Origin of the sequence: Blastococcus haudaquaticus (assembly GCF_900230285.1) — a bacterium.
Classification (GTDB): Bacteria; Actinomycetota; Actinomycetes; order Mycobacteriales; family Geodermatophilaceae; genus Blastococcus_B; species Blastococcus_B haudaquaticus.
On sequence record NZ_OCNK01000001.1, the window covers coordinates 793,354 to 849,620 of the forward strand.

Consider the following 56,267-nt stretch of genomic DNA (forward strand, 5'->3'; position numbering starts at 1 on the left):
CCCCGAACGCGGCCGACCGGTCGCCCCCGGAGTTGATGGACACGACCGGGATGCCCGCCTCCACGGCCGCCTCGACGGAGTCCTGGAGAGCGTCGGGGTTGGCCATCGAGACCACGATGCCGTCGACGTCCTGGTTGACCGCGGCGTCGATCAGCTGCGCCTGCCGCTGCGGGTCGCCGTCGCTCTGGTAGTCGACGGAGATCCCGAGGTCCTCGCCCGCGGCCTCGGCCCCGTTCTGGACGACGTCCCAGAAGGCGTCGCCGGCGGAGCCGTGGGTGATGACGGCGAAGCTGAGGTCGCTGCCGCCGCCGTCGCCGCTCGAGCCGCCGCTCCCGCCCGACCCACCCGAGTCGCCGCCTTCCGTCGTGCACGCGGCGAGGACGAGCGGTGCCGCCACCACGATCGAGAGCAGAGCGATCGCCGAGGAACGGCGGGGTCGGGGCATGGGAGTCCTCCTGTGCTCGCGGGGGCTCCTTCGCCCCCGCCTGTCCAGGGGAATCATGCCCCGCAGGTGATCGAGGAAGCCGGTGACCCACGGACTTCCCCTTCGGACGAGGGAAGCGTCACGGGGCGATCTACCCTCCAGGCGTGGAGATACTGAGGGCGGGTCACGAACAGGTCGTCTTCTGCAGCGATGCGGAGTCGGGGCTGAAGGCGGTCGTCGCCATCCACTCCACGGCTCTCGGCCCCGCCCTCGGCGGCACCCGCTTCTACCCGTACGCCAGCGAGGAGGCTGCGGTCGCCGACGCCCTGCGGCTCTCGGCGGCGATGTCGTACAAGAACAGCCTCGCCGGGCTCGACCTCGGGGGCGGCAAGGCCGTGATCATCGGCGACCCGACGACCGACAAGACGGAGGCGCTGCTGCGCGCCTACGGCCGGTTCGTCGAGGCCCTCGGCGGGCGCTACCTGACCGCGTGCGACGTCGGCACCTACAACGCCGACCTCGACGTGGTCGCCCGCGAGACCCGGTTCGCCCACGGCCGCTCCGAGGCCTACGGCGGCTGCGGCGACTCGTCGGTCCTCACCGCCTACGGCGTCTTCCTGGGCATGCAGGCTGCCGCGGAGCACTGCTGGGGCTCGCGGTCCCTGGCCGGGCGGACGGTGGCCGTGGCCGGCGCCGGGAAGGTCGGCTCGCACCTGATCGGCCACCTGGTCGAGGACGGGGCCGACGTCCTCGTCACCGACGTGGACCCGGCAGCCGTCGAGCGGGTGCGGTCCCGGCATCCCGCGGTGACGGCCGTGCCCGACACCGTCACGCTGGTCCGCACGCCGCACGACGTGTACTCCCCCAACGCCCTGGGCGGGGCCCTGGACGCCGAGACCGTCGCGGCCCTTCCGGCCCGCATCGTGTGTGGCGGGGCGAACAACCAGTTGGCGACCCCGGACGTCGCCGAGCAGCTCCGCGGTCGGGGCATTCTCTACGCGCCCGACTACCTGGTGAACGCCGGCGGCGTCATCCAGGTCGAGGACGAGCGGCACGGGTTCTCGTTCCCCCGGGCGAAGGCCAGGGCCGAGGGGATCTTCGACGTCGCCCTGCGGGTCTTCCGGGCCGCCGACGACGAGGGCGTGTCCCCCGCCGTCGCCGCCGACCGGCTCGCGGAGGAGCGCATGCGGTCGGTCGGCCGGCTGGCCACCATCCGCCTGCCCCGCTGAGGAAGGACCCCGTCCTCCCCACCCCTCGCACGCTCGGGGCGGCGCCTCGGACGGGGCCACGGCCCCTCGGGGGGAGGGACGTGTGCCCGTCGCGGATCCGTGTCGTAAGGTTGCTCAGGACATAGTCACTCAGTCGGGGTCGCCGCGCGGGCCGTTCCAGCCCGGGGGCTGGACTTCCGTACTCCGTAGCGAGGGGGTCGAGCCGATGGGGCGCGGCCGAGCGAAGGCCAAGCAGACACGCGTGGCCCGTGAGCTCAAGTACAGCTCACCCAACACCGATCTTTCTGCTCTGCAGAAGGAGCTCACCGGTGCACCGACGTCCTACACCGCCCCTCCGCGGGCCAAGGACGACGATGATGACGACGACGAGTACGCCGACAAGTGGGCGGACGACGACGCGGACGACGACTGGGCTGCCAGCCCGCGTTGACCCGCTGACCCTCAGCGTCTGATCCGGAGCACCGCGGTTCCTCCGGGAACCGCGGTGTCCTCGTGCGCTCAGCGGTAGGTGCCCTCGAGGCGCGCCGCGGTCTCGCCGGTGCGCTGCCCGACCGTGCCGGCGACCCAGGCCGGGACGCCTACCGCGCTCAACCGGGCGACGACGGCGTCGGCCGCCGACGGCGACACCGCGGCGACCATGCCGACGCCGCAGTTGAACGCCCGCTCGGACTCCTCGCGCGGGACGCCGTGCTCCTCCATCAGCCGGACCGCGGCGGGCAGCGCCCACGTGCCGCGGTCGAGGACCGCCTCGAGGCCCTCGGGCACGACGCGCGCGGTGTTGCTGGCCAGCCCGCCCCCCGTGATGTGGGCGAAGGCGTGCACGTCCCCGACGCCGAACGCCTCGACCAGCGCCAGGCAGTCGCGGGCGTAGATGCGGGTCGGCTCGAGCAGTTCCTCGCCGAGCGGCCGGTCCAGGCCGGCGGGGGTGGCGTGCAGGTCCAGCCCGGCAGCGCTCACGACCCGGCGCACCAGCGAGTAGCCGTTGGAGTGGAAGCCCGACGACGCCATCGCGACGACGACGTCACCCTCGACGACCCGCTCGGGGCCCAGGACCGCGTCGGCCTCGACGACCCCGACCGCGGTCGCGGCGAGGTCGTACTCGTCGGCGTCCATCAGGTCGCCGTGCTCGGCGGTCTCCCCGCCCACCAGGGCCGCACCCGCTTGGGTGCATCCCGCGGCGATGCCGGTGACGATCGCCGCGATCCGCTCGGGGACGACCTTGCCGCAGGCCACGTAGTCCTGGAGGAAAAGCGGCTCCGCTCCGCAGGCGACCAGGTCGTCGACGACCATCGCGACCAGGTCGATGCCGACCGTGTCGTGCCGGTCGAGCTGCCGGGCCAGGGCGATCTTCGTGCCGACGCCGTCGGTCGAGGAGGCGAGCAGCGGCTTCGAGTACTTGGCGGTGTCCAGCGCGAAGAGACCGGCGAATCCACCGAGGCCACCGACCACCTCCGGCCGGTTGGTCCTCTCGACGGCGGCGCGCATCAGCGTCACGGCCCGCTCCCCGGCGTCGATGTCGACGCCGGAGGCGGCGTAGGTGAAGGGGGTGCTCATGGACGGGTGAGCGCGTCCTCGGCCCCGCCGGGAACGCTGGCGCTGCCGGCCTGCTGCCCGGTCCAGCCGCTCACCGAGCGCTGGTCGTCGGCGCGCGGCATCGACGTCGACGAGACCATCGGGAGCGGCGTCCGGCCGATGCCCTCCAGCACGTGCTTGCCGAACACCTCGGACTCGCCCAGGGGGATCGGGTACTGGCCCGTGAAACACGCGGTGCACAGCCGGTTCGCCGGCTGCTCGGTGGCGGCGATCAGCCCCTGCTCGGAGACGTAGCCGAGGGAGTCGGCGTTGATCGAGGCGCGCACGCCGTCGACCTCGAGGCCGTTGGCCACGAGCTCGGCGCGGCTGGCGAAGTCGATGCCGTAGAAGCAGGGCCACTTGACCGGCGGCGAGGCGATGCGGACGTGCACCTCGACGGCCCCGGACTCGCGCAGCATGCGGATCAGGGCGCGCTGGGTGTTGCCGCGGACGATCGAGTCGTCGACGACGACCAGCCGCTTGCCACGGATGACGTCGCGCAGCGGGTTGAGCTTCAGCCGGATGCCCAGCTGCCGGATCGTCTGGCTGGGCTGGATGAACGTGCGCCCGACGTAGGAGTTCTTGACCAGGCCCAGTCCGTACGGGATGCCCGACGCCTCGGCGTACCCGACCGCGGCCGGGGTGCCCGACTCGGGAACCGGGATCACCAGGTCGGCCTCGACCGGGTGCTCCTTCGCCAGCCGGCGGCCGATCTCGACGCGCGCGGCGTGCACCCCGCGACCGGAGATCGTGGTGTCGGGGCGGGCGAGGTAGACGTACTCGAAGACGCAGCCCTTGGGGTCGGGATGGGCGAAGTGCTGGCTGCGCAGCCCGTTCTCGTCGATCGCGATGAGCTCGCCGGGCTCGACCTCGCGGACGACGGAGGCGCCGACGATGTCCAGTGCCGCCGTCTCGCTGGCGACCACCCAGCCGCGCTCCAGCCGGCCGAGCACCAGCGGGCGGACGCCCTGCGGGTCGCGGGCGGCGTAGAGGGTGTCCTCGTCCATGAACGTGAAGCTGAACGCGCCCCGCAGCTGGGGCAGCACCTCCATGGCGGCCGCCTCGACGGAGATGTCGGGACGGGCCGCGATGAGCGCCGTCACCAGATCGGAGTCGTTGGTCGCGACGAACGCACCGGGCACGCCGGCGTCGGCGGCCTTGCTGGCCAGCTCGGCGGTGTTCACCAGGTTGCCGTTGTGGCAGAGCGCCAGACCGGTGCCGGCCGAGGTGGTGCGGAACGTCGGCTGGGCGTTCTCCCACGTCGACGCACCCGTCGTCGAGTAGCGGGTGTGGCCCACCGCGATGTGGCCGCGGAGGCTGCCGAGCGTCGGCTCGTCGAACACCTGGCTGACCAGGCCGAGGTCCTTGTAGACCACGACCGACGCGCCGTCGGACACCGCGATCCCGGCCGCCTCCTGACCGCGGTGCTGGAGGGCGTACAGACCGAAATAGGTCAGCTTCGCGACCTCCTCCCCCGGCGCCCAGACACCGAAGACGCCGCAGGCGTCCTGGGGACCGGGATTCTGGGGGTCGAGGTCGTGCGTCAGCCGTCCATCACCGCGAGGCACCCCCCGAGACTACCGGCGCGACGCCACCCGGCCTACCGCAACGGGGTGTCCCCGGTCACGTGCACGACGGTCGGTCGCGGAACTCCGGTCGGCGGCGGTGCGTTGACACGGGATGGCAGCCAACGGTCCCGACCCGCGCGAATTCCTCGACATGGCGCAGCGGATGCTGCGGCAGCTCTTCGACGAGCCCCGCCGTGACGACGAGCCGTGGGCGGACGCGACCCGCCCGCCCGTGCGGCGCCGCCCCGAGCCCAGCGCCGAGGAACAGCGGGAGAACCTGACCTTCGCGCTCGCCACGCGCGCCGTCGAGGCGCTCGAGGATCTCGCGCTCAACGTCGCGTCCATCCGCCAGCGGCTCGAGCGCACCGGTGCCGAGCCGCAGGACGGACCTCCGCCGCGGACCGACGAGAGCGGGCAGTAGGGGCTACTGGGCCGGGACGTTCCCCAGCTCCGCGCCGATCGTCGTGTCGTCGCCGTGGCCGGTCCGCACCACCGTGTCGCCGTGCAGGCTCAGCAGCTGGGCGCGGATCGACCGCACGATCGTCGGGTGGTCGCTGAACGACCGGCCGGTGGCGCCCGGGCCGCCGCAGAACAGCGTGTCCCCGGTGAAGACCGTGTTCAGGTCGGGGGCGTGCAGGCAGGTGCTCCCCGGGGAGTGACCCGGCGTGTGCAGTGCGAGCAGCGACGTCCCGGCGACGGTGAACCGGGCACCGGCGGTGAGCTCGCGATCGGGCTCCGCGTCGGGATGGGTCATGTCCCAGAGCATCCGATCGGCCGGGTTGAACCAGATCGGCGCGCCGGTCGCCTCCCGCAGGGCCGGCGCGGCGGTGATGTGGTCGTTGTGCCCGTGGGTGAGCACGATCGCCGCCACCTTCCGGCCGCCGATCGCCTCGAGGATCGGGCCGGCGTCGTGCGGCGCGTCGATGACGAGCACCTCGTCGTCGTCCCCCACCAGCCAGACGTTGTTGTCGACGTCGAAGTCCTGCCCGTCGAGGCTGAAGACCCCGCTGACGACGACCTTGTCGATGCGCGCGGTCACTTCTCGAACACCACGACGCTGCGCAGGACCTCGCCCTTGTGCATCTTCTCGAACGCCGCCTCGACGTCCTCCAGGCCGATCGTCTCCGACACGAACGCGTCCAGGTCGAAGCGGCCCTGCAGGTACAGGTCGATGAGCATCGGGAAGTCGCGGCTGGGCAGGCAGTCGCCGTACCAGGAGGACTTGATCGAGCCCCCGCGGCCGAAGATCTCGATGGCGGGCAGGGTGATCTCCATGTCCGGCGTCGGGACGCCGACCATGACCACGCGCCCGGCGAGGTCGCGGGCGTAGAACGCCTGCTCGAAGACCTTGGGGTGGCCGACGGCGTCGATCGCGACGTCGACCCCGAAGCCGCCGGTCAGCGCCTTGATCGCCTCGACCGCGTCGGTCTCCTGCGAGTTGACCGTGTGGGTGGCGCCCATCTGCCGGGCCCACTCGAGCTTCTTGTCGGAGATGTCGACGGCGATGATCGTCGTCGCCCCGGCCAGCTTGGCCCCGGCGACCGCGGCGTCACCGACGCCGCCGCAGCCGAAGACCGCGACGCTCTCGCCCCGGCGGACCGCGCCGGTGTTGATCGCGGCCCCCACGCCCGCCATGACGCCGCAGCCGAGCAGACCGGCGGACGCCGGGGGCGCGGCCGGGTCGACCTTCGTGCACTGCCCGGAGTGCACCAGCGTCTTCTCCGCGAAGGCGCCGATGCCGAGCGCCGGGGACAGCTCGGTGCCGTCGGTCAGCGTCATCTTCTGCGCGGCGTTGTGGGTGTTGAAGCAGTACTGCGGCTCGCCCTTGAGGCAGGCGCGGCACTGCCCGCAGACCGCGCGCCAGTTGAGGATCACGTAGTCGCCGACCGCCACGTTGGTGACGCCCTCGCCGACGGCGGAGACGAGCCCGGCCGCCTCGTGCCCGAGCAGGAAGGGGAAGTCGTCGTTGATCCCGCCTTCGCGGTAGTGCAGGTCGGTGTGGCATACGCCGCACGCCTGCACGTCCACGACCGCCTCCCCCGGACCTGGATCGGGGACGACGATCGTCTCGATGCCGACCGGTGCACCCTTGCCTCGGGCGACGACGCCCTTCACCTCGTAAGCCATGCCGCGAGCCTAGTCAGAGGACCCTCCTGCCCCCCATCGCTCGCAAGCTCGCGCCGGGCCCCTGCAGGAGGGCCGAAAGAACGGGCCGGTCCGGCTCCCGCCCTGCGGGACGAGCCGGTCACGCGCCGGTCTCGGTCGTGTGTTGAACGCGCGAGTACCTTCGCGGCGTCGTACCGTCCGACCGGTCGCGACGCATATCACAGCGCGCGGCCGGGTTGCGTCCAACCGGGCGCAGCCTCCCGACTCGGAGGTCCCATTTCCGTGGCAGTACCCAGCTTCCTGGCCCGCGAGCGCATCGTCGCCCGGCCGGGGTTCAACCGCTGGCTGATCCCGCCGGCGGCCCTCGCCGTCCACCTGTGCATCGGCCAGGCCTATGCGACCAGCGTCTACAAGACGGCGCTGGTCGAGCACTTCGACTCCAGCCTCACCTCGATCGGGATCATCTTCTCGATCGCGATCGTCATGCTCGGCCTCTCGGCCGCCGTCTTCGGCACCTGGGTGGACAAGAACGGCCCGCGCGCCGCGATGTTCACCTCGGCCGTCTTCTGGGTGTCGGGCTTCCTGGTCGGCTCGCTGGGCATCTACACCGAGCAGCTGTGGCTGCTGTACTTCGGCTACGGCGTCCTCGGCGGCATCGGCCTGGGCATCGGCTACATCTCGCCGGTCTCCACGCTGATCAAGTGGTTCCCCGACCGTCCGGGCCTGGCCACCGGCATGGCGATCATGGGCTTCGGTGGTGGCGCGCTCATCGCCTCGCCGCTGTCCCGTCAGCTGATGAACTTCTACGACCCCGGGTACGACGGCACGGCCGGCACGGTGCCCAGCGGCAACTCCGTCGCCCTGCTCTTCCTCACCCTCGCAGTGGTCTACCTGGTCTTCATGATGTTCGGCGCCTTCATCATCCGGGTGCCCGCCGCCGACTGGCGCCCCGACGGCTTCGACCCCGCGTCGGTCAAGTCCAAGTCCCTGGTCACCACCGAGAACGTGTCGGCCAACAACGCGATCAAGACCCCGCAGTTCTGGCTGCTGTGGACCGTCCTGTTCTGCAACGTGACCGCGGGCATCGGCATCCTCGAGCAGGCCGCGCCGATGATCCAGGACTTCTTCCGCGAGAACGGCGGCTCCGCCGTCGCCGCCGCCACCGCGGCCGGCTTCGTCGGCCTGCTGTCGCTGTTCAACATGGGCGGCCGGTTCGTGTGGTCGTCCACGTCGGACTACATCGGGCGCAAGCCGATCTACATGGTCTACCTCGGTGTCGGGATCGTGCTCTACGTCATCCTCGCGACCCTGGGCAGCACGGCGACCTGGATCTTCGTGATCACCGCCGCGATCATCATCAGCTTCTACGGCGGTGGCTTCGCGACGGTGCCGGCCTACCTGCGCGACCTCTTCGGCACGTACCAGGTCGGGGCCATCCACGGCCGTCTGCTGACCGCGTGGGCGGCCGCCGGCGTCGCCGGCCCGCTCATCGTCAACGGCGTCCTCGACTCGCGCGGCACGCCGGGTGAGCTCGTGGCCGGCGACTACCGCCCGGCGCTGTTCATCATGGTCGGCCTCCTGGCCGTCGGCTTCATCGCCAACCTGCTGATCAAGCCGGTCGCCGAGAAGTGGTGGGAGCCCAAGACCACCGACGCCCCCACCGCCGCGGCGGCCCCGGAACGGAGCACTGTCCGATGAGCACTCCTGCCTCGACCCAGAACCAGCAGCCCACGCACACCCCCGTGGGGCTCATCGCCTTCGCGTGGGCGTTGGTCGGCGTCCCGCTGGCCTACGGGCTGTACAACACCGTGAAGGCGGCCAGCGCCCTCTTCGGCGGCTGATCGACACTCGCTGAGCCCCGTCCGCACTCCTGCGGGCGGGGCTCAGTGCTGTCTGAGGGGCCGCAACGGGAGCTGACCCGACAGATCGGCGCGATTGCCGCTCGCGGTCACCTTCCCGATGGCGAGGGCGTCGGCCCAGCCGAGCCGCCCGGTGGCCAGCCGCAGCCAGGTCGCCGCGTCGGTCTCGACGACGTTCGGCGGCGTACCCCGCGTGTGCCGGGGACCCTCGATGCACTGCACCGCCACGTGCGGCGGGACCCGCAGCTCCACCGACCGGCCGGGCACCTGCTGGGCCAGCCAGCGCGCGCTGGTCTTCACCGCCGCGCCGACCACCGCCCGCGGTGGCTGCTCGCCCTCGCCGTCCAGCCAGGCCCGCACCGGCTCGAGGACGGCGCGCAGGTCCTCCGCCGGGATGGGAGCTACGCCAGCCATGGGCCGTCCATCAGCTGGTCGGGACGGTGCCCGCCGGGACGGTGAACGTCGTGCCGTGCTCCGGCCCGCCGAACAGGGCCGGCAGGGTCGCGGTCCACGCCGCTCGTACCTCGGTGAGCGGCAGCTCGAGCAGGCCGTCCAGGACGAGGGCGTCCCCGCCCGTGGTCCCCAGCTCCGTCACCGGCACCCCGGCCCACTGCGCCGTCGTCTTCACGCCACCCGGGTCGGACGTGGTGACGACGACGCGTGCGGTGGACTCGCTGAACAGCGCGGTGAACGCGTCGCCGTCCAGGCGGAGACGGGCGCCGACGCCGTGGCGGAGGGCGGACTCCGTGAGGCCCTGCGCCAGCCCGCCGTCGGACAGGTCGTGGGCCGAGCTGATCAGGGCCTGATTGCCCAGCGCACCGAGCAGGTCGGCCAGAGCGCGCTCGGCTGCCAGGTCGAGCGCCGGGGGCCGGCCGCCGAGGTGGCCGTGCACGACGCTCGCCCAGGCCGAGCCGCCGAACTCCGGGGCGGTCGCGCCGAGCAGGAGCACCGTCTCGCCGGCCTTCCGCCAGCCGGACGGGATGCGGCGGCGGACGTCCTCGTGCACGCCCAGCACACCGATCACCGGCGTCGGGTTGATCGCGACGTCGCCGGTCTGGTTGTAGAGGCTCACGTTGCCACCCGTCACCGGCAGACCGAGCTCCCGGCAGCCGTCGGCGAGCCCGCGGACCGCCTCGGCGAACTGCCACATGACCTCCGGCTCCTCCGGTGAGCCGAAGTTCAGGCAGTTGGTGACGGCGAGCGGCTTCGCGCCGGAGACGGCGACGTTGCGGTAGGCCTCGGCCAGGTTCAGCTGGGCGCCGAGGTAGGGGTCCAGCCGCGCGTACCGGGCGTTGCCGTCCAGTGCCAGGGCGATGCCGCGGTTCGACTCCTCGTCGATGCGGACGACGCCGGCGTCGTCGGGCTGGGCCAGGACGGTGTTGCCGCGGACGTAGCGGTCGTACTGCTCGGTGACCCAGGTCTTGTCCGCGGCGTCCGGGCTGCTGACGACGGCCAGCCAGTGCGCCTGGAGCTCGGCAGCCGTGGTGGGCCGCGGGAGCCTGCCGGCGTCGTCGGCCTGGAGCGCGTCGAGGTCCGCCGGGCGGATCATCGGGCGCTCGTACACCGGGCCCTCGTGAGCCACGGTCCGCGGGGGGACGTCGACGATCCGCTCGCCGTGCCAGTCGACGGTCAGCCGGTCGCCGTCGGTGACCTCACCGATGACGGTCGCGAGCACGTCCCACTTCTCGCAGACCGCGAGGAAGTCGGCGACCTTGGCCGGCTCGACGATCGCGCACATGCGCTCCTGCGACTCGCTCATCAGGATCTCGGCCGGCGTCAGGGTGCTGTCGCGCAGCGGGACGGTGTCGAGGTCGACGTGCATGCCGCCGGTGCCGGCGCTGGCCAGCTCGGACGTCGCGCAGGAGAGGCCGGCGCCGCCGAGGTCCTGGATGCCGGTGACCAGGTCGGCGGCGAAGATCTCCAGGCACGCCTCGATCAGCAGCTTCTCGGTGAACGGGTCGCCCACCTGCACGGCCGGCCGCTTGGCCGGCCCCTCGGCGTCGAAGGTCTCGCTGGCCAGCACGCTGACGCCGCCGATGCCGTCGCCGCCGGTGCGGGCGCCGAAGAGGATGACCTTGTTGCCGACGCCCTCGGCCTTGGCCAGCCGGACGTCCTCGTGCTTCATCACGCCGACGCACAGAGCGTTGACCAGCGGGTTCCCGGCGTAGCAGTCGTCGAAGAGCAGCTCGCCACCGATGTTGGGCAGGCCCAGGCAGTTGCCGTAGCCACCGACGCCGGCGACGACGCCGGGCAGCACGCGGGCGGTGTCCGGGGCGTCGGCCCGGCCGAAGCGGAGCGAGTCCATGACGGCGATCGGGCGGGCGCCCATCGTGAGGATGTCGCGGACGATGCCGCCGACGCCCGTGGCCGCGCCCTGGTACGGCTCGACGTAGCTGGGGTGGTTGTGCGACTCGACCTTGAAGGTCACCGCGTAGCCGTCGCCGACGTCGACGACGCCCGCGTTCTCGCCGATGCCGACGAGCAGGGCGTCGCTGGGCGGCAGGTCGCCGAACTGGCGGAGGTGCACCTTGGAGCTCTTGTAGGAGCAGTGCTCGCTCCACATGACGCTGTACATCGCGAGCTCGGCCGTGGTGGGGCGGCGTCCGAGGATGTCCTTGATGCGGGCGTACTCGTCGGCCTTGAGACCCAGCTCGGCGAACGGCTGCTCGTCGTCGGGCGTGCCCGCCGCCAGGTCGACGGTGTCGAGGCGGTTCGCGAGCCGACCGGGGCCGGTGTCGAGGTCGGAGAGGCCTGCGGTCGCGCTCGCGTGCCCCGCCGTTCCGTCGTCGCTCACGCTGCGACGACCGACTTCAGGACGCTGGTGAAGAAGCCGAGGCCGTCGGTGCTGGGGCCGGTGAGGTCCTCGATGGCGTGCTCGGGGTGCGGCATGAGGCCGACGATCCGGCCGTTCTCGCTCGTGACGCCGGCGATGTCCCGGCTCGAGCCGTTCGGGTTGCCGTCGGCGTAGCGGAACACGACCCGGTTCTCGCCCTCGAGACGGTCGAGGTCGGCGTCGGAGCCCACGTAGCGGCCCTCGCCGTTCTTGACCGGGATGACGATCCGCTGGCCCGCGCGGTAGTCCGAGGTCCACGTGGTGTCGGCCCGCTCCACCACCAGCACCTGGTCACGGTTGCGGAAGTGCAGGTGGCTGTTGCGTGTCAGCGCGCCCGGCAGCAGGCCCGCCTCGCACAGCACCTGGAAGCCGTTGCAGATGCCGAGCACGGGGAGACCCTGGCGGGCGCGCGTGACGACGTCCTGCATCAGGGGCGCCCGGGCGGCGATGGCACCGGCGCGCAGGTAGTCGCCGTAGGAGAAGCCACCGGGGAGGACGACGGCGTCGACGTCCTTCAGGTCGTGGTCCCCGTGCCAGAGGGGGATCGGCTCGCCGCCGGCGAGACGCACCGCGCGGGCGGCGTCGACGTCGTCCAGGGAGCCCGGGAAGGTGATGACACCGATGCGCACGATTGCTCTCTCAGTCGGTGGTGACGTGCAGCTCGACGTCCTCGATGACGGGGTTGGCCAGCAGCGTCTCGGCGATCTGCTTCAGCTCGGCCTCGTCCGGGGTGCCGTCGACCTCGAGCACGAAGTGCTTGCCCTGGCGGACGCTCGTGATGCTGTCGTGGCCGAGCCGGCCCAGCGCTCCGAGCACCGCTTGACCCTGGGGGTCGGAGATCTCCGGCTTGAGGACCACGTCGACGACCACCCGGGACACGCCGTCGAGCGTACAAGGGCGCTGCCGGCCACCCGACGCGCTCCCGGTGACCCTGGCCTCTCCTTCCGGCCGAGATCGGCGATCTCGCCCGTATCAGCCCCCTGAAGACGGCGAGAGCGCCGATCTCGTCAGCGAAGAGCACGCCGGATGGTGGCGATCACGTACGCGGGCCGGCCGACCACATCGGCGGAACTGAACCGCAGGATGGTCCAGCCGGCCGCCACGAGACCGTTCTGCCTGCGGAGGTCCTTGACGAAGGTCGAACGCTCGCGGTGGTGGTCACCGTCGAACTCCACGAGCACCCTGCGGTCGCGCCACAGGAAATCCGCCCGGCCGACGAACGACCCGCCGTCCGAGTGGACGTCGACCTGCAGGTCGGGCATCGGCGAACCGGCCTCGTGGATCAGCCAGCGGAGCACCGACTCCATCGGCGACTCCGACCGTCTGTCCGCGATCGGCAGGACGGCCCGTGCACGGGCACACCCACGGCCCTTCGGACGCCGCGCCATTTGCCTCTCGAGCTCCGCGCGCGTGCACAGGCCATCGAGCAACTGGTCGGTGACCGCCAGGAGGGCCGGCGGCTGCAATACGCCGGCGAGATCGCGCCACGTGCGGGCGGGCGTCGTCACCGGGAGGGACGCCCGCCTCGTCACGTCCTCCGGGAGCAGATCGCTGCGATGGATGCGCCGGTCGGCCCGGCTCTCGGCCCGGGAGCCGGGCGCCACCGTGAGGTCTGCCCGCTCGTCCGGTTGCGGTTGGAACGGAATCTCGATTCCCCACAGCGCGGCGGCGGTGGCATGGCTGACCACTGCGCCCGGCGGCGCGGTCAGGAGCACGGCCGGCAGCCGCGTCCGCAGCGCACCGGTCAGAGCGGCCGGTGCGTAGGTGTCGCGGGAGAGCCGCACGACCTCCCGGTGCCGGAGTTGCTTGTCGCTGATCCCGGCCTCTCGGGCCATGGCACGGGTGGCGGGTCCGGTCAGTCGGGTGGGAACGCGTCGGCTCGGCACCGCGGCAGAGTGGCGCAGCGCGGGCACGCCACGCAGGCGCCGTCCACAGACCTCGACGAGATCGGCGATCTGGCCCGCTTCAGCTACGTGATGGGGCCGAGATCGGCGATCTCGTCTAGACGAACCGCGTGCCGGTCAGCTGCTCGTAGGCGGCGACGTAGCGCTCGCGGGTGGCCTCGACGACGTCGGACGGCAGCTCCGGCGGCGGGGAGACGCGGTCCCAGCCGGACGACGTCAGCCAGTCGCGGACGTACTGCTTGTCGTAGGAGGGCTGCACCGACCCGGGCGACCACGTGGCCGCCGGCCAGAAGCGGGACGAGTCCGGCGTGAGGACCTCGTCGCCCAGCACCAGCGCGTCCCCCGCCAGCCCGAACTCGAACTTGGTGTCGGCCAGCACGATGCCGGCGTCCAGCGCGATCTCCGCGCCCCGCGAGTACAGCGCCAGCGTCAGCGCCCGCAGCTCCTCGGCACGGTCGGCCCCGACAGCAGAGACGACGGCGGAGAAGTCGATCGCCTCGTCGTGCTCGCCGATCTCCGCCTTGGTGGACGGCGTGAACACCGGCGCGGGCAGCCTCGAGCCCTCGACCAGGCCCGCCGGCAGGGCGACGTCCCGGATGGACCCGGTGCGGGAGTACTCGACCGTCCCCGAGCCCGAGAGGTAGCCGCGGGCCACGCACTCCACCGGCAGCATCTCCAGCCGGCGCACGAGCATCGCCCGGCCGGCCACCTCGGCGGGGACATCCGCGGCGCTCACCAGGTGGTGCGAGGCGCCGAACGACGACAGCACCGGCGCCAGCTGCTCGAACCACCACACCGACAGCTGCGTGAGGACCCGCCCCTTGTCCGGGATCGGCGTCGGCAGCACGTGGTCGTACGCGGAGATGCGGTCGGACGCCACGAGTAGCAGGCGGTCGGGGGCGGCCGGAGAGGAGGCATCGTAGATCTCGCGCACCTTGCCGCGCGCGACGAGGGGCAGGTCGAGGCTCACGTCAGCGCAGCCAGCCGGTCGAACAGCGGGCCGAGGTTGGCCACGTACTGCTCGGGCCGGCAGATCTCGTCCAGCCGCGCCTCGTCGAGGGTCACGTCCGATGCGTCGGCCTTCGAGCGCAACGTCTCGCGGAACGGTGTCCCGCTCTGCCAGGTCTGCATCGCCGCGGACTGCACCAGCGCGTACGCGTCCTCGCGGGACAGCCCGCCCTCGACCAGCTCCAGCAGCACCGACGACGTGTAGATCAGACCGCCGGTCGACTCCAGGTTCGCGCGCATCCGGTCGACGTCGACGACGAGGTTCTCGACCAGGCCGGCGGTGAGGTCCAGCAGGTAGTCGGTGGTGATCGCGGCGTCGGGCAGGAACACCCGCTCGGTGGACGAGTGCGAGATGTCGCGCTCGTGCCAGAGCGGGATGCCCTCCATCACCGGCACGATCGCCGCCCGCACCACCCGGGCCAGGCCGGCGATGCGCTCGGAGCGGATCGGGTTCTTCTTGTGCGGCATCGCGCTGGAGCCCTTCTGCCCCGCGCCGAACGCCTCCGACAGCTCCCGCACCTCGGTGCGCTGGCCGTGCCGCACCTCGAGGGCGATCGCCTCGCAGACCGTCGCGATGATCGCGAGCGCGGAGACCCACTCGCTCACCGAGTCGCGGATGACCACCTGGGTCGAGGCCTCGGCGGCCCGCAGCCCGAGCGCCTCCGCCACGTGCCCCTCCACCGACGGGTCGATGAGGGAGTACGTGCCGACGGCGCCGGAGATGGCGACCACGCCGACCCGGGCGCGGGCCTCGCGCAGGCGGTCCCGGGACCGGGCGGCGGCGAAGGCGAGATCGGCGACCCGGTGGCCCCACACGTCGGGCTCGGCGTGCACGCCGTGCGTGCGGCCCACCTTGATCGTGTCCCGGTGCGCCAGGCCGTGGTCGCGCAGGGCCGCGACCAGGCGGTCGGCCTTCGCCAGGAGCACGTCGGTGGCGTCGGTCAGCTGCACGGCGAGCGCGGTGTCCAGGAGGTCGGACGACGTCATGCCGTGGTGCACGTAGGCGGCCGCCGAGCGCGGCTCGGTGTTGTCGGCCCAGGCGGTGAGGAAGGCGATGACGTCGTGCTGCGTCGTCTGCTCGATCTCGGCGACCCGCTCGGGCGTGGGCGGCGGCGCGTTGCGTACCGGCTCGACGACGTCGGCGGGCACCCGTCCGGCGGCCGCGTGCGCCTCGAGCACCAGCGTCTCGACCCGGCACCACAGCTCGTACTTGTGCTGGTCGCTCCAGACCCGGCCCATCTCGGGGAGCGTGTAGCGCTCGATCATGCCGGTCCCGCCTGCCACTGCTCAGCTCGTCGCGCCACGGGCACATCCTCCCGCATCCCTGTGCGCGGGCTCCCATGTGGCTGGTCCGGCCGCGTGACCCCTCGCGCGCGCCGGGCGGTCGGCCGTTCGGATGAACCGCTCCGGTGCGGACCTCGGGTGGCGCGGTGCGGAGCTACGGTCCGGCGCCATGACCAGGATCGTCCTCGACGCCGAAGGCATGCACCGCCACAAGGGCGAGGCCCTCGCGGACGAGGTGCGGCGGGCCGGTGAATGGCCCGTGGGCGTCGTGCGGCGCGGGCTGCTCCGGCGTGAGCGGCTGGAGCTGGCATCGGACGACGGCGGCGCCGGGGTCCTCGACGAGGCGGCACGGCCGCGGGTGGGCGCGACCCTCGAGCGGCTCGCGCGCTCGTTGCTGGACGTCACGCTGGAGGTCGCCGGGGGCGGCCGCGAGGTCGTGCTGGACCAGGACGAGATCGCCGCCCACGTCGCCGCGGAAGGCCTCGTGCCGGGCACGACCTACCTGCTGCGCTGGCGGGCTCCGGACCGGCGGCCCGAGCCCGACGTCCAGGGTGACGAGGCGGTCGACGCGGCGTGGGAGCGGATCGAGCGCTGGCTCGCCGAGCACCACCCACGCGGCACAGGCGTCCTGGCGCCCGGTGCGAGCGAGGAGGCGCTGCGGTCGGTCGAGACGACGATCGGCCGGCCCCTCCCGGCGCCGCTGCGCCGGTCGCTGGCCCGCCACGACGGCCAGGCCGAGGGGGTCGGCTCGATCACGGAGGGGCACGAACTGCTCAGCGCCGCAGACATCGCCGACGAGTGGACGATGCTGCGGGAGATCAGCGACGACCTCGGCCCGATGGAGGACTGGTGGCGGCCGTCCTGGGTGGGCTTCACCGCCGACGGTTCGGGCAACGGCCTGTGCCTGGACGCCGAGACCGGCGAGGTCCTCTTCCGCAACCACGAGGACAGCGCCTCCGTCGAGGCGCGCCGGTTCGAGGGCTGGCTCACCCGCTGGGCCGAGGAGCTGGAGGCCGGGGAGCAGGTCGTCGGCGCGAACGGAGGCATCGACCTGCCCTGGTACGCGGACTGACCAGGCCGCCGGGTGTAGCGCTCGACCCGGCGGGTACCGCCTGCCTCTGCTCAGCTCGTTCGCGCCGAAGGGACCGGCTCCCGCAGGGCTAGCGTGATCATCGACGGCCCTACCTGGAGGTGAGCGATGCGACGACGTGCACGCGACCTCACCGCCCGCGCCCGCGAGCGGATCCGCGCCGCCCGGGAGCACGACCCCCACGCCTGGCACCACCACGGCCCGGTCGACCTCGACCACCCCGCCGACCACCTCGACGACCATGCCGAGAACCACCCCGACGACGAGCCCGACGACGGCGAACCCGCGGCGAACGGCTCCAGCCGGCCGCCCCTCGGCAGCCCGGCACCCGGCGCCCCCGACCTGGACGGCGCCGTCGGCCCGGGTGGGGTGAGCGGCCCGCCGGCCCGGCGGTCCCCCGAGGGCGGCGCGCCTCGCCGCACGAGGTCCGCTCCGCCGCGTCGCTCGGCCGCCGAGGACGACGTCCCGTTCGGTCTGCGGACCGCGGCCGCCTGGTCCTGGCGGATCATCGTGGTGCTCGCCGGGTTCTACGTGCTCCTGTACGCGGCGACCATGATCGCGGTCGTCGTCGTCCCGGTGATCGTCGCGCTGCTGCTGGCCGCGCTGCTCCAGCCCGGCGCGGCGGGGCTCGCGAAGCGCGGCTGGCCCCGGGGGCTGGCCGCCACGACGATGCTGCTGGTCGGCCTCACGGTGGTCGCCGGGATCATCACGCTGGTCGTCGAACGGTTCACCGCCGGCTTCAGCGACCTCGCGGCCCAGGTCAGCGAGGGCCTCGGAGAGGTGCAGTCCTTCGTCGTCCGGACGTTCCCCATCACGCGGGGCCAGCTGGAGGACGCGGTCGGCCAGGCCCAGGACTTCCTCGTGGGCAACCAGGAGGAGCTCGCCACCGGCGCCCTCACCACGGCCGCCACCGTCGGCGAGGTCTTCACCGGCATCGTCCTGGCGCTGTTCACGCTGTTCTTCTTCCTCAAGGACGGCCGGTCGATCTGGCTCTGGCTGGTCGGCCTCTTCCCGGCCGACTCGCGGGCCTACCTCGACGAGGCCGCCCGCCGGTCGTGGCGGACGCTCATCTCCTACGTCCGGGCGACGGTCGCGGTGGCCCTGGTGGACGCCGTCGGCATCGGCATCGGGCTGGCCGTCCTGGGCGTGCCGCTGGTCATCCCGCTGGCGGCCCTGGTCTTCCTCGGCGCGTTCATCCCGATCATCGGCTCGTTCCTCGCCGGGTCGGTCGCCGTGCTGGTGGCCCTGGTGTCCGTCGGTCCCATCAAGGCGCTGATCGCGCTCGGGGTGGTCGTCGCCGTCATGCAGCTCGAGGGCCACGTGCTGCAGCCCCTGCTGCTGGGGCGCGCCGTGCACGTGCACCCGCTCGCCGTGGTGCTGGCCATCGCGGCCGGCCTGCTGATCGGCGGCATCTTCGGCGCGCTGATCGCCGTTCCCACGGTGGCCTGCATGAACGTCGCCGGCACGTACCTCAGCCGCCGGCACGAGGGTCCACGCCCGCCGGAGCCGCGCCCCGAGCGGGCGCGGCCGGTGGTCACGGCGGCGTAAGGACCCCGTCCCCCTCACCACTCGCAGGCTCGCGGCGAGCCTCTGGACGGGGCCGAGCGGAGTCAACCAATCCTTATTCGCCCCTCGACGGCCGCCAGGGCGATGTCGGTGCGCCAGTGCGCGTCGGCGAGACGGACACCCGCGACCCGCTCGTAGGCGGTCTGCCGGGCGGCGGCGAGGTCCTCGCCGACCGCGGTCACGGCCAGCACGCGGCCACCCGCGGACACCACGCTGCCGTCGGCGGCCACGGCGGTGCCGGCGTGCAGCACCCCCTCGCCGTCCGCACCGGTGACCGGGTCGCCGGTCCGCGGCCGCTCGGGATAGCCCGACGCGGCGACGACGACCGTGACGGCGGCGCCCGGGCGCCAGCGCAGCGGCGGGTGCTCGGCCAGGGTGCCGGTCGCGGCCGCGTGCAGCAGCCCGGCCAGTGGCGTCTCCAGCAGCGGCAGGACGACCTGGGTCTCGGGATCGCCGAAGCGGGCGTTGAACTCCACCACCCGGATGCCGCGCGACGTGAGCGCCAGACCGGCGTACAGCAGCCCGCTGAACGTCTCGCCGCGGCGGGCCATCTCGTCGACGGTCGGCTGGAGCACGGTCGCGAGCACCTCCTCGACCAGCCCCGGCGGCGCCCATGGCAACGGGGCGTAGGCGCCCATGCCTCCGGTGTTCGGGCCGCCGTCCCCGTCGTCGCGGCGCTTGTGGTCCTGCGCGGGGACCAGCGGCAGCACCGTCGTCCCGTCGGTGATCGCGAACAGGGAGACCTCGGGGCCGTCGAGGTACTCCTCGACCAGGACCGCGCCGCCGGCGTCCAGGACCCCGCGGCCGTGCGCCAGCGCCGCATCGCGGTCGTCGGTGACGAGGACGCCCTTGCCGGCGGCCAGCCCGTCGTCCTTGACGACGAAGGGCGCCCCGACCTCGTCGAGCACCGTCTCGAGCTCCGCCGGGCCACCGACCGGCCAGGCGCGGGCCGTCGGCACACCGGCGGCGTCCATCACGTGCTTGGCGAAGGACTTGCTGCCCTCGAGCTGAGCCGCCTCCGCCGACGGGCCGAAGCAGGCGATGCCGGCCTCGCGGACGGCGTCGGCGGCACCCGCGACTAGCGGTACCTCCGGACCGATGACGACGAGGTCGGCCCGCCAGGCGCCGGCCACGGCGGCGATCGCGTCGGGGTCGGCGGCGTCGACGGCGAGGGGCTCGGCGAGCGCGCGGGTACCGGCGTTGCCGGGGGCGCAGGCGAGCGCGCCCACCGCGGGGTCGGAGGACAGAGCGACGCACAGGGCGTGCTCCCGGGCACCGGAGCCGATCACCAGGACGCGCACGGGCCGGGACGCTACCGAGCGGGGCTCAGCGGCCCGCGCGCGGACGGTTGGGCTGGTCCTTGAGTGCCCTGTGGAAGGACCGCAGCCGGGCGCGCTCCTCGGCCCGGGCACGGGCGTCGAGACGCAGCGCCTGACGGTGCGCCTCCGCCTGGAGCTTGCGCCAGCCGGAGAAGCGGGCGGGGTCGAGCCGGCCGTCGTCGATGGCCGCTGCGACCGCGCACCCGGGTTCGCCTCGGTGGGCGCAGTCCCGGAACCGGCAGTCGGCCGCGAGTTCGGCGACGTCGGCGTAGGCGGTGTCCACCCCGCCGGCGTCGTCGTGGAGCGCGAGCTCCCGCATCCCGGGGGTGTCGATGAGGAACGCCCCGCCCGGCAGCCCGTGCAGCTCACGCACGGTCGTCGTGTGCCGGCCGCGCCCGTCCTCCCGGATGTCGCGGGTGGCCGCCACGGTGCGGCCGGCGAGCGCGTTGGCGAGGCTGGACTTGCCGACCCCCGACGGCCCCACCATGGCCGCCGTCCGCCCGGGGCCGAGCAGCGCGCGGAGCTCCGCCACGCCCTCCCCCGTCACCGAGCTGACGGGCAGGACCTCCACCCCGACGGCGTCCTCGCGGACCGCCGCGACCGCGGTGGCGACGTCGTCGCACAGATCGGCCTTCGTGAGGACGACGACGGGGGTGGCGCCGCTACTCCATGCCACGGCGAGATAGCGCTCGATCCGGCGCAGGCGCGCGTTCCCGGTCATCGCGTCGACCACCAGGACGACGTCGATGTTGGCGGCCACGACCTGCGGTGCCGACGTCCGGCCGGCGACGGTGCGGACGAAGGCGGTCGTGCGGGGCAGGATCTCGACGGCCAGCTCGCCGCGCAGCACCACCCAGTCACCGACCGCCGGACCCGTGTCGCCGGACGCGTACAGCGAGGCCGCCGGGACGACCCGCCGGTCCCCCTGATCCGTCAGCACCGTGAGGCGGCCCCGGTCGACGCGGGCGACCCGTGCCGAAACCGTTCCGGATGGCGGTTGGTCACTTCCGCCCCAGCCGAAACATGAGATCTGCGTCACGGGACGCATGGTGCACCGCTGGTCAGCGTGGTGTCTCTTCAATTGTGCGCGACCCGTTGGCTCCAGTTCACTCCATCGCCATCCGATTAAGGTTCTGTGAAGGACATGCGCGCGACCGAGTCGCTGGCACTGCGCCCTGCGACCCGCCTTCCCCGTCCTGTCGTCATCGGGCACCGAGGTGCCCCCGCCTACCGTCCCGAGCACACGACCGCGAGCTTCGAGCTGGCGATCGAGCTCGGCGCCGAGGTCATCGAGCCCGACGTCGTGGTCTCCCGCGACGGCGTCCTCGTGGTCCGGCACGAGAGCGAGCTCTCCTGGTCCACCGACGTGAGCAGCCGCCCCGAGTTCGTCGACCGCCGCACCACCAAGGTCGTCGACGACCAGCGCTGCACCGGCTGGTTCACCGAGGACTTCACGCTCGCCGAGCTGCGCACGCTGCGCGCGGTCGAGCGGATGCCCGAGTACCGGCCGCTCAACTCCGCCTACGACGGCCACTTCGGCATCCTGACCCTCGCGGAGGTCATCGACCTGGCCCGCACGCGGTCCAGCGACGAGCGCCAGATCCGCGTCCTCGCCGAGCTCAAGCACCACGACTGGTCGGCCGAGCAGGACCTGCCCATGGCCGAGCTGGTCACCGACGAGCTCCGCCGGCTCGGGGCGACCGACGAGCACGGCTCGGTCATGCTGCAGTCCTTCGACGCCGCCGTCCTGCGCGACCTGCGCAGCCGCCTCGGCGAGCACGGGCCGCAGATGGTCCAGCTGATCAACGACTTCGCCGAGGGCGACCGCATGGTCACCCCGGCCGGTCTGCGGGAGATCTCCACCTACGCCCAGGGCATCGCCCCGAGCGTGGAGCGGATCCTCCGCGGCCTCGGCACCGGCGCGACGGGGCTGCACTCCCCGCTGGTCGACGAGGCGCACCGCGCCGCGCTCGCGGTGTTCTGCTGGACGCTGCGGGCGGAGAACGCGTTCCTCCCGGCGCACCTCCGCCTCGGCGACGCGCCCGAGGCCCTGGGTGACGCCATCGGCGAGGCGCGTCAGCTCCTGGCCCTGGGCGTCGACGGCCTGATCACCGACTCCCCCGACCACGCCGTCCAGGCCGTCCGGGAGCTCGCCGACGACCTGGCCGTCCTGCCCGCACGTCGGTCACCGGCGGTCCCGCAGCCACGCTAGGGCGTCGACGGCATGGGTTACACGCGAAGCGTCGATGCGGCGGTCTCCACCCGGTGGCGGGCGGGTGCTGAAGTCCTGCGTTCGAGCGGATCCGACCGCGGTCCGACGATTCGTTCCGGTGCCGACCGCCGGGCGATGAACCCGGCGGTCGGCATCATGACGCTGTTGCGGTCCTCAGCCCCGCTGACGCACCCGACGGGCGCCCAGGAAGGCCGCCGCGGCGGCCAGCAGCAGGCCTCCACCGATGGACACCGGCAGCACCAGGTCCACGCCCGTGGTGGCCAGCACGGGGCCTTGCGCGGTGGAGGTCAGGAGGTTCGTCGCCCCGCTGCCCTCCTCCCCCTCCAGGGAGAAGTAGCCGATGGTGCCGGCCGCCGTGACGGTGATCCAGACCGTGTCGGTGCGCGGTGTGCCGTCCGGCGCGGTCCCGCTGAGGATGATCTGGTGCTTGCCGGCCTCGACCGTCGACGGCAGATTGCTGAGCATCCAGAAGTTCCCGCTCGCATCGGTGACGCCCGATGCCAGGAGGACCGGCGTCGAGTGCAGCTCCGCCTTCCACGGCGAGGCGGGCATCAGCCCCGCACCGGTGAGCTGGATCGGCGCGTTCCCCACGGCATCATCCACACCGAACAGCGGCTCCAGATCGAGTCCTGTCCCCGTGATGGTCGGGACGACACGGATGTTGTCCACGTAGAGCACCGCGCCTGCCGCCATGCCCCAGCTCTGGTCGTAGGTGCCGGCGACGAACACGAAGCGGTAGGTGCCCGCGGCGGGCAGCGACACCGACGTGCTCTGCCAGGCGCTCTCCTCCCCCGTGGAGTCCAGCACCTCGATCTGCTGACAAGTGTCGACGTTCAGGGCGTACCCGAGGACGTGGTAGTCGTCCTCGGCGCCCGAAGCCGCCCAGTCCAGGGTGACCGTCCGATTGCCCTGGGTGGTGAAGGGATCGCTGACGACCGCCGGGCCGTGCGCGACGTAGCCCTCCTCGTAGGCGATCATGTCGCTGGACAGCTCCAGCGCGGTGGACGACGGGGCCACATCCGGGTCCTGCGCGGTCCCCGCGTCCACCGTGACCGACCCCAGCAGGGGAGCCCCGTCCCAGTACGTCGCGTCACTCGCCGTTCCCACGTCGTCGCCGCGCACGGTGGGGTCGGACACGCTGGAGTAGTCCGGGAAGACGTTGGCGTAGAAGCCGTCGACGAAGTCCCAGTTCCCACCGATGTAGCCCACGGCGTCGATGGGCCATGTCTCGGCGCCCTCGACGACGTAGAAGTCCGTGAACGGGAGGCCACCTGGGTCGGTTGCCGTGCCGAAGAAGATCTGGCGCGCGTCCGTAGCGCCGGCCGTCGTCACCGCGCCGACCTGGTCGAGCCAGACCGTGGTGGTCGTACCGTGGACGAGCAGCTCGTTCCCCGCCCCCACCGGAATGACGTCGTCCCGAATCGGCCGCGCCTCGTTCGCGTAGTCCCGGAGGGTGGTGTAGTCGCTGGTGTCCACCGTGACGCAGCCCCCGAGGCTCGTCACCCCGAGGTCCACGAGGTCGTTGGTGAGCGTCCAACCGGCGACCGTCGTCGACCCGACCGGATCGGCCTCGAAGTCACCATTGACGATGGCCGGCCCTGCGGCGCTCGCTGTCCCCATCGGCAGCGACACCGACACCGCTGCCGCCACCCCGAGTACGGCCGCCAGCGACCGACGTCGTCTCATGTCTCTCCCTCTGCTCCGACCGGTGCGCACACGATCACGCCTGTTTGCGGAACGTAGCGAAGGTGCAACTGTGGGTTACACGACGCGCCCGGGGGGCATGAGTCCATCGGGACGCGTGGGGGCGGAGAGTCGCGCCGTGACCTTGCCGTGTCCGTTGGACGTTCGGCAGTGCTGGACGATCCGACCGGCACGTCGCGGCGGGTGGGGCTGACCTTCCGGCGGACGTGAGGTCAGGCCTCCCGCAGCTCCTCCGGCCCGTCGGGAAGCTCGGACTTGGGTGTGCCGGTGCCGTCGAGGACTGCGTGAACGATCAGTCGTTGCCGCGCCGAGTACTCCGGGTGGCACGTCGTCAGCGTGAGATATCGGCCGCTGGCCGCCGCGGATGCGGGCTGGTTGGGTGTGGGCGAGATGACCTGCACTGCGTCCGGGCTGACGATCTGCCGGCCCGGGATGCCGCTGGCGTCTCCGGTGAACTTGCCGCTGCCTGAATCACCGAGGACGCGGTACACGTACCAGGTGTCCGCGGTCTCGACGATCACGGGATCGCCGGGACGCAGCTCGTCGAGCTCCTGGAACGGCGATCCTCGGCCGTCGCGGTGTCCGGCCACGGCGAAGTTGCCCACCTCCCCCGGCATCGCGGTGTCGGAATAGTGCCCCGGCCCCTGTGCCAGGGCGGCTCCGTTGGTGCCCTGGACGACCGCCCGCCGGTAGTCGGTCCCCAGCCGGGGGATGCGCAGCACCGCCAGGGCCTCGACCTCCTGCGGCGTCTCGAGCTGGGTGGGGGCCTCCCATTCCGCCTCCACCCGGTCGACCAGCGCGTCCTGCTGCCGCGCCGCGATCTCGTCGGCCACGAAAAGCTGGTAGGCGAGGAAGAGCAGGACGATCACCGCCGCCGAGCCGAGCAGTTCCCCAGCGGTCCGGAGGGCGACGAATGCCACGTTGCGGTTCGGCAGCTCATCCGGCGATGCGGCCACCGACTTCTCCGAATGCGGGAGCGGCCCGTCCAGCGGCGGCAACTTCCGGAACAGAGGCCGGGTGGCGTCGTCCGCGATCATCGACGGCTCGTCCGGACGGGACATCTGCAGGCTCCTCCTCTTCCCTTGGAGCGGATCCGACCGCGGTCCGACGATTCGTTCCGGTGCCGACCGCCGGGCGACGAACCCGACGGTCGGCATCATGACGCTGTTGCGGTCCTCAGCCCCGCTGACGCACCCGACGGGCGCCCAGGAAGGCCGCCGCGGCGGCCAGCAGCAGGCCTCCACCGATGGACACCGGCAGCACCAGGTCCACGCCCGGTGCACCGGCGTCGAGTGCAGCTCCGCCTTCCACGGCGAGGCGGGCATCAGCCCCGCACCGGTGAGCTGGATCGGCGCGTTCCCCACGGCATCATCCACACCGAACAGCGGCTCCAGATCGAGCCCTGTCCCCGTGATGGTCGGGACGACACGGATGTTGTCCACGTAGAGCACCGCGCCTGCCGCCATGCCCAGCTCTGGTCGTAGGTGCCGGCGACGAACACGAAGCGGTAGGTGCCCGCGGCGGGCAGCGAACGTCCAGCCGGTCACCGTGGTGGAGCCGACGGCGTCCGTCTCGAAGTCCCCGTTGACGATCGCGGCCCCGGCGGCGCTCGCCGTCCCCATCCGCGGCGGCACCGCCGCCGCGACTCCCAGTACAGCCGCTACTGATCAACGACGTCTCATGACGTGCTCCCTCTGCCCGTGTACGCGCTCTGAGCGCGTTCGTACCGGAGTAGAACGACGCGTGCCGGCGGTTGGTTCACGTGTCCAAGCGTCCTGCGCAATCGGATAGCGGAGTGTCCGGTGGGGCCACCGATGCCCACTCCGGACCGTCCGCCGGTCACGGCACCTAGGCCGGCTCAGCCGATCAGATCGTGGATCACGACGTTCTCGTCGCGGCCGGGGCCGACGCCGATGACGCTGATCCGCGCCCCGGAGAGCTCCTCGAGTCGTCGCACGTAGGCCTGGGCGTTCGCCGGGAGCTCGGCGAAGGACCGGCAGTGCCGGATGTCCTCGAACCAGCCGGGCATCTCCTCGTAGACCGGCTTCGCGTGGTGGAAGTCCGTCTGCGTCATCGGCATCTCCTCGTGCCGGACGCCGTCGACGTCGTAGGCGACGCAGATCGGCACCGTCTCCAGGCCGGAGAGCACGTCGAGCTTGGTGAGGAAGTAGTCGGTGATCCCGTTGACCCGGCTGGCGTAGCGGGCCACCACCGCGTCGAACCAGCCGCAGCGGCGGTCCCGGCCGGTCGTCACGCCGACCTCGCCGCCCTGCTTGCGCAGGTACTCGCCGTTGGCGTCGAACAGCTCGGTGGGGAAGGGACCCGAGCCGACGCGGGTCGTGTACGCCTTGAGGATCCCGACGACGCGGTCGATCCGGGTGGGACCGATGCCCGAACCGGCCGCGGCACCGCCCGCCGTCGGGTTCGACGACGTCACGAAGGGATACGTGCCGTGGTCGACGTCGAGCAGGGTCCCCTGCGAGCCCTCCAGCAGCACCCACTCCCCGGCGTCGAGCGCGTTGCCGAGCAGCAGCCGGGTGTCGGCGATCCGGTGCTTGAGCACCTCGGCGTACCCGGCGTACTCCTCGACCACCTCGTCGACGTCGATGGCCTTGCGGTTGTAGACCTTCACCAGGATCTGGTTCTTCTCCTGGAGCGTGCCCTCGAGCTTCTGCCGCAGGATCGAGAGGTCCAGCAGGTCCTGCACGCGGATGCCGACGCGGGCGACCTTGTCGCCGTAGGCGGGGCCGATGCCACGCCCGGTGGTACCGATCTTGCGCTTGCCCAGGAAGCGTTCGGTGACTTTGTCGAGCGCCCGGTGGTGCGGCATGATCAGGTGCGCGTCCGAGGAGATGACCAGCCGCGAGGTGTCCACCCCGCGCTCGTCCAGGCCCGCCAGCTCGCCTATCAGCACCTGCGGGTCGATCACGACGCCGTTGCCGATGACCGGCGTGCAGCCCGGCGTGAGGATGCCGGACGGGATCAGGTGCAGCGCGTACTTCTCACCGTCCGGGGTGATCACCGTGTGGCCCGCGTTGTTGCCGCCCTGGTAGCGGACGACGTAGGGGACGCGGCCGCCGAGGAGGTCGGTGGCCTTCCCCTTGCCTTCGTCCCCCCACTGGGCACCGATCAGCACGACAGCCGGCATCGGGTCCTGGTTCTCCTCGCTGATCGGCACCGGAGGTTCCCGGCTGGCAGATGGCAGGGTATCCGCATGGCCGACGTGCAGCTGGACCTCCGCCGTCTGGACCCCGGTCAGGCCCCCCGACCGGAGGACGTCGCGCCCGCCGCCGACGCCGGAGCGCTCCGTGTGCGAGGACCCGTGGCGGGACTCGCCGCCGTCCTCTCGGTCCTGCTGAAGGCCGAGCGCACCGCCCTCGTGCCGGTCGCCTGGGAGCCGTCGGGGGACAAGGCGTCGCTCGCCCTGGCGCGCGACATCGGGGTCGGGACCGGCGAGCCCCGCGACCTGTGCCTCGTCCGCGACGACCACGGCGGGGTCCTCCTGCACCACGGCCGGGTGGAGGCCGCCGGGGACGGTCGCCGCTCCCTGAGCCGGCGACTCGGCCTGCAGGCCCACCACGACGACATCAAGGTCGCCGACGGGGAGATCACCCGGATCGACGTGCGTCCCGACTGGCGGGCGGTGGACACCATCGGCGTCACCGTCATGGTCCAGCCGCTGCGGCCCACGCGGCACACCAGCGGCCGGGCCGTCCAGATCGCCTCGGATCCGGCGCGCATCATCCGTGACGGGGTCGCCTACCCCCGTGCCGTCCACCGGTGGACCTGGTACGCCGACGACCGCGTGCGCTGGCGCCTCCAGCCCTAGTCACGGAGCATCCTCCGGCGGGCCCCTGCGGAGGCACGGGGGCGTCGTGGACACTGGGTCGGCACCCCGCCCGTCGAGGAGGTCCCCGCTGCCGTCGCCCTGCCCGCCGCCCGGGATGCCGCGCCCGTGATCGCCGAGGGACAGCCCACCTTCGGCGCCTCCTCCGTCGTGGCGTCGGACCAGCGTCGGCTCTTCGCGAGGGCGCTGGACCGGCCCAGCCTGCCGGCGCTCGTCGGGCTCGTGGTCGTGGTGCTGTTCTTCGGTGTCCAGGCACCGGAGCTGCTCACCGCCGCCGGCGTGGCCGGGGTCCTGGACGTCGCCGCGAGCCTGGGCATCGGGGCGGTGGCGGTCGCCCTGCTCCTCGTCGCCGGGCAGTTCGACCTCTCGGTCGGCGTCGTGGCGGTGGCCAGCTCGCTGCTGTCGGCCATCCTCATCGGTCACGCGGGCTGGGCGACCTGGCCGGCGCTGACGGCGTCGCTGGCCGCATCCCTCGCCGTGGGCGTCGTCAACGGGGTGCTGGTCATCAACACCGGGCTGCCCAGCTTCCTGGTGACCGTCGCGACGTTCCTGGTCCTCCAGGGCACCGCGCTGGCCGGCTTCGAGGCGGTCACCGGCTCCACCCAGGTGACCGGCCTGGACCGGGCCACGGGCTGGGAGTCCGCCGCGGCCGTCTTCGGGTCCTCCGCGGAGATCGCCGGCGGGCGGTTCCAGGTCTCGGTGCTGTGGTGGGCGGCCGCGACCGCGCTGGCCGGCTGGGCCCTGTGGCGCACCAGGTTCGGCAACGCGGTCTTCGCCAGCGGCGGTGCTCGGACCGCCGCCCGCGAACTCGGCGTCCCCGTGCGCGGGACCACGATCACGCTGTTCTGCCTGACGGCGACCGCGGGCTGGCTCATCGGCACCCTGGCCCTGCTGCGGCTGGAGAGCGTGCTCGTGACCAACGCGGGCCTCGGCGCGGGGATCGACTACGTCGTGGTGGCGGTCATCGGCGGCTGCCTGCTCACCGGCGGCTACGGGTCGGCCGTCGGGGCGGCCGTCGGCGCGCTGGTCTACGCCGTGGCCCGCCAGGGCATCGCCCTGGCCGGCTGGGATCCGCGCTGGTTCCAGGCACTGCTGGGTGTGCTGCTGCTGGTGGCACTCCTGGCCAACGGCGTCGTCCGCCGGCGCCTCAAGGCGGTGCCGCGCTCGTGAGCCCCGAGGCCGACGGTCGCGCCCCGGCGCCGCTCCTGCCGGAACTGGAGCTGCGACGGCTCAGCGTCCACTACGGGAGCGTGGCCGCCCTGTCCCGGGTGAGCGTGGCGCTGCCGGCCGGGGAGATCACCTGCGTGCTGGGCGAGAACGGGTCGGGCAAGTCGACCCTCGTGGCCGTGCTCTCCGGGCTCCGGGCGCACGACGAGGGGCAGCTCCTGCTCCGGGGCGAGCCCGTCCGCTTCCGGTCCCCGCGCCAGGCGCGCGCTGCCGGGATCGCGACCGTCTGGCAGGACCTGGCGGTCGCGCCACTGCTGTCGATCTGGCGCAACTTCTTCCTCGGCGCCGAGCCCACCCGCGGGGTGTGGCCCCTGCGGCGGCTCGACGTCGACCGGGCGCGGGAGACGACCGTCCGGGCGATGGCCCGCGTGGGCGTGCCGCGGGTCGATCCGGATCAGCCCGCCAGCACGCTGCAGGCGGGTGCCCGCCAGAGCCTGGCCATCGCCCGCGCCGTTCACTTCGGCGCCCGGGCCCTGCTCGTGGACGAGCCCACGGCTCCCCTCACGGTCGCCCAGCAGACCCTCCTGCTCCAGGCGATCGTGGCGGCCCGGAAGGAGGGTCTGGCGGTGCTCCTGGTGACCAACAACCCCCGCTACGCGCACTTGGTGGGCGACCGGTTCCTGCTGCTGGCGCACGGGTCGGTGGCCGGCACGCTGACGCGCGACGACGTGGACGCCGCGGACCTGATGCGGCTGATGGCGGGGGGCGAGGAGTTCAGCGCCCTCACCTCCGCCCTGACCGCCCTGCACTCCGAGCTCGGCGACCGCTGAGCCCCCGGGCCCGGAAGGGGCCCGGGGCGCGCTCAGGTGAAGACGCTCACCCCGCCAGGCCCGACGAGCAGGCCCGCGACGATGAGCACGATGCCCCAGAGCATCTGGCGCCGGAAGAGAGCGAAGATCCCGGCCACCACCAGGATGACGGCGAGGATCCACAGCAGCGTTGCGCTGTCCATGACGGTCTCCTTGTCCGCGACGCCCTGGCGGCGTCGCGCACGCACAGTGATGACCGTCACGCCGATCTGGCAAACCTCGGACAGGAACGCCCTGGTCATCGCGCTACGGCACGCGGACCACGGCTTACCGTCAGTGACCTCAGGGGGCGAGCGAGGGGTCGCAGTCGCGGAGCAGCTGCGTGCAACGTTCCTGCTCGTCGTGCTCGCCGATCGCCTCGGCCGCCTTCGCCAGGACCGTCACGCAGCGCAGGAAGCCGCGGTTGGGTTCGTGCGACCACGGGACGGGGCCGAACCCCTTCCAGCCGTTGCGGCGCAGCGCGTCCAGACCGCGGTGGTAGCCGGTGCGGGCGTAGGCGTAGGCCTCGATGGTGTCGGTGAGCCGCCGCTCCGGACGGTCGATGGCCGTTTCGGCCAGCGCCGCCCAGGCCGCGCTCACCGTCGGGTGGTGCGCGGCCACCTCGGCCGGCGGGGTGCCCTCCGCCAGCTCGCGGTCTGCCTCGGGGTTGCCCGGCAGGAGCGTGGGGTCCGGCTCGCCCAGCAGGTTGTGGGAGTGCGTCACCGTCACGCCCCCGTCGACTGGCCGGCGGACAGCAGGTCCTCGCACGCCTCGACGATCCGCGCGGCCATGCCGGTCTCGGCGGCCTTGAGGTAGCTGCGCGGGTCGTAGGCCTTCTTGTTGCCCACCTCGCCGTCGACCTTCAGGACGCCGTCGTAGTTGCCGAACATGTGGCCGGCGATGGGCCGGGTGAAGGCGTACTGGGTGTCGGTGTCGACGTTCATCTTCACCACGCCGTAGGACAGCGCCTCGCGGATCTCCGACTGCGCCGAACCCGACCCGCCGTGGAAGACCAGGCTGAAGGGCTTGTCGTCGGAGAGACCGAACTCCTTCGCGACGACGTCCTGCCCCTGCTTGAGGATCTCCGGACGCAGCTTCACGTTGCCCGGCTTGTAGACGCCGTGGACGTTGCCGAACGTGGCCGCCAGCAGGTAGACCCCCCGGTCGCCCAGCCCCAGCGCCCGCGCGGTGGCCACGAAGTCGCCCTCGGCGGTGTACAGCTTCTCGTTGATGTCGTGCGCGACGCCGTCCTCCTCGCCGCCGACGACGCCGATCTCCACCTCGAGAACGATCTTGGCCGCGGCGGCCCGCTCCAGCAGCTCCTCGGCGATCTGCAGGTTCTCGTCGAGGTCGATGGCCGAGCCGTCCCACATGTGCGACTGGAACAGCGGCTCCTGCCCGGCGTCGACCCGGTCCTTCGACAGCGCGATCAGCGGACGGACGTAGGAGTCGAGCTTGTCCTTCGGGCAGTGGTCGGTGTGCAGCGCCACGTTCACCGGGTACTTCTCGGCGACGACGTGCGCGAACTCCGCCAGCGCCACCGCGCCGGTGACCATGTCCTTCACGCGGGTGCCGGAGCCGAACTCCGCTCCCCCGGTGGAGAACTGGATGATGCCGTCGCTGCCCGCATCGGCGAACCCGCGGAGGGCCGCGTTGACCGTCTCGGACGAGGTGCAGTTGATCGCCGGGTAGGCGAAGCCGCCCTCCTTCGCCCGGCGGATCATGTCGGCGTAGACCTCGGGGGTCGCGATGGGCATGCGTGGCGCTCCTGTCGTCGATGCTCGGCGCTGCTCGGTGATCAGTATTCCGCTGGACCGCTCACTGCGGGGCGTCGGGGCGGACGTCGAGCCCGATAGAGGTGACCAGCACGACGGCCTGGGCCACGTCGATCACCGCGCCGGCCAGCCGGGCGTCGCGCGGATCGAGCGCCGAGAGGTCGCTCCCCCGGAGGTCCGCCCCGCTCAGGTCGGCGCCGGCCAGCTCGGCGGCCGACAGGTCCAGCCCGCGCAGCATCCCTCCGGCGGCCCGCAGCCCGGTCAGGTCGGCCTCGCGCAGGCGGGTGCCGGCCAGCGTGGCGCGGGTGAGGTCGGCACCGGGCAGGACGACGAACGACCAGTCGCCGCCGTCGACGCTCATGAGGTCGAACGTGCACCGCTCGAACCGGCTGCCGACGAGCTTGCACCCGGTGAACTCGGCCTGGAAGAACGAGCAGCCGGTGAAGGTGCAGTTGAGGAAGGCGGCGTCGGTGAACCGGACGCCGTTGAGCTTGCAGTCGGCGAACGTGCAGTCGGTGAAGACGGCGCCCTCCCCCGTGGCCTCCGACAGGTCGACGCCGGTGAACCGCACGCCCTCGTGCTCCTGACCGGAGAGGTCCTCGCCGTACCAGTCCGCGTCGCGGACCTCGCTGTCCTCCCCCACCGCTCAGCCCGTCTCGACGCGGCTCGCGACGCGGGCGGCAACGACCACCGGGTCGTAGGTCGGCGAGAACGGCGGCGCGTAGGAGAGGTCGGCCCCGGCGAGCTCCTCGGCGTGCATCCCGGCCCAGATCGCCGTGGCGAACACGTCGATCCGCTTCGCACTGCCCGGACCCCCGACGATCTGCGCACCCAGGAGCAGGCCGGAGCCGCGCTCGGTGATGAGCTTGACGTGGATGGGTGCGGCCCTCGGGTAGTAGCCGGCCCGGGTGGAGGACTCGATCAGCTCGGTGCGGTAGTCGTAGCCGCCCTCCTCCGCCTGGGTGGTGCACAGGCCGGTCCGTGCGACCTCGACGTCACCGACCTTGGTCATCGCCGTCCCGAGGACGCCGGAGAAGCGGGCCGGCCGCCCGCCGATCACCGACCCGGCCACCCGCCCCTGCTTGTTGGCGTGCGTGCCGAGCGCGACGTGGATCGCCTCGCCGGTGATCCGGTGGAAGGTCTGCGCGCAGTCGCCCGCGGCGAAGACCTCGGGGTGCGAGCGGCTGCGCTGGGTGTGCGCGACGTCGACGGCGCCGGTCGTGCCCAGGGCCAGGCCCGCCTCCCGCGCCAGCGTCGTCTCCGGCCCCATGCCCAGCCCGAGCACGACGAGGTCGGTGTCGTAGCTGCCCTCGTCGGTGCGCACCGCGCGGACCGCGCCGTCGACCCCCACCTCGATCTCGCGCACCGGCTGGTTCGACTGCACGTCGATGCCCATCGCGCACATCGCGGCGCAGACCTTCTCGCCCATGTCGTCGTCCAGCTGCGCCATGGGGAGCGGGTCGGCGAGGACGACGGTCACCTCGAGGCCGCGGGTCTGCAGCACCTCGGCCATCTCCAGCCCGATGTACCCGCCGCCGAGGACCACGGCCCGCTTCGCACCCGCCGCGATGGCAGCCCGGATGTCGGCGCCGTCGGCGAGGCGGTGCACCCCGTGCACGCCGTCGGCGTCGAGCCCCGCGATGGGCGGCCGGAAGGGCTTGCCGCCCGTCGCGACGACGAGGGAGTCGTAGCCCAGCCGCTCGCCGCCGACCACGACCTGCCGGGCCGCGAGGTCGATCCCCTCGGCACGGGTGCCGGTGCGGACGACGACGTCCTGCGCCGCGAAGTCGGCCGGGGTGCGGGCGAGCAGCTGGTCGCGGTCCTCGACCAGCCCGCCGATCCAGTACGGGATGCCGCAGGCGGAGTAGGAGATCTCCGGGCCCTGCTCCAGCACGACGATCTCCAGCTCGGAGGCACCGCGCAGCCGCCGCGCCTGGGCCGCCGCCGACAACCCCGCGGCGTCCCCGCCGATGACGACCAACCGCTCGGTGCTCACCGGAGCAGCGTCGCACCCCGGTACGACGAGCGGGAGGTCACGGCGCCACGAGCCCGCGCACGCCGGCCAGGTCGCGTACCCCGGCGCTGCGGAAGACCTTGCCCGGGTTGAGCAGTCCGGCAGGGTCGAGGGCGTCCTTGATCGCGCGGTGCACGTCGAGCGCGACCGGGCCGATCTCGCGCTCGAGCCAGTCGACCTTGATCGAGCCGACGCCGTGCTCGCCCGTGATGGTGCCGCCCAGGGACAGCCCGAGCTCGAGGATGTCGTCGAAGGCGGCGAAGGCCCGCTCCCGCTCGTCGGCGTCGGCCGGGTCGAAGCAGATGGTCGGGTGCATGTTGCCGTCGCCCGCGTGGCCGACGACCCCGATGGTGAGCGCGCGGGCGGCGGCGATCGCGTCGCACCCGTCGAGGAACGCGGCGATCCGGGACCGCGGCACGGCGACGTCGTCGATCAGCGTGCTGCCCAGTTGTTCCAGTGCCGGCAGGGCCATCCGCCGGGCCTGCAGCAGCAGGTCGCCCTCGGCCGGGTCGTCGGTGGTGTGCACGAACTCCGCGCCGGCCTCGCGGCAGAGCTCCGCCAGCGCCTCGATCTCCCGGAGCGCCGCCTCGCCACCGGCGTCGGACTGCGCCACCAGAAGCGCGTGGGCGGTGCGGTCGAGGTCGGCCTTCAGCAGGTCGTCCACCGCGCAGATGCAGGTGTTGTCCATGACCTCCAGCAGGCTGGGCACCAGGCCCGTGGTGACCACCCGCTCCACGACCTGGCCGGTCTGCGCCGTCGTCGCGAAGGTGGCGACGAGGGTGACCGGCACCGACGGGGCCGGCCGCAGCGCGAGGGTCGCTTCCGTGATCACGCCGAGCGTGCCCTCCGAGCCCACGAACAGCCGGGCCAGGTCGTAGCCGGCGACGCCCTTGACCGTCCGCCGTCCGGTGCGCAGCACCCGCCCGTCGGCGAGCACGGCCTCCAGGCCCAGCACGTAGTCGGTGGTCACCCCGTACTTCACGCAGCACAGGCCGCCGGAGTTGGTCGACAGGTTGCCGCCGATCGTGCACCAGTCGTAGCTCGAGGGATCCGGGGGATAGAACAGCCCGGCACCCGCGACGGCGTCGCGCAGCGACTTGTTCACCACCCCGGGCTGCACCACGGCGAGCCGGTCGGCGGGCGAGACCTCCAGGACGGCGTCCATCCGGGTCATCACGAGCGTGATCGCGCCGTCGACGGCGTTGCTGGAACCGGCCAGCCCCGACCCCGCTCCGCGCGGGACGACCGGCACCCCGTGCCTGGTGGCGACCTCCATGACCGCGACCACGTCGGCCGTGGACCGTGGGAGGACGACCGCCGCCGGGAGGCCGGCCGGTGCGAGCATCGCCTGGTCGCGGGCGTAGGACGACGTGACGTCGGGGTCGGTGAGCACGCCGTCGGGACCGAGCGCGTCCCGCAGCTCGGTGGCCCAGGGAGTTGTGGTCGCCGTCACCTTTCCCACGGTAGCGGGCCGTGGACACGGTCCGGCCCGACCCGGCACTGGTTGGATGACGGCATGGCCCGGCGACCTCGGTGGAGCGACCTCAGCGACCGTGACCGCGGGATGGTGGTGGTCGGCGCCTCCGTCGACGGGGCCCTGCGGCTCGCGGCCCTCGCCGACCTGAGGCGACGCCCCGAAACGGCGATCCGTGGCCGCAAGTGGGTCTGGGCGACCGTCCTCGGGCTCACCAGCTCGGTGGGTCTGATCCCGGCCGGCTACTTCCTGTTCGGCCGGCGCCGCGACAGCTAGGCCAGGCCGAGGTCGGCCAGGGAGAACGCGGCGCGGTACTCGAACCCGGCCTTCTCCACGGCCTCGCGCCCGCCGCGGTCGACGATCACCGCGATCCCGATGACCTCGGCGCCGGCCTCCTGGAGGGCCTCGGCCGCGGTGAGCGGGCTGCCGCCGGTGGTCGACACGTCCTCGACCACGAGGACGGCGCGCCCCTCGACGTCCGGGCCCTCGATCCGGCGCTGCAGGCCGTGCGCCTTGCCGGCCTTGCGGACGACGCAGGCGTCCAGGAAGCCCTCTCCGTCGGACGCCGCGTGCAGCATCGCCGTCGCGACCGGGTCCGCGCCGAGGGTCAGCCCGCCGACGACGTCGTAGCGCAGGTCGCGGGTCAGCTGCCGCATCACGCGGCCGACCAGCGGGGCGCCCTCGTGGTGCAGCGTGAGCCTGCGCATGTCGATGTACCAGTCGGCCTCGCGCCCCGAGGAGAGCGTGACCTTGCCGTGCACCACGGCCAGCTCGACGATGAGCTCGAGCAGCCGGTCACGGTCGGGGTGCGTGGCCCCGTTCCAGGGCCCCGCCCCGAGGGACGAGGGGTGGGGGGGAATGGGGTCCTTTTCCATGAGAGCGACCCTAGACACGGCCCCGGACAAGCCGCAGGGCCGCCGTCCGACCGGAGTCGGACGACGGCCCTGCGACGGCGTCGCGATCAGGAAGCGGCGGGGGCCAGCACCTGGTCGATGATGTAGACGGTGGCGTTGGCGGTCTGCACGTTCCCGCAGATCACCGAGGCCTCCATCTGGGTGACGGTGCCCTCCATGGCGATGGTGAAGTTCTCACCCTCGCCCTCGATGGTGACCTCGTCGTTGTTCAGCGTGGTGTGCGTGCCGGCCAGCTCCTCCGGGGTCAGGCGACCCGGGATGACGTGGTGGGTCAGCACGGTGGTCAGCTGCGCGGTGTCGGCCAGCAGTCCGTTCAGCGCGTCGGCCGGGACCGCCTCGAAGGCCGGGTTGGCCGGGGCCAGCACGGTGATGTCGTCGGTGGTGTTCAGGGTGTCGCCGAGGTTCGCGGCGGTCACGGCCTGGACCAGCGTGGACAGCGCCGGGTTGTTGCTGGCGGCGGTGGCGACCGGGTCGTCGGTCATCCCGGTGAAGCTGCCCTCGCCCTCGGTGGGGACCGCGGAGCAGCCGGCACCGAACGGCTCGTCGGACATCGGCATCGCGCTCTCGGAGGTCTCCGAGCTCTCCATGCTGGTGCTGCTCTCGGCGGCCGCGCCGGTGTCCTCGGCCGCGTCGTCCGAGCCGCAGGCGCTCAGCGTGATGGCGAGCGTGGAGACGGCGGTGAGAAGGACGCCGCGGGTGAGCATGTTGTTCTTCACGAGATGGTGCTCCTTTGTCCTGTCCGTGCGACCGCATTGTCGCGGGCGGGTGGTGCGCCGGCCGCGGGGAGCGGTCCGGAGTGTCGCGTCACCGGCGGGTGCCGGGACGGGTCCGTGGGTCCGGTCGAGCCGGGGGCGCGCTCACCCGGCGACGACCTGGATGGAGTGCCAGCCACTCGAGCCGGCGGGGAACGGAGCGGCGCGGTCCTCGGTCTGCACCTCGCCGTCGGCGCCGGTGGCGCGCACGGTGATCGAGTGCCGGCCGGCCGGGAAGTCGTAGGGCAGGACCCACTGCCGCCAGAGGTCGGCGTCGACCTCGGGCGAGAGCTCGGCCTCCGCCCAGTCCTCCTCGTCGACCCGGACCTCCACCTTGGCGATGCCGCGGGTCTGGGCCCACGCGACGCCGGCGATGGCGCGCCGTCCGGCCGGGAACTCGCGCAGCGGTGCCGGGGTGTCGATCCGCGAGGCGATCTTGATCGGCCCCTCGGCCGCCCAGTCGCGCTCGGTCCAGTAGGCGTCGACGGCATCGAACGTGGTGGCCTCGATGCGCACCAGCCACTTGCAGGCCGACACGTAGCCGTACAGGCCGGGGATGAGCATCCGGACGGGGAACCCGTGCTCGACCGGGAGCGGCTCGCCGTTCATCCCGAAGGCGAGCATCGCGTCCTCGACCTCGAGGGCGTTGCGGGTGGGGGCACCGATGGTCATGCCGTCCTCGGATCGGCACAGCAGCTGGTCGCTGCCGGAACGGATGCCGTTCTCCTCGAGCAGGGCGCCCAGCGGGACGCCGATCCAGCGCGCGGTACCGGCCAGGCCACCGCCGACCTCGTTGGAGACGCAGGTGAGCGTGATGTCCCGCTCGATGATGTCGTCGCGCTCGAACAGCTCGGCCAGCGTGTAGCTGCGCGGGGAGTCGAACATCCCGGCCATCTCCAGCCGGTAGTCGGCCGGTCGGATCCGCGGCACGCTGATCGCGGTGTCCACGCGGTAGAACTCGCGGTTGTCGGTGAAGAGCGGCGTCAGCCCGTCGACGTCGGCGGCGAGGTCGGCACCGGCGGGCAGTGCGGCGGCCCGCGAGGTCGGCGTCGGCAGGTCGAGGGCGGCGCGGTCCCCGGCGATGTCGAACCGCCGCTGGAGCAGGCGGCCCCCGCCACCGGTGACGGCGGCCGCGCCGATCGCCACCCCGCTGGTGAGGAAGAAGCGACGACGGTCGAGAGCTGCGCCCTTGCGATCGCCGGAGCCCAGGACCTCGCGGAGCCGCTCGACGACGCGCTGGTCAGCGTGCGCCGCCTCTCCCTCCGAGGGGGCGACGCCGGAGGGAGAGGCGACAGTCCGGGGAGCGACGGCGAGCGGGGCGAGGAGCGCGAAGAGCGCGAGGACACCCCCGCCGGCGCCGAGCAGCGACGGCAGCATGTCGAGAGGGCCGCCCGCAGGGCGGGTGACCGCGGCGACCGCGCCGACGAGACCGAACAGCGCGATGCCGAGGGCGCCGAGCCGGCGGTTGCGCAGTCCGACGACACCGACGACGAGCGCGTAGACCGCGATGATCACGAGGGTTCCGACGACCAGCGCGATCTTGTCGTTCTCGCCGAAGGTCCGGATGGCGAAGGCCTTGACCGGCTCCGGGGTCAGCGTGATGGCGGCGTCGCCGACGGCGATGACCGGCGAGGAGGCGACGCCGACCACACCGGCGATCAGCTCCGCGACGCCGAGCGCGACAGCCGCGGCCAGCAGGCCGGCCAGCGCCGCGAGCGCCGTCCGTCCACGGGCACCGCCGGTGGGCGACGCATCCGGGGTGGGCGCCGGGGCCTGCATGGACGTGGTCACGCCCTGTCTTCGGGCGCTGCGGCGGATCCGGATTCGTCCGGCGAAAAATTATCTGGGACACAACCGAACGTGTGACGGAGACGGGTCTGCCAGGCTGGCGCTGTGCCGACCGATCAGTCCCCCACCGAGGACGCCGCCACGCGGCCGCCCATGCCGACCTCCGTCCGGGTCGCCGTCATCGCCATGGGCGTGCTCGCCGCGCTGCTGCTGACCAACGCCGCGCTGCTCTGGTACAGCTACGACGAGGCCGTCGACCGCATCGTGCGGGACGGCGACGACGTCTCCCGCTCGGAGGCGAGCCAGTTCGTGATCATGTCGCTGGTCCCGTACCTGATCATCGGGCTGGTGCTCGCGCTGGCCGCCTGGTTCCTGCCGCGCCGTCAGCCCTGGGCGCGCTGGATGGGACTCGCCGCCGCCGGGCTGCTCGTGCTGCTGTCGCTCATGTCGGCGCTGAGCCTGGGCGGCGTCACCATCTCGTTGCTGCTGCTGCTCGTGCTCTCGGTCGCGTCGGTGACCAGCCTGCTGGCACGGACCACGGGGGCGTGGGTACCCAAGCTGCGCGCCTCCGCCTGACCGCCGTCACCGGCGCCCCCGCGCGGGGGCGCCGGCGACCGGAGGTCAGCCCTGCCCGTTGGCGCGCTGCCAGCCCCGGTAGCGGTACCACTCGTTGGACGGCTTGAGCGCCAGCGCGACGATGCCGACCGCCGTGAGGATCAACTGGAACCAGCCCAGCGAGGTCAGGAATCCGGTGCTCTCGCTCGTCCCGGCAGCCAGACCGATGAGTCCGAACACCAGGCTGATGCCGCCGAGCACGAACAGCACGATGCGGGCCCAGTTCCGGCCCTTCCACGCGAACCACAGGAAGAGCACCTGCAGTGCGGTGATGATCAGCCCGATGGTCACGCCGATGATCAGGCCCGACCGGACGACCTCCTCCGTGACGGCGGGGTCGGTGGTGGTCTGCAGCGTCTGGTCGATCAGAGTGTCGACGTCGGAGAACGTCACGATCGACGCGATCAGCCCGATGATCAGGCTGGCGACGAGGGCGCCTATACCGATCCGCACCGTCTGCGGCCGCTCCATGGCGGGCGGGGCGCCGTGCCCGGTGGGGGCCGACGGTGCCGGCGCGTACCCGGGGTACTGCTGGCCGTAGGACGGCTGCTGCCCCTGCGGCGGCTGCTGGCCGTAGGACTGCTGCGGCGGCGCGTTCCACCCCTGCGGCGGGCCACCCTGTCCCTGCGGAGGTCCGGGCTGGCCCTGCTGGCCCTGGTCGCCGTACGGACCGCTCTGTCCTGATGTCATGTTCAGCCTCCCGCTCGGTGCGATTCCCGGCGATCATGCTGGAACCCGGGGCATGGCGACGAGCCCTGCGGGGCGTGTCGTCCCCCGGTCGTGTCAGCGCGGTTCAGCGGAACCGGTCGTCGAGCGCGGCGACATCCCGCCAGGCCGCGGTCAGCCAACCGGCAACGGAGGTGACCAGGCCCCAGAAGAGCGCGTTCCCGAGCACTACCCCGAGGCCCACCATGGACGCAGCGATCGTCGCCACCAGGCCCACCAGTGCCAGGAGTCTCGTCACCGTCCTGCCCCACACGAGGACCCGGTGCTCGGTGTCCACCCGCTGCCACCGCGCCCGTACGTCCATGACCCTGCCTCTCGCCGCTGGTCGTCCCCGGGATGGCGACGCTCCGGCACGGTGGGTCGGTCCGGCGGACGCCCGGGCGTCCTCCACAGCCTGTGGACAGCGACGGGCCCGCCGGATCGCGGGGATCCGGCGGGCCCGTCGGGCCGGGTCGGCGGCGTCAGCCGCGGGTGACGCTCAGGCCGCCCTCTCCGTCGGTCACGTCGGCCGGCCAGTCGACGACCACCTCGTCGCCGTCGCGGATGTCCCCGGACAGCAGCGCGCGGGCGAGCCGATCGCCGATCGCCGACTGCACCAGCCGGCGCAGCGGGCGGGCGCCGTACACGGGGTCGAACCCGTTGAGCGCCAGCCACTCCTTCGCCGCGTCGGTGACCCGCAGCGTGAGGCGCCGCGCAGCCAGCCGGCGGGCGAGGACACCGACCTGGATGTCGACGATGCCGGTCAGCTCCTCGCTGCCGAGGGCCCGGAAGACGACGACGTCGTCCAGCCGGTTGAGGAACTCCGGCTTGAAGTGGCTCCGGACGACGTCCATCACCGCCGCCCGCCGCCGCTCCTCGGGCACCGACTGGTCGGCGATGATCTGCGATCCGAGGTTCGACGTCAGGATCAGGATCGTGTTGCGGAAGTCGACCGTCCGCCCCTGCCCGTCGGTGAGCCGGCCGTCGTCGAGCACCTGGAGCAGCACGTCGAAGACGTCCGGGTGGGCCTTCTCCACCTCGTCGAGCAGCACGACGGTGTACGGACGCCGCCGCACCGCCTCGGTGAGCTGACCGCCGGCCTCGTAGCCCACGTAGCCGGGAGGCGCCCCGACCAGCCGGGCGACCGAGTGCTTCTCCGAGTACTCGCTCATGTCGACGCGGACCATGGCCCGCTCGTCGTCGAACAGGAACTCCGCCAGCGCCTTGGCCAGCTCGGTCTTGCCGACCCCGGTCGGGCCGAGGAAGAGGAACGAGCCGGTCGGACGGTCGGGGTCCGCGACACCGGACCGCGCCCGGCGCACGGCGTCGGAGACGGCGCGGACGGCGTCGGGCTGACCGACGACCCGGCCGGCGAGGCCGTCCTCCATGCGCAGCAGCTTCTGGGTCTCCCCCTCGAGCAGCCGCCCGGCCGGGATGCCGGTCCACGCCTGGACGACCTCGGCGATGTCGTCGGGGCCGACCTCCTCCTTGAGCATGGAGTCACCGGAGGCGACCGAGTCCTCGGCGGACGTGAGCGACCGCTCCAGCTCGGGCAGCCGGCCGTAGCGCAGCTCCGCCGCCCGCGCGAGGTCGCCGTCCCGCTCGGCGCGCTCCGCCTCCAGGCGGACCGACTCGAGCTCCTCCTTGATCCGCTGGATCCGCTCGATGGCGGTCTTGTCCTGCTGCCAGCGGAACGTCAGCTCGGCGAGCTCCTGGCGGCGGTTGGCCAGCTCCTCCCGCAGGGCGGCCAGGCGCTCCAGGGACGACGGGTCGTCCTCCTTCGTGAGCGCCATCTCCTCGATCTCCATCCGCCGCACGGCGCGCTCCACCTCGTCGACCTCGACGGGGCGGCTGTCGATCTCCATGCGCAGCCGGCTGGCGGCCTCGTCGACGAGGTCGATCGCCTTGTCCGGCAGGAAACGCGCCGTGACGTACCGGTCGGACAGCGTCGCGGCGGCCACGATCGCGGTGTCGGTGATGCGGACACCGTGGTGGACCTCGTACCGCTCCTTGAGCCCGCGCAGGATGCCGATGGTGTCCTCGACCGTCGGCTCGCCGACGAAGACCTGCTGGAAGCGCCGCTCGAGGGCCGGGTCCTTCTCGATGTGCTCGCGGAACTCGTCGAGCGTGGTGGCGCCCACCATCCGGAGCTCACCGCGGGCGAGCATCGGCTTGATCATGTTGCCTGCGTCCATGGCGGAGTCGCCGGTGGCACCGGCGCCGACGATCGTGTGCAGCTCGTCGATGAAGGTGACGATCTGCCCCTCCGAGTCGGTGATCTCCTGCAGCACGGCCTTGAGCCGCTCCTCGAACTCGCCGCGGTACTTCGCGCCCGCGACCATCGAGCTCAGGTCCAGTGCCATCAGGCGCTTGCCCTTGAGGCTCTCCGGGACGTCGCCGGCCACCATCCGCTGGGCCAGGCCCTCGACGATGGCGGTCTTGCCGACGCCGGGCTCGCCGATGAGCACCGGGTTGTTCTTGGTGCGCCGGGACAGCACCTGGACGACCCGCCTGATCTCGGTGTCCCGTCCGACGACCGGGTCGATCTTCCCGTCGCGGGCCCGCTGGGTGAGGTCGACGGCGTACTTCTCGAGCGCCTGGAAGGTGCCCTCCGGGTCGGGCGTGGTGACCTTGCGGTTCCCGCGGACCGTGCGGAACGCCGCCAGCAGCGTCTCGCGGGTCGCGCCGGCACCGGTGAGGACGTCTCCGGCCTCTCCCTGGGAGCCGGCCAGGCCCACCAGCAGGTGCTCGGTGGAGACGTACTCGTCGCCGAGGGCCCCGGCCTGCTCGCCGGCGTCGTTGATGACGCGCAGCAGCTCCCGGGAGGGGGACGGGGCGGGGACGGTGGCACCACTGACGCTCGGCATGCGGCGGAGCGCCGCGTCCGCCTTGCTGCGGACGTCGACGGGGTCGGCGCCAACCGAGGTGAGCAGGGGGCCGGCGATGCCGTCGGACTGCTCGAGCAGCGCTGCGAGGAGGTGCAGCGGTTCGAGCGCCGCCTGCCCCCTGGCGACAGCGAGTCGCTGAGCGGCGGCGATGGCTTCCTGCGACCGGGTCGTGAGCTTGCTCTCCATGGTCGGGGACGCGCTTCCTCTCGTACGTGCGTGTGGACGGTCACCGCGGAAGGTGGTGACGCGTGGTCGACCGATGCAACGAACGCCAAGTTGAGTCTGTTCCACTCAACCTCTGGCCGTCCACTCGCCCCGCCGGTCCGGCCACGACCGGACGACGATCCGGGCCTGCGCCGTGGTTTCCGGACGCCTGCGGCCTAGACTCTGAGCATGACCGCTCTGCCGGCGCCGAGCGTGGCGCTCGACGACCAGCTGTGCTTCGCGCTGTACGCCGCCTCACGGGCGGTCACGGCGCGGTACCGGCCGATGCTGGACAGCCTCGGGCTGACCTATCCGCAGTACCTGGTCATGATGCTGCTCTGGGAGTCCGACCACCAGACCGTCGGCCAGCTCGGCTCCCGACTGGCCCTCGACAGCGGCACGCTGTCGCCTCTCCTGAAGCGGCTGACCGCCGCCGGGTTGGTCACGCGGCACCGGCGGGTGGAGGACGAGCGCTCGGTCGCCATCGCGCTGACCGACGAGGGCCGGGCCCTGCGCGAGAAGGCCTTCGCCATCTCGGGCGAGATGATCGGGGCCATCGGCTTCGACACCGGCGAGTTCGACGAGCTGATGAAGCGGCTGCGTCTGCTCACCGACCGCGTGAACAGCGGCGAAGCCGTCTGCTGATGGGGTGACGCCCCAGCTCAGCGGGTAGGGGGTCGTCGACGCGCCGTCCAGGAGCGGGCGGCGCCCGGCACGGAAGAAGCGACATGCCCACACGCACCGCACGCACCGCCTGGAACGGCACCCTGCAGGACGGGTCCGGCCAGGTCGAGCTCAGCAGCTCGAAGGTCGGCACCTACGAGGTGTCCTTCCCGAAGCGCGCCGCCGACGAGGCCGGGGGCACCACCAGCCCCGAGGAGCTCATCGCCGCAGCGCACTCCTCCTGCTTCGCGATGGCGCTCTCGAGCGAGATCGGCAAGGCCGGCGGCACGCCGCAGTCCCTCGAGATCACCGCCGACGTGACGCTCGGACAGAAGGACGGCGGGCCGCACATCACGAAGATCGCGCTCACCGTGCGCGGTGAGGTCGACGGTCTCGACGCCGCGGGCTTCGAGCAGGCCGCCCAGGCCGCGAAGGCCGGCTGCCCGGTCAGCAAGGCACTCGCCGGGGTCGACGAGATCACCCTCGACGCCGCACTGGAGAGCTGAACCGACGACGAAGGCCCGGTCCCCTCGCGGGGGCCGGGCCTTCGTGCTGTCGGTATGCGGCCGCGTTGCAGGGTCCCGCCGCGAGCTTGCGAGCGGTGGGGGGCAACGGGGTCCTTCTACTGCTCCACGGACTCCTCGCGCAGCCGCGCCTCACCGCTCCGGGTGCTGAGCGCGATCTCGCGGATGAGCACGATCGCCCCCATCGCGACGACGGCGATCACCGCGGAGATGAGGAAGATGCGACCCGTGGCATCGCCGTAGGAGATCCGGATCAGGTCCTGGATCGCCGGCGGGGCGTCGGCGAGGTTCGCCAGACCGATGTCACCGGAGCCGGCCGACGCGGGAGTTCCGGCCAGCCCCTCGGTGATCAGGGTGCCGACCCGCGTGCTGAGCACCGCCCCGAGCACCGAGACCCCGATCGTGCCGCCGAGGCTGCGGAAGAAGGCCACCGCGGAGCTCGCAGCGCCCAGATCCGTGGCCGCCACGGTGTTCTGCACGGCCAGCACGAGGTTCTGCATGGTCATGCCGATCCCGACACCGAGGACGAACAGGAAGGCGCTCAGCAGCACCATGTCCGTCTCGTGGTCGACGAAGGACAGCAGGCCGAACCCGACGACGACGAGCACGGAGCCCGCGACCAGGAAGCGCTTCCACCGGCCGGTCCTCGTGATCAGGATGCCCGAGACGGTCGAGGAGAGCAGCAGCCCGGCGACCATCGGGATCGTGAGCAGGCCGGCCGCCGTCGGCGAGTAGCCGCGCGAGATCTGCAGATACTGGCCGAGGAAGACCGACGACCCGAACATCGCCACACCGATCGCGATGCTGGCGATGATGGCCAGCGTCGTCGTCCGGTCGCGGAAGAGCCGCAGCGGGACGATCGGCTCCTTCGCCTTGAGCTCCGTGACGACGAACGCGATCACCGCGGCGATGCCACCGGCGAGGAACAGCGCCGTCTCGGTGGAGGCCCAGGCGAAGCTGTCACCGGCCAGGGTGACCCAGATCAGCAGCGCCGAGACGCCCGCGGTCAGGAAGGCCGCACCGAGGTAGTCGATGTGCACCGTCCGCTTGGTCACCGGCAGGTGCAGGGTGCGCTGCAGCAGCACGAGGGCGACGATCCCGAAGGGGACGCCGACGTAGAAGCACCAGCGCCAACCCAGCCAGCTGGTGTCGACCAGCAGGCCGCCGAGCAGCGGGCCGCCGACGGTCGCCACGGCCATCACGCTGCCGAGCAGGCCGGAGTACCGGCCCCGCTCCCGCGGGCTGATCATCGCGGCCATGGCGATCTGCACCAGCGCCTGCAGACCGCCCAGGCCCAGGCCCTGGAGCACGCGCCAGGCGATCAGGGTCTCGACCGACTGGGACAGCCCGGCCAGCATCGAGCCCACGACGAAGATGACGATCGAGAGCTGGATCAGCAGCTTCTTGCTGAAGAGGTCGGCGAGCTTGCCCCAGATGGGCGTCGACGCCGTCGAGGCCAGCAGCGTCGCGGTGACCACCCAGGTGTACTGGCTCTGCGTGCCGCGCAGGTCGGTGATGATGGTCGGCAGGGCGTTCGAGACGACGGTCGAGGACAGGAACGCCACGAACATCGCCAGGAGCATCCCGGAGAGCGCCGAGAGGATCTCCCGGTGCGTCATCTGACCCTGCTGTTCGACCGGCGCGGTGTCGGGCGCAGCGGAGCCGGGAGCCGCGACGGCCTCCGGACGCTGGATGGTGCTGCTCACGGTTCTCCTGGTGCTGTCGAGGGGGGAAGGGGAGTGCCGGCCGCTCATCGCGGACTCGGCACCGGCGTGCGGGGCGCGCTGCCCGTCGCCGGATCGGCGGACTCGAGGTCGGCGACGAGCCGGTCGAGGAGGTCGCTGAGGGTGCGGGCGTCGTCCTCGTCCCACCCGGCAAGGGCGCCGAGTGCCCACTCCTGACGGAGTGCACGGGTGGCGGCCATGGCCTCCCTCCCCGTGGAGGTGAGGCTGAGGAGGCAGGCCCGCCCGTCGTGGGGGTCGGGCCGCCGCTCGACGTGACCGGCCCGCTCCAGCGCGGCGACCTGGCGGCTGGCGACGGAGACGTCGATGCCGGCGCGCGCGGCGAGGGCGCTGAGGCGCTGGGCACCCTCCTGCTCCAGCGGGAGCATCAGGGCCCAGCCGAAGGACGGCAGGGCGCCGTAGAGCTGCACCGCCGCGCGGGTGCTGACGTGCCGCCCGGTCCGGACGAGCTGGGCGACGCTGGCGGTGAGCCGATCCCGCGTCGCTGGACTGATTGCCATGAGGTGTCCTGGTTCTACAGATTGGATGTAGACACCAACCATATATCCAGATGGTTGGTGTCTGCAACAAGTAGTCGCCAGGAACACAGCGACGCCCGGACCGATCAGGTCCGGGCGCCGGTACAGCATGCTGGGCGGCAGGGTCAGCTGCCGCCTGCCTCCACGGTGTCGTCGCCGTCCACGGTGTCGTCGCCGTCCACGGTGTCGTCGCCGTCCACGGTGTCGCCGGCCTCGCGCGCCTCGCCGAGCCGGTTCAGCCGGCCCAGCAGGTCACCCAGGCGGGCCACGTCGTCGGCGGGCCAGTCGTCCATGTCGGACTCCCAGCGGGCGCGCCGGGCATCGCGGATGCTCGACAGCCGGGAGGAACCCTCGGCGGACGGCGTGAGGACCTGGGCGCGACCGTCCACGGGGTCCGCCGTCCGGTCCACCAGGCCGAGCGCGACCAGGGAGGCGACCTGGCGGCTGACGGTGCTCTTGTCCAGACCCAGCCGGGTCACCAGGTCGCTCGCCCGGAGCGGGCCGGCGTCCTGGAGCAGGGCGAGCAGCCCGTAGGCGGCGCCGTCCAGGTCGGGGTGCAGCTCGCCGGCCAGGCGCGCCGAGATGGCCCTCGACCGGCGCAGCAGCAGCCCGATCTCGCGCTCGAGCCGGACGAATGCCTCGTGCTGATCGACCGGTCCGGAGGCCTCGGTCACCGATCGGCCCGGGGACGCCACACGACCAGCGCGGAGCTCTGCCGCCCTTGCGGGACGAGGTCACGCCGGTAGCCCGCGGGGACTGCGGCCTCGGCGGCCATCCGCCGGGCGTCCGCGAGCTCCAGCGAGTCGAGCAGCTCACGCACCCGGGCCTGGAGCGCCTCGACCTGCGACTCCAGGTCGATGATCCGCTTGATCCCGGCCAGGTTGACGCCGTCCTCCTGCGAGAGCCGCTGCACCTCGCGGAGCAGGGCCACGTCGCGGGGGCTGTACCGGCGCCCGCCGCCGGGCGTGCGCCCGGGACTGACCAATCCCAGGCGGTCGTACTGGCGGAGCGTCTGCGCGTGCATCCCGGCCAGCTCCGCCGCCACCGAGATCACGAACACCGGAGCGTCCTCGGCGACGGCGCGCACGCCGTCCTGCGGGCTGCTCACCGCTCACCTCCTGCCTGCACCGCAGCGGTGATCTGCGGCCGCGGGTCCTCGTCCATCTCCTCGGCCAGGCTCTCGATCACCTTGCGCTGGGCCGCCGTCAGCTTCACCGGGACCGCCACCTCGAGGGTGACGAGCAGGTCGCCGGACCGGCCCTTGCCCGCCACGCCGCGGCCCCGGACGCGCAGGGTACGACCGCTCGCGGTGCCGGCCGGCACCTTGAGCGACACGCTGCCGTCGAGGGTCGGCACGGTCACCGTCGTGCCGAGCGCCGCCTCGGCGAAGGTGATGGGCACGGTGAGCGTCAAGTCGTCGCCCTTGCGGCCGAACAGCGGGTGCTCGGAGACGTGGACGACGACGAACAGGTCACCGGCCGGGCCCCCTCGCCGGCCCGGCGCACCCTTGCCGGGCAGCCGGATCCGCTGGCCGTCCTTGACGCCCGCGGGGATCCGGACCGTGATGGTGCGGGTCTGGGTGGTGACGCCGTTGCCGGCGCAGGTCGGGCACGGGTCATCGACGACGGAACCGGTGCCACGGCAGTTGCGGCACGGCTCCGAGAAGGCGAACGCGCCCTGGCTGCGGCTGGTCACCCCCGCGCCCTGGCACACCGGGCAGGTGTGCGGCGACGTCCCGGGCTTGGCCCCGCTGCCGTTGCAGGTCGGACAGGTGCCCGGGCTCTGCATGCGGAGCGGCACGGTGACGCCGAGCGCGGCCTCGTCGAACGAGAGCGTCGCCTCGGTCTCGACGTCCTGACCCCGCGCGGGGCCGGACGCCGCCTGGCTGCGGGCACGCGGCCCCCCGGACGCCCCGCCGAACAGGCCGCCCAGGATGTCGCCCAGGCCGCCGGCCCCCCGCCCGGCGGCGCCTCCCGCGGCGCCGAACAGGTCGCCCACGTCGAACGGCTGACCGCCGGCCCCGCCCGGGAACCCGCCGGGAAAGCCACCCGCACGGCCGCCGCCCCCGAACAGCCGGCGGGCCTCGTCGTACTCGCCCCGCCGCTTGGTGTCCGACAGGACGTCGTAGGCCTCGGAGACGTCCTTGAAGCGCGCCTCGGCGTCGGCATTCCCCGGGTTCTTGTCCGGGTGCAGCTCCTGGGCCAGCTTGCGGTACGCCTTCTTGATCGCCGTCGCGTCGGCGTCCTTGGGCACGCCCAGCGCGGCGTAGTAGTCCTTCTCGATGAAGTCCCGGGTGCTCATCGGGCGCCCCCTCCCTGGATGTGTCGGATCAGCCGGCCGCCGGCTCGTCCGGCGTCGACCCCTCCGCCGGCGGGGCGGCAGGAGCCGGGGACTCCGGCTCGCTGACGCCGACCATCGCCGTCCGCAGCACGCGGTCGCCGCGGCGGAAACCCTGCCGCAGCACCGTGGTCGCGGTCGGGACGCCGACATCGGGCGACGTGTCGTGCAGGACGGCCTCGTGCAGGGACGGGTCGAACGGGTCCCCGGCAACGCCGAAGGACTCCACGCCCAAGCCGTCGAGCAGGCCGAGGACGCGGTCGGCCACGACCTTGAACGCGCCCGTCAGGTCGCCGTGGTCCCGCGCCCGCTCGATGTCGTCGACGATGGGGAACAGCTGCAACGCGAACCGCTCGGCCGCCTGGTCCACCACCAGGGTCCGGTCGCGGTCGACCCGCCGTCGGTAGTTGGCGTACTCCGCAGTGACCCGCTGCAGGTCCTCTGTCCGCTCGGCGAGCTGCTGCGCGGCGTCGCCGGTGGCTGCGGGCGGGGTCTCGACCGGGGCGGGCGCCGGCTCCTCGGCGACCGGCGTCTCGTGCTCGCTCATCTGTTCCTCTCGGGCGGTGCCGTGTGGGGTGGGCGGGGCGGCGCCGTGGTCGGCGGGGGTGCCGGCCGGCTGGTCGCCGGCCGGCACCCGGATCGCCCCGGTGGTGGGATCGATGCGCCGCTTGTCGCGGATCACGACCCGCGGCGCATCCTCGTCCCGCGCCGTCACGGCCGCTTGTCGGTGTCCTCGTCGACGATCTCGGCGTCGACGACGTCGTCGTCAGCGGACTGCGACCCACCGGACTCGGCACCGTCGGCACCGGGCGCGCCCTCGGCCCCCGCGGCCTCGGCGTTCTGCGAGTAGAGCGCGCCGCCGACCTCCTGCGAGACCCGGGCGACCTTCTCCTGCGCCGTCTTGATGGCCTCGATGTCGGAGCCGCCGAGAGCCGAGCGCAGGTCGGTCAGCGCCTCGCCGAGCTCGTCCTTCTTCTCGGCCGGGATCTTGTCGCCGTTCTCGGCCAGGAACTTCTCGGTCTGGTACTGCAGCGACTCGGCCAGGTTGCGGGTCTCGGCCTCCTCGCGGCGCTTCTTGTCCTCGTCCGCGTGCGCCTCGGCGTCCTTCATCATCCGCTCGATGTCGTCCTTCGGGAGGGCCGAGCCGCCGGTGATGGTCATCGACTGCTCCTTGCCCGTGCCGAGGTCCTTGGCGTGGACGTGGACGATGCCGTTGGCGTCGATGTCGAAGGCGACCTCGATCTGCGGGACGCCGCGGGGCGCCGGCGGCAGACCGGTCAGCTCGAACATGCCGAGCTTCTTGTTGTAGGCCGCCATCTCGCGCTCGCCCTGGAAGACCTGGATCTGCACGGACGGCTGGTTGTCGTCGGCCGTCGTGAAGATCTCCGAGCGCTTGGTCGGGATCGTGGTGTTGCGCTCGATGAGCTTGGTCATGATGCCGCCCTTGGTCTCGATGCCCAGGGACAGCGGGGTGACGTCGAGGAGCAGGACGTCCTTGACCTCGCCGCGGAGGACACCGGCCTGCAGCGCGGCACCGATGGCCACGACCTCGTCCGGGTTGACGCCCTTGTTGGGCTCCTTGCCGCCGGTGAGCTCGCGCACCAGGTCGGAGACGGCCGGCATGCGGGTCGAGCCACCGACGAGGACGACGTGGTCGATCTGGCCCACGGAGATGCCGGCGTCGCGGATGGCCTGGTTGAACGGCGCGCGGGCACGATCCAGCAGGTCCTGGGTGAGGCGCTGGAACTCGGCGCGGGTGATGGTGACGTCGAGGTGCAGCGGGCCCTCGGCGCCGGCGGTGATGTACGGCAGGTTGATGTTGGTCGACTGGGCGCCGGACAGCTCGATCTTGGCCTTCTCGGCGGCCTCGCGGAGGCGCTGCATGGCCAGCTTGTCCTTGGACAGGTCGATGCCGTTGCTCGCGTTGAAGGTCTTGACCAGGTGCGTCATGACCTTCTCGTCCCAGTCGTCACCACCGAGGTGGTTGTCACCGGCGGTGGCCTTGACCTCGATGACGCCGTCCCCGATCTCGAGCAGGGAGACGTCGAAGGTGCCGCCACCGAGGTCGAAGACGAGGATCGTCTGCTCGGTCTCGCCCTTGTCCAGCCCGTAGGCGAGCGCGGCCGCGGTCGGCTCGTTGACGATGCGGAGCACGTTGAGGCCCGCGATCTCACCGGCCTCCTTGGTGGCCTGGCGCTGCGCGTCCTCGAAGTAGGCCGGGACGGTGATGACGGCGTCGGTGACCGGCTCGCCCAGGTAGGTCTCGGCGTCCCGCTTGAGCTTCTGCAGGATGCGCGCGGAGATCTCCTGCGGCGTGTACTTCTTGCCGTCGATCTCCTCGGTGGCCCAGGTCGTGCCCATGTGCCGCTTGACGGAGCGGATGGTGCGGTCGACGTTCGTGACGGCCTGGTTCTTCGCGGACTGACCGACGAGGACCTCACCGTTCTTGGCGAAGGCGACGACGGACGGGGTGGTGCGCGAGCCCTCGGAGTTCGCGATGACCGTCGGCTCGCCGCCCTCCAGGACGGTGACGACGGAGTTGGTGGTGCCGAGGTCGATACCGACTGCTCGTGCCATCAGGATGGCCTCTCTTCCGTTCGTGTGCGGGTGGTGCAGGGTCCGGTGGAAGCCGCGAGACCCACCTTGCGCGTGGTCCGCTCAACTTTCCTGCCCACCATAACGGCAGGGGCGCGGGCAGTGTTCCCACCCCCCAACCAACCTCTCCGCCGGGCACAGGTCGACCGTGCGGTACCGCTGCCCATCACGGCGCAGACCGCGCGGTCGGCTGCACTCCGGCGCGGTCGAGTGCCCGGCTGTCCACAGATGGCGGCAGCCCACCCCGCGACCGCAGCCGCTCCCCGACACTGCCGCGGTGCATCCACTCCTGGGAGCCGCGGCTGAACGACAGCTCGGCCTGGTCACCGCGGCAGACGCCCGTCGTGCGGGATACGGCCCGCCGGAGGTCCGGCGCCTGTGCGAGAGCGGCTCGTGGGTGCGGGTGCGTCGAGGCGTCCACCTGCCAGCCGGCGAGCTGGACGCGCTGACGCCGGCGGCACGTCATCGGCTCGACTGCCTCGCCGTCCTCCTGGAACTCGGCCGGACGGACGCCGTCGTGAGCCACACGTCGGCGGCGAGGCTGCACGGGCTCCCCGTCCGGCGGGACCTCGACCGGACCGTGCGCCTGACCGCCCCGGACGCGTGGCGACACGGCCGTGGCTTCCGCCTGAACCGCGCGCCGCTGCCGCAGGACGACGTGCTGCAGGTGCCGCCACTCCGGCTGACATCGCCTGCTCGGACGCTGGTCGACTGCGCACGGGAACGGGAGGTCGAGGACAGCGTCGTCGCCATGGACGCCGCCCTGCTCGCCGGTCGGACGACTCCCGCGGAACTCCGGACGGCAGCAGCCGCGGTGCGGTCGTGGCCCGGTGGGATCGGGGCCGGCCGCGCGCTCTCGCTCACCGACGGCCGCGCCGAATCGCCGCTCGAGACGCGAGGTCGGCTGCGCATGGTGGGAGCCGGACTTCCTGCCCCGGAGCTGCAGGTGGAGATCCGGGGTGGCGGGCGGCTGGTCGCCGTCGTCGATGCCTGGTTCGACGACGCGGCGGTGGCCGTGGAGTTCGACGGGCGGGTGAAGTACTCCGATCCCTGGCGCAGCCGCTCGCCGGAGCAGGTGCTGTGGGAGGAGAAGCGTCGCGAGGACGAACTCCGGTCGCTCGACATCCGAGTGGCCCGGATCGCGGAGGCCGACCTGGGTCCCCGGTGGGCGCGGGTCGAGGCCCGGCTGCGGGACCTCGTCGCGTCGCCGGGCCCAGGCGCCCGCCGCTTCACCGCGACCCTGCGCGCACAGGGGCGGCGTCGCGTCGGGTGACCGGGTCGACCTCGCCGCACGTGCGCCCTGCGCGCTGTCGATCGCGTGGTCGGCGTACGTACGGCGAGGTCGAGCGGTTGGTCGGCAGCGCTCAGCCCGAAGGGGTGGGCTCCGCCGGCGGGAAGGTGGGCAGCGGCACCTCGGGGCGGGCGTCGTCGGTGTCGCACGTGCCCGCCGGCACCAGCGCGCCGTCGACGCCGGACCCCGTCGGCTCGTAGACCTGCGGGTAGGAGTTCGGCACGGGAACACCGTCGGCCGCCCGCGGTTGCTCGAGCGCCCGCACGCAGCCGTCCGCCCACCACTCCTGGAAACCGACCTTCAGCGGGCGGCCGTCCTGGTCGTACAGCAGCACGCCGTCCAGCGGCGTCCCGTCGGCGGCGTAGGGCAGGACGTCGGTCACCGGCCCGTACCGGGAGACGAGCGGGTACCGGCCGTCCGCCACCTCCGTCGGGAGGGTGAAGACGGAGCTCGCCGCGTAGGACGCATAGGCGTAGTCCTGCTCCTGCTGCTGCTGGAGCTCGTCCTGCGCGACGGCGAACGAGGCGAGCACCAGGACCACCCCGAAGGCGGTGACCAGGATGTTCGCCGGCCGCGGCAGGCTGCGCCGGCCCAGCGCGACCGACCCCACGACGGCGGCCAGCACGAGGACGACGCCCAGCTCGTCGCTGCCCAGGGGCGCAGGCACGGGGAAGTCGCGGAAGCCGTCGGTCACCAGCAGGCAGGGGACGAGCACGAGCAGGTAGCCGCGCAGCACCCACCACGCCGGGCGCAGCTCCCCCAGCAGCCGCCACACCTCGTGGCCGGCCGACCCCACCCGGCGGCCCGCGGGCGAGGCGAGGAAGGCGTCCAGCCGGTCCCGCACACCCGGAGTGGCGATCCGGACCACGCTGCCCCGGGCCGGCAGGCCCGCGGCGGCGCGCAGATCGGCGGCGTACTGCGCCGGGAGCCCGAGGCGGACGGCGAGCGGACGGTCGTCGTCCTCGCCCGCCAGCGCCTCCAGGTGCTGGGCGAGGTCCTCGAGCAGCGCGCTGCGGTCCTCGGGCGGCAGGTCCGCCAGCTCGTGCTCGACCGCGGCGAGGTAGTCCTGGGCCTGTCGGGTCGCGGAGTCCTCGGGCGCGGTCATGCCGCCACCGCCGGTCGCTGCAGGAGGCCGTCGACGGTGTCGGCGAACGTCCTCCACGTCTTGGTCGAGTCCTCCAGCACCGAGCGCCCCCTGTCGTTGATCGCGTAGTACTTGCGGTGCGGCCCCTCGTCGCTCGGGACGACGTAGGACGTCAGCGCACCCGCCTGGTACAGGCGGCGCAGCGTGCCGTAGACCGACGCGTCGCCCACCTCCTCCAGGCCCGCGGCACGCAACCGGCGCACCACGTCGTAGCCGTAGCCGTCGGCATCGCCCACCACCGCGAGCACCGCGACGTCGAGCACCCCCTTGAGCAGCTGACTGGCGTCCACGCTGCACCTCCACGCTCTCGTCCGACTGCGGCGCAGCGGACGGTAGTGCACGATGCGCAGTAGTCGGCGTGGCCGCCGCCCGGCGTGTCGCGGGGACCCCCGGCCGTCCGGCACCGCAGTGGGCGGCGAGCCCGCGAGGACACCGTCATCCCTGGGCGCCGCGCCCATGGTTACCGGTGAGTAGCATCGGTGCGCGCGAGCTATCGTGCGGGGCAGTGCGGGCAGCGGTGCCCGGATGCGATCCGCGCCCCGGCCCCGGCCGGTGCGGACGACGGCTCGCGCGGCACCGATGAACCGACGAGGTGCCCCCGTCGCCGCACGGCGCGCGGGGGTCGGCCGACGCCCTCCGGGCGTACGCGGGAGGAAAAGAATGACGGGCCCGTTGCAGATCGTCCTGGGCACGATCAGCGTCCTGTTCCTGATCGTCTCGTCCGTGCTGATCTACCGGGCGGTCCGGGCGATGATCCGCATCATCCGCACCGGCCAGCCCGACGGCACCCGCTTCGGCCCGGTCAAGGCGCGCCTGAAGACGATGCTGGTCGAGTCGGTGGGCCACACGCGCATGCTCAAGTGGTCGACCATCGGCGTCGCCCACTGGTTCGTGTTCGTCGGGTTCTACGGCCTGTTCCTCACGCTCGTGGAGGCCTTCGGCGAGGTGTGGAACCCCGAGTTCCACCTGCCGCTCATCGGCACCTGGGCGCTGTGGAACATCTTCGTCGACATCATCGGCACGGGCACGATCCTCGGGATCATCTACCTGGTCATCCGGCGCCAGCGCGACCACCCGCGCCGCCAGGGCCGGAAGAGCCGCTTCGCCGGCACCAACCAGGGCCGCGGGTACTTCGTCGAGTTCGTCGTCCTGACCGTGGGCCTGTGCATCCTCGGCATCCGCGCCGCCAAGATCGCCAGCGGGCTGGACGACGCCCCGACCTGGTCGCACCCGGTGGCGAGCCTGGTGTCGAACCTCTTCCCGGACAACCCCGACGTCGTCTCGATCGTCGCGTTCGTCAAGATCGTGGTGTCGCTGACCTGGCTCGTGGTCATCAGCCGGATCCTGAACATGGGCGTCGCCTGGCACCGGTTCAGCGCCTTCTTCAACATCTACTTCAAGCGCAACGACGACGGCACCGTCGCGCTCGGCCCGCTGCAGCCCATGACCAGCGGCGGCAAGCCGATCGACTTCGAGGATCCGGGCGAGGACGACATCTTCGGCCGCGGGAAGATCGAGGACTTCACCTGGAAGGGGATGCTCGACTTCACCACCTGCACCGAGTGCGGGCGGTGCCAGAGCCAGTGCCCCGCCTGGAACACGGGCAAGCCGCTCAGCCCGAAGATGGTGATCATGGATCTTCGCGATCACCTCTACGCGAAGGCTCCGTACCTGCTCGGTGAGCAGACCGCGTCGGAGACGGCGCCGGACTACGACGTGCTCAAGCCCAGCGACGAGCAGGTCTGGGCGTCCGGCTACGCCCGCATCGAAGGCACCAACGACGCCCAGGCGCACCGCCCGCTGGTCGGAACACTGGAGGAGGGCGGGGTCATCGACCCCGACGTCCTGTGGAGCTGCACCAACTGCGGCGCCTGCGTCGAGCAGTGCCCGGTCGACATCGAGCACGTCGACCACATCATGGACATGCGCCGCTACCAGGTGCTGATCGAGTCGAACTTCCCGTCCGAGGCCGGCGTCATGCTGCGCAACATCGAGAACCGCGGGAACCCGTGGGGCATGCAGCCCAGCGCCCGCAACGACTGGATCAAGGAGCTCGACTTCGAGGTCACGGTCGCCGACGGCCCGCTCGACTACGACATCGAGTACCTGTTCTGGGTCGGCTGCGCCGGCGCCGTCGACGACCGCGCGAAGAAGGTCACCAAGGCCGTCGCCGAGCTGCTGAACATCGCGGGCGTCCAGTTCGCCGTCCTCGGGGACGGCGAGAGCTGCTCCGGCGACCCGGCCCGCCGGCTCGGCAACGAGTTCGTCTTCCAGATGCAGGCGCAGCAGAACATCGAGGTGCTCGACGGCGTCTTCGAGGGTCGTGTGCCGGGGATGCGCAAGATCGTGGCGACCTGCCCGCACTGCTTCAACTCGCTGGGCCGGGAGTACCCGCAGCTCGGTGGCGAGTACGAGGTCGTGCACCACACGCAGCTGCTCGGCCAGCTCGTCGAGGAGGGCCGGCTCGTCCCGGTCACGCCGATCGACCGCAAGGTGACCTACCACGACCCGTGCTTCCTGGGCCGGCACAACAAGGTCTACACGCCGCCGCGGGAGATCCTCGACGCCGTCCAGGGCCTCTCCACCCAGGAGATGCACCGCTGCAAGGACCGCGGCTTCTGCTGCGGCGCCGGCGGCGCGCGCATGTGGATGGAGGAGAAGATCGGCAAGCGCATCAACATGGAGCGCACCGAGGAGGCCCTCGAGCTCGACCCCGACGTCATCTCCACGGCGTGCCCGTTCTGCATCACGATGCTGAGCGAC

The 56,267-nt window shown here is 72.5% G+C and carries 55 protein-coding genes (2 of these 55 only partly in view); 17 read left to right on the top strand and 38 right to left on the bottom strand.

All coding sequences use genetic code 11. The annotated features are described in order from the left end of the window. Positions 1-445, bottom strand: partial view of a sugar ABC transporter substrate-binding protein gene (locus CRP30_RS03925; RefSeq protein ID WP_097182598.1) — the 5' portion only. Its footprint begins 560 nt before the window's first position; 445 of the gene's 1,005 nt are visible here — the first part of the coding sequence; the start codon lies at positions 443-445; its stop codon lies beyond the left edge, outside the window. Positions 446-588: 143 nt separating this feature from the next. Here CRP30_RS03925 and CRP30_RS03930 point away from each other — a divergent pair, with 143 nt between their 5' ends. Further along, positions 589-1,653, top strand: a complete 1,065-nt coding sequence (locus tag CRP30_RS03930) for a Glu/Leu/Phe/Val family dehydrogenase (RefSeq protein WP_097182599.1) — start codon at positions 589-591, stop codon at positions 1,651-1,653. A gap of 205 nt (positions 1,654-1,858) precedes the next feature. After that, positions 1,859-2,083: a DUF3073 domain-containing protein gene (locus tag CRP30_RS03935; RefSeq protein WP_097182600.1), complete on the top strand. Its 225-nt coding sequence runs from the start codon at positions 1,859-1,861 to the stop codon at positions 2,081-2,083. Between the two features lie 68 nt (positions 2,084-2,151). Here CRP30_RS03935 and purM read toward each other — a convergent pair whose 3' ends face one another. Together purM and purF are read right to left on the bottom strand one after the other, a co-directional pair. Continuing rightward, complete coding sequence (gene purM, locus CRP30_RS03940; RefSeq protein WP_097182601.1) at positions 2,152-3,207, bottom strand: phosphoribosylformylglycinamidine cyclo-ligase; 1,056 nt, start codon at positions 3,205-3,207, stop codon at positions 2,152-2,154. After that, positions 3,204-4,793, bottom strand: a complete 1,590-nt coding sequence (gene purF / locus CRP30_RS03945) for an amidophosphoribosyltransferase (RefSeq protein ID WP_097182602.1) — start codon at positions 4,791-4,793, stop codon at positions 3,204-3,206. The genes purM and purF overlap by 4 nt, the downstream gene beginning before the upstream one ends. Positions 4,794-4,905: 112 nt before the next feature. Between purF and CRP30_RS03950 the strand changes: the two genes are divergently transcribed. Beyond that, positions 4,906-5,214: a hypothetical protein gene (locus CRP30_RS03950; RefSeq protein WP_097182603.1), complete on the top strand. Its 309-nt coding sequence runs from the start codon at positions 4,906-4,908 to the stop codon at positions 5,212-5,214. 3 nt (positions 5,215-5,217) lie between these two features. Here CRP30_RS03950 and CRP30_RS03955 read toward each other — a convergent pair whose 3' ends face one another. Both CRP30_RS03955 and CRP30_RS03960 read right to left on the bottom strand, forming a co-directional pair. After that, positions 5,218-5,832: an MBL fold metallo-hydrolase gene (locus CRP30_RS03955; protein WP_097182604.1), complete on the bottom strand. Its 615-nt coding sequence runs from the start codon at positions 5,830-5,832 to the stop codon at positions 5,218-5,220. Further along, entirely contained in the window at positions 5,829-6,920 is a 1,092-nt protein-coding gene (locus CRP30_RS03960; protein ID WP_097182605.1) for an S-(hydroxymethyl)mycothiol dehydrogenase, read from the bottom strand. Before CRP30_RS03960 ends, CRP30_RS03955 begins: the two co-directional genes overlap by 4 nt. 261 nt (positions 6,921-7,181) lie before the next feature. Between CRP30_RS03960 and CRP30_RS03965 the strand changes: the two genes are divergently transcribed. Next, the gene (locus CRP30_RS03965) at positions 7,182-8,597 is read left to right on the top strand and encodes an OFA family MFS transporter (protein ID WP_097182606.1); all 1,416 of its coding nucleotides are present in this window, start codon (positions 7,182-7,184) and stop codon (positions 8,595-8,597) included. Further along, entirely contained in the window at positions 8,594-8,740 is a 147-nt protein-coding gene (locus CRP30_RS22670; RefSeq protein ID WP_200814521.1) for an MFS transporter small subunit, read from the top strand. Before CRP30_RS03965 ends, CRP30_RS22670 begins: the two co-directional genes overlap by 4 nt. Before the next feature lie 42 nt (positions 8,741-8,782). Here the strand turns inward: CRP30_RS22670 and CRP30_RS03970 are convergent, their stop codons facing one another. The 7 genes from CRP30_RS03970 to purB all read right to left on the bottom strand — a co-directional run bounded on the left by CRP30_RS03970 (position 8,783) and on the right by purB (position 15,787). Beyond that, the gene (locus tag CRP30_RS03970; protein ID WP_097182607.1) at positions 8,783-9,172 is read right to left on the bottom strand and encodes a sterol carrier family protein; all 390 of its coding nucleotides are present in this window, start codon (positions 9,170-9,172) and stop codon (positions 8,783-8,785) included. A 10-nt stretch (positions 9,173-9,182) separates the two neighbouring features. After that, positions 9,183-11,552 (bottom strand): phosphoribosylformylglycinamidine synthase subunit PurL, encoded by a 2,370-nt coding sequence (purL, locus tag CRP30_RS03975; protein WP_200814522.1) that lies wholly within the window; start codon positions 11,550-11,552, stop codon positions 9,183-9,185. Next, entirely contained in the window at positions 11,549-12,220 is a 672-nt protein-coding gene (purQ, locus tag CRP30_RS03980) for a phosphoribosylformylglycinamidine synthase subunit PurQ (protein WP_097182608.1), read from the bottom strand. Before purQ ends, purL begins: the two co-directional genes overlap by 4 nt. Before the next feature lie 10 nt (positions 12,221-12,230). Continuing rightward, positions 12,231-12,470 (bottom strand): phosphoribosylformylglycinamidine synthase subunit PurS, encoded by a 240-nt coding sequence (gene purS, locus CRP30_RS03985; RefSeq protein ID WP_097182609.1) that lies wholly within the window; start codon positions 12,468-12,470, stop codon positions 12,231-12,233. 128 nt (positions 12,471-12,598) lie between these two features. Continuing rightward, positions 12,599-13,504, bottom strand: a complete 906-nt coding sequence (locus CRP30_RS03990) for a DUF559 domain-containing protein (RefSeq protein WP_159961504.1) — start codon at positions 13,502-13,504, stop codon at positions 12,599-12,601. Positions 13,505-13,592: 88 nt separating this feature from the next. Then, positions 13,593-14,465: a phosphoribosylaminoimidazolesuccinocarboxamide synthase gene (locus tag CRP30_RS03995; protein WP_097182611.1), complete on the bottom strand. Its 873-nt coding sequence runs from the start codon at positions 14,463-14,465 to the stop codon at positions 13,593-13,595. Next, on the bottom strand, positions 14,462-15,787 hold the full coding sequence (gene purB / locus CRP30_RS04000; RefSeq protein ID WP_235003151.1) for an adenylosuccinate lyase: 1,326 nt from the start codon (positions 15,785-15,787) through the stop codon (positions 14,462-14,464). Before purB ends, CRP30_RS03995 begins: the two co-directional genes overlap by 4 nt. Positions 15,788-15,956: 169 nt before the next feature. Here purB and CRP30_RS04005 point away from each other — a divergent pair, with 169 nt between their 5' ends. Together CRP30_RS04005 and CRP30_RS04010 are read left to right on the top strand one after the other, a co-directional pair. Further along, positions 15,957-16,859 (top strand): SMI1/KNR4 family protein, encoded by a 903-nt coding sequence (locus CRP30_RS04005; RefSeq protein ID WP_159961507.1) that lies wholly within the window; start codon positions 15,957-15,959, stop codon positions 16,857-16,859. 126 nt (positions 16,860-16,985) lie between these two features. Further along, positions 16,986-18,425, top strand: a complete 1,440-nt coding sequence (locus CRP30_RS04010; RefSeq protein WP_097182613.1) for an AI-2E family transporter — start codon at positions 16,986-16,988, stop codon at positions 18,423-18,425. Between the two features lie 62 nt (positions 18,426-18,487). Here CRP30_RS04010 and purD read toward each other — a convergent pair whose 3' ends face one another. After that, positions 18,488-19,744: a phosphoribosylamine--glycine ligase gene (gene purD, locus CRP30_RS04015; protein ID WP_097182614.1), complete on the bottom strand. Its 1,257-nt coding sequence runs from the start codon at positions 19,742-19,744 to the stop codon at positions 18,488-18,490. 25 nt (positions 19,745-19,769) lie between these two features. Further along, positions 19,770-20,702: a ribosome small subunit-dependent GTPase A gene (gene rsgA, locus CRP30_RS04020; protein WP_235003152.1), complete on the bottom strand. Its 933-nt coding sequence runs from the start codon at positions 20,700-20,702 to the stop codon at positions 19,770-19,772. Positions 20,703-20,906: 204 nt separating this feature from the next. Here rsgA and CRP30_RS04025 point away from each other — a divergent pair, with 204 nt between their 5' ends. Further along, entirely contained in the window at positions 20,907-21,974 is a 1,068-nt protein-coding gene (locus tag CRP30_RS04025) for a glycerophosphodiester phosphodiesterase family protein (protein WP_097182616.1), read from the top strand. A gap of 174 nt (positions 21,975-22,148) precedes the next feature. Here CRP30_RS04025 and CRP30_RS04030 read toward each other — a convergent pair whose 3' ends face one another. The 3 genes from CRP30_RS04030 to CRP30_RS04040 all read right to left on the bottom strand — a co-directional run bounded on the left by CRP30_RS04030 (position 22,149) and on the right by CRP30_RS04040 (position 26,877). Beyond that, the gene (locus tag CRP30_RS04030; protein ID WP_143278396.1) at positions 22,149-23,681 is read right to left on the bottom strand and encodes a hypothetical protein; all 1,533 of its coding nucleotides are present in this window, start codon (positions 23,679-23,681) and stop codon (positions 22,149-22,151) included. A 230-nt stretch (positions 23,682-23,911) separates the two neighbouring features. After that, complete coding sequence (locus CRP30_RS04035; RefSeq protein ID WP_235003153.1) at positions 23,912-24,760, bottom strand: class E sortase; 849 nt, start codon at positions 24,758-24,760, stop codon at positions 23,912-23,914. Positions 24,761-25,557: 797 nt separating this feature from the next. Next, positions 25,558-26,877, bottom strand: coding sequence for an adenylosuccinate synthase (locus tag CRP30_RS04040; RefSeq protein ID WP_235003154.1), 1,320 nt, complete (start codon positions 26,875-26,877; stop codon positions 25,558-25,560). A 36-nt stretch (positions 26,878-26,913) separates the two neighbouring features. Between CRP30_RS04040 and CRP30_RS04045 the strand changes: the two genes are divergently transcribed. From CRP30_RS04045 to CRP30_RS04055, 3 genes are all read left to right on the top strand, one after another. After that, a complete protein-coding gene (locus CRP30_RS04045) occupies positions 26,914-27,528 on the top strand; it encodes a hypothetical protein (RefSeq protein ID WP_097182618.1) in 615 nt (204 codons plus the stop codon). 126 nt (positions 27,529-27,654) lie between these two features. Then, positions 27,655-28,716, top strand: a complete 1,062-nt coding sequence (locus CRP30_RS04050) for an ABC transporter permease (RefSeq protein ID WP_097182619.1) — start codon at positions 27,655-27,657, stop codon at positions 28,714-28,716. Continuing rightward, a complete protein-coding gene (locus tag CRP30_RS04055) occupies positions 28,713-29,543 on the top strand; it encodes an ATP-binding cassette domain-containing protein (RefSeq protein WP_097182620.1) in 831 nt (276 codons plus the stop codon). Before CRP30_RS04050 ends, CRP30_RS04055 begins: the two co-directional genes overlap by 4 nt. 32 nt (positions 29,544-29,575) lie before the next feature. Here CRP30_RS04055 and CRP30_RS04060 read toward each other — a convergent pair whose 3' ends face one another. The 6 genes from CRP30_RS04060 to CRP30_RS04085 all read right to left on the bottom strand — a co-directional run bounded on the left by CRP30_RS04060 (position 29,576) and on the right by CRP30_RS04085 (position 34,803). Further along, the gene (locus CRP30_RS04060; RefSeq protein WP_097182621.1) at positions 29,576-29,824 is read right to left on the bottom strand and encodes a GPGG-motif small membrane protein; all 249 of its coding nucleotides are present in this window, start codon (positions 29,822-29,824) and stop codon (positions 29,576-29,578) included. A gap of 40 nt (positions 29,825-29,864) precedes the next feature. Beyond that, positions 29,865-30,290, bottom strand: coding sequence for a DUF3151 domain-containing protein (locus CRP30_RS04065; protein WP_235003155.1), 426 nt, complete (start codon positions 30,288-30,290; stop codon positions 29,865-29,867). Continuing rightward, positions 30,287-31,318, bottom strand: coding sequence for a class II fructose-bisphosphate aldolase (gene fbaA / locus CRP30_RS04070; RefSeq protein ID WP_097182622.1), 1,032 nt, complete (start codon positions 31,316-31,318; stop codon positions 30,287-30,289). The genes CRP30_RS04065 and fbaA overlap by 4 nt, the downstream gene beginning before the upstream one ends. A gap of 61 nt (positions 31,319-31,379) precedes the next feature. Next, positions 31,380-31,979 carry a pentapeptide repeat-containing protein gene (locus CRP30_RS04075; RefSeq protein WP_097182623.1) on the bottom strand — a complete coding sequence of 200 codons (600 nt, stop codon included), beginning with the start codon at positions 31,977-31,979 and terminating at the stop codon, positions 31,380-31,382. A gap of 3 nt (positions 31,980-31,982) precedes the next feature. Then, a complete protein-coding gene (locus CRP30_RS04080; protein WP_097182624.1) occupies positions 31,983-33,332 on the bottom strand; it encodes an FAD-dependent oxidoreductase in 1,350 nt (449 codons plus the stop codon). Positions 33,333-33,369: 37 nt separating this feature from the next. Next, entirely contained in the window at positions 33,370-34,803 is a 1,434-nt protein-coding gene (locus CRP30_RS04085; protein ID WP_097182625.1) for an FAD-binding oxidoreductase, read from the bottom strand. A 63-nt stretch (positions 34,804-34,866) separates the two neighbouring features. On the opposite strand from CRP30_RS04085, the gene CRP30_RS04090 reads away from it, so the two are divergent. Continuing rightward, positions 34,867-35,100, top strand: coding sequence for a hypothetical protein (locus CRP30_RS04090; protein ID WP_097182626.1), 234 nt, complete (start codon positions 34,867-34,869; stop codon positions 35,098-35,100). Here the strand turns inward: CRP30_RS04090 and pyrE are convergent. From pyrE to CRP30_RS04105, 3 genes are all read right to left on the bottom strand, one after another. After that, positions 35,097-35,699: an orotate phosphoribosyltransferase gene (gene pyrE, locus CRP30_RS04095; RefSeq protein WP_235003156.1), complete on the bottom strand. Its 603-nt coding sequence runs from the start codon at positions 35,697-35,699 to the stop codon at positions 35,097-35,099. The two genes, CRP30_RS04090 and pyrE, sit on opposite strands and share 4 nt — an antisense overlap. Positions 35,700-35,785: 86 nt before the next feature. Then, positions 35,786-36,454: a fasciclin domain-containing protein gene (locus tag CRP30_RS04100; protein ID WP_235003157.1), complete on the bottom strand. Its 669-nt coding sequence runs from the start codon at positions 36,452-36,454 to the stop codon at positions 35,786-35,788. A 141-nt stretch (positions 36,455-36,595) separates the two neighbouring features. Then, entirely contained in the window at positions 36,596-38,281 is a 1,686-nt protein-coding gene (locus CRP30_RS04105; protein WP_200814523.1) for a molybdopterin-dependent oxidoreductase, read from the bottom strand. Positions 38,282-38,383: 102 nt separating this feature from the next. Here CRP30_RS04105 and CRP30_RS04110 point away from each other — a divergent pair, with 102 nt between their 5' ends. Then, a complete protein-coding gene (locus tag CRP30_RS04110) occupies positions 38,384-38,854 on the top strand; it encodes a hypothetical protein (protein ID WP_097182627.1) in 471 nt (156 codons plus the stop codon). Between the two features lie 45 nt (positions 38,855-38,899). On the opposite strand, the gene CRP30_RS04115 is transcribed toward CRP30_RS04110, so the two are convergent. The 3 genes from CRP30_RS04115 to clpB all read right to left on the bottom strand — a co-directional run bounded on the left by CRP30_RS04115 (position 38,900) and on the right by clpB (position 42,672). Next, a complete protein-coding gene (locus CRP30_RS04115; RefSeq protein WP_097182628.1) occupies positions 38,900-39,583 on the bottom strand; it encodes a hypothetical protein in 684 nt (227 codons plus the stop codon). Positions 39,584-39,686: 103 nt separating this feature from the next. Further along, positions 39,687-39,923 carry a hypothetical protein gene (locus tag CRP30_RS04120; RefSeq protein ID WP_097182629.1) on the bottom strand — a complete coding sequence of 79 codons (237 nt, stop codon included), beginning with the start codon at positions 39,921-39,923 and terminating at the stop codon, positions 39,687-39,689. Between the two features lie 157 nt (positions 39,924-40,080). Continuing rightward, a complete protein-coding gene (gene clpB, locus CRP30_RS04125; protein WP_097182630.1) occupies positions 40,081-42,672 on the bottom strand; it encodes an ATP-dependent chaperone ClpB in 2,592 nt (863 codons plus the stop codon). 207 nt (positions 42,673-42,879) lie between these two features. Here clpB and CRP30_RS04130 point away from each other — a divergent pair, with 207 nt between their 5' ends. Next, entirely contained in the window at positions 42,880-43,335 is a 456-nt protein-coding gene (locus CRP30_RS04130) for a MarR family winged helix-turn-helix transcriptional regulator (protein ID WP_097182631.1), read from the top strand. A gap of 83 nt (positions 43,336-43,418) precedes the next feature. Continuing rightward, entirely contained in the window at positions 43,419-43,859 is a 441-nt protein-coding gene (locus CRP30_RS04135; protein WP_097182632.1) for an OsmC family protein, read from the top strand. A gap of 116 nt (positions 43,860-43,975) precedes the next feature. Here the strand turns inward: CRP30_RS04135 and CRP30_RS04140 are convergent, their stop codons facing one another. The 7 genes from CRP30_RS04140 to dnaK form a co-directional block, all read right to left on the bottom strand. Next, a complete protein-coding gene (locus CRP30_RS04140; RefSeq protein ID WP_235003158.1) occupies positions 43,976-45,583 on the bottom strand; it encodes a DHA2 family efflux MFS transporter permease subunit in 1,608 nt (535 codons plus the stop codon). 44 nt (positions 45,584-45,627) lie between these two features. Then, the gene (locus CRP30_RS04145) at positions 45,628-46,119 is read right to left on the bottom strand and encodes a MarR family winged helix-turn-helix transcriptional regulator (protein ID WP_097182633.1); all 492 of its coding nucleotides are present in this window, start codon (positions 46,117-46,119) and stop codon (positions 45,628-45,630) included. 143 nt (positions 46,120-46,262) lie between these two features. Next, positions 46,263-46,811: a MarR family winged helix-turn-helix transcriptional regulator gene (locus CRP30_RS04150; RefSeq protein ID WP_097182634.1), complete on the bottom strand. Its 549-nt coding sequence runs from the start codon at positions 46,809-46,811 to the stop codon at positions 46,263-46,265. Continuing rightward, positions 46,808-47,245, bottom strand: coding sequence for a heat shock protein transcriptional repressor HspR (locus CRP30_RS04155; protein WP_097182635.1), 438 nt, complete (start codon positions 47,243-47,245; stop codon positions 46,808-46,810). The genes CRP30_RS04150 and CRP30_RS04155 overlap by 4 nt, the downstream gene beginning before the upstream one ends. Beyond that, a complete protein-coding gene (gene dnaJ, locus CRP30_RS04160) occupies positions 47,242-48,438 on the bottom strand; it encodes a molecular chaperone DnaJ (RefSeq protein ID WP_097182636.1) in 1,197 nt (398 codons plus the stop codon). The genes CRP30_RS04155 and dnaJ overlap by 4 nt, the downstream gene beginning before the upstream one ends. 28 nt (positions 48,439-48,466) lie before the next feature. Next, entirely contained in the window at positions 48,467-49,189 is a 723-nt protein-coding gene (grpE, locus tag CRP30_RS04165) for a nucleotide exchange factor GrpE (RefSeq protein ID WP_097182637.1), read from the bottom strand. Beyond that, the gene (gene dnaK, locus CRP30_RS04170; RefSeq protein ID WP_097182638.1) at positions 49,186-51,051 is read right to left on the bottom strand and encodes a molecular chaperone DnaK; all 1,866 of its coding nucleotides are present in this window, start codon (positions 51,049-51,051) and stop codon (positions 49,186-49,188) included. Before dnaK ends, grpE begins: the two co-directional genes overlap by 4 nt. 295 nt (positions 51,052-51,346) lie before the next feature. Between dnaK and CRP30_RS04175 the strand changes: the two genes are divergently transcribed. After that, positions 51,347-52,342, top strand: a complete 996-nt coding sequence (locus tag CRP30_RS04175) for a type IV toxin-antitoxin system AbiEi family antitoxin domain-containing protein (protein WP_097182639.1) — start codon at positions 51,347-51,349, stop codon at positions 52,340-52,342. Positions 52,343-52,433: 91 nt separating this feature from the next. Here CRP30_RS04175 and CRP30_RS04180 read toward each other — a convergent pair whose 3' ends face one another. Continuing rightward, positions 52,434-53,465, bottom strand: coding sequence for a DUF1700 domain-containing protein (locus tag CRP30_RS04180; protein WP_097182640.1), 1,032 nt, complete (start codon positions 53,463-53,465; stop codon positions 52,434-52,436). Continuing rightward, positions 53,462-53,794 carry a PadR family transcriptional regulator gene (locus tag CRP30_RS04185; RefSeq protein ID WP_097182641.1) on the bottom strand — a complete coding sequence of 111 codons (333 nt, stop codon included), beginning with the start codon at positions 53,792-53,794 and terminating at the stop codon, positions 53,462-53,464. The genes CRP30_RS04180 and CRP30_RS04185 overlap by 4 nt, the downstream gene beginning before the upstream one ends. A gap of 370 nt (positions 53,795-54,164) precedes the next feature. Between CRP30_RS04185 and CRP30_RS04190 the strand changes: the two genes are divergently transcribed. Beyond that, positions 54,165-56,267, top strand: partial view of a (Fe-S)-binding protein gene (locus tag CRP30_RS04190; RefSeq protein WP_097182642.1) — the 5' portion only. Its footprint extends 192 nt past the window's final position; only the first 2,103 of its 2,295 coding nucleotides appear in the window; it begins with the start codon at positions 54,165-54,167; the stop codon falls past the right edge of the window.

What these genes read in the sequence shown, in the direction of transcription:
- CRP30_RS03935 (WP_097182600.1), top strand. Translation starts at nt 1,859, where the DNA reads ATGGGGCGCGGCCGAGCGAAGGCCAAGCAGACACGCGTGGCCCGTGAG.
- purM (WP_097182601.1), bottom strand. Translation starts at nt 3,207, where the DNA reads ATGAGCACCCCCTTCACCTACGCCGCCTCCGGCGTCGACATCGACGCC.
- CRP30_RS03950 (WP_097182603.1), top strand. Translation starts at nt 4,906, where the DNA reads ATGGCAGCCAACGGTCCCGACCCGCGCGAATTCCTCGACATGGCGCAG.
- CRP30_RS03960 (WP_097182605.1), bottom strand. Translation starts at nt 6,920, where the DNA reads ATGGCTTACGAGGTGAAGGGCGTCGTCGCCCGAGGCAAGGGTGCACCG.
- CRP30_RS22670 (WP_200814521.1), top strand. Translation starts at nt 8,594, where the DNA reads ATGAGCACTCCTGCCTCGACCCAGAACCAGCAGCCCACGCACACCCCC.
- CRP30_RS03970 (WP_097182607.1), bottom strand. Translation starts at nt 9,172, where the DNA reads ATGGCTGGCGTAGCTCCCATCCCGGCGGAGGACCTGCGCGCCGTCCTC.
- CRP30_RS04005 (WP_159961507.1), top strand. Translation starts at nt 15,957, where the DNA reads ATGACCAGGATCGTCCTCGACGCCGAAGGCATGCACCGCCACAAGGGC.
- CRP30_RS04010 (WP_097182613.1), top strand. Translation starts at nt 16,986, where the DNA reads ATGCGACGACGTGCACGCGACCTCACCGCCCGCGCCCGCGAGCGGATC.
- CRP30_RS04025 (WP_097182616.1), top strand. Translation starts at nt 20,907, where the DNA reads ATGCGCGCGACCGAGTCGCTGGCACTGCGCCCTGCGACCCGCCTTCCC.
- CRP30_RS04030 (WP_143278396.1), bottom strand. Translation starts at nt 23,681, where the DNA reads ATGAGACGACGTCGGTCGCTGGCGGCCGTACTCGGGGTGGCGGCAGCG.
- CRP30_RS04035 (WP_235003153.1), bottom strand. Translation starts at nt 24,760, where the DNA reads ATGTCCCGTCCGGACGAGCCGTCGATGATCGCGGACGACGCCACCCGG.
- CRP30_RS04045 (WP_097182618.1), top strand. Translation starts at nt 26,914, where the DNA reads ATGGCCGACGTGCAGCTGGACCTCCGCCGTCTGGACCCCGGTCAGGCC.
- CRP30_RS04060 (WP_097182621.1), bottom strand. Translation starts at nt 29,824, where the DNA reads ATGACCAGGGCGTTCCTGTCCGAGGTTTGCCAGATCGGCGTGACGGTC.
- fbaA (WP_097182622.1), bottom strand. Translation starts at nt 31,318, where the DNA reads ATGCCCATCGCGACCCCCGAGGTCTACGCCGACATGATCCGCCGGGCG.
- CRP30_RS04090 (WP_097182626.1), top strand. Translation starts at nt 34,867, where the DNA reads ATGGCCCGGCGACCTCGGTGGAGCGACCTCAGCGACCGTGACCGCGGG.
- pyrE (WP_235003156.1), bottom strand. Translation starts at nt 35,699, where the DNA reads ATGGAAAAGGACCCCATTCCCCCCCACCCCTCGTCCCTCGGGGCGGGG.
- CRP30_RS04115 (WP_097182628.1), bottom strand. Translation starts at nt 39,583, where the DNA reads ATGACATCAGGACAGAGCGGTCCGTACGGCGACCAGGGCCAGCAGGGC.
- CRP30_RS04120 (WP_097182629.1), bottom strand. Translation starts at nt 39,923, where the DNA reads ATGGACGTACGGGCGCGGTGGCAGCGGGTGGACACCGAGCACCGGGTC.
- clpB (WP_097182630.1), bottom strand. Translation starts at nt 42,672, where the DNA reads ATGGAGAGCAAGCTCACGACCCGGTCGCAGGAAGCCATCGCCGCCGCT.
- CRP30_RS04130 (WP_097182631.1), top strand. Translation starts at nt 42,880, where the DNA reads ATGACCGCTCTGCCGGCGCCGAGCGTGGCGCTCGACGACCAGCTGTGC.
- CRP30_RS04135 (WP_097182632.1), top strand. Translation starts at nt 43,419, where the DNA reads ATGCCCACACGCACCGCACGCACCGCCTGGAACGGCACCCTGCAGGAC.
- CRP30_RS04145 (WP_097182633.1), bottom strand. Translation starts at nt 46,119, where the DNA reads ATGGCAATCAGTCCAGCGACGCGGGATCGGCTCACCGCCAGCGTCGCC.
- dnaJ (WP_097182636.1), bottom strand. Translation starts at nt 48,438, where the DNA reads ATGAGCACCCGGGACTTCATCGAGAAGGACTACTACGCCGCGCTGGGC.
- dnaK (WP_097182638.1), bottom strand. Translation starts at nt 51,051, where the DNA reads ATGGCACGAGCAGTCGGTATCGACCTCGGCACCACCAACTCCGTCGTC.
- CRP30_RS04180 (WP_097182640.1), bottom strand. Translation starts at nt 53,465, where the DNA reads ATGACCGCGCCCGAGGACTCCGCGACCCGACAGGCCCAGGACTACCTC.